This is a genomic window from Pontibacter harenae (assembly GCF_020907245.1).
Classification (GTDB): domain Bacteria; phylum Bacteroidota; class Bacteroidia; order Cytophagales; family Hymenobacteraceae; genus Pontibacter; species Pontibacter harenae.
Window position 1 is genome coordinate 1 of the sequence record NZ_JAJJWH010000017.1, and the last position, 57,671, is coordinate 57,671.

A 57,671-nucleotide genomic window follows, 5' to 3' on the forward strand; every position below is an offset into this window, starting at 1 on the left:
AATACTCCTAATCCTTTGACACAGTTTGTTTTACAGCCTCGTATGGCGTCTCGGTTTTTAAATTAACACATCCAGTACTTCTTGTTCTTGAAATCTACTATGGTAGGTCCACCAGTACAACCACCAATTTCATCAAGACTCACGTCTTCCTTTTCACGAGCTATAATCCAGTTACCAGTCTTGTGTTTCATGATAACTCCTTCATCTAGTACTTCACCTTTCCCTGCCGTTAATGTGCCGTCACCTTCATAAGTTACCCTTATTGAATCTCCCCAAATAATTACAGTCACTTTCTCGCCCATTGACTTCCTGTCCCACTCTGCAAATGCAATGTTAAAAATATATTTTCCGTCTGTTGGAACTGTCCCTGTGGTGTCGCTACTCTCTCTTTGAAGTATAATATAATCTTTAACAGTCATTGATTCAGCACTATGAATAAATTCTGTCCTTTGTTCTTCTGTTTTAGATGAGCAAGAAATCAGGAGCAAAGTCACCAGTATGAAAGAAGCTTTTATCATAATTGAAATGCACACCAACTTGTAGATAAACAGAACTATTCCGTTCATTCTACCAAATATAACAGAATAGCCAAATAACCTGGCAGCTTACCTGCCCTACCTTCTACTTGATGTTTCACCAACGCTAAATAATCTTAGCACCCACCACCCTCCTTTACCAAGCGCTTTACAAGATCGAAGCTTCCTCTAACTATAGTTCAGCAACTATAACCGCTCAACGCAGTACATATTTGCACATATTGGCCCAAGCATCTACCTTTATAACATGAGCGAACCACGTAAGAAATTATTCCTGCTAGACGCACTAGCTTTGATATACCGCGCGCACTTTGCCTTCAGCAAAAACCCGCGCGTCAACTCCAAAGGCATGAGCACAGGCGCTGCTTTAGGTTTCACAAACACCTTAGTAGAAGTACTGCAGAAAGAGAAGCCAACCCACATAGGTGTGGCTTTCGACTCGGCGGCCAAAACCTTCCGCCACGACAGCTTTGCCGACTATAAAGCCAACCGACAGGCACAGCCCGAGGATATTTCCATTGCCATACCTTACTGCAAAAAAATTGTAGAAGCCTTCAATATTCCTGTGCTCATCATGGATGGCTACGAGGCCGACGATATTATTGGAACGCTCTCCCGCAAAGCCGACAAAGCAGGCTTTGATGTGTACATGATGACGCCCGACAAGGACTACTGCCAGCTGGTAACAGACAATGTGTTTCTGTATAAGCCTGCTTTTTTAGGCAATGCCGTAGATGTGATGGATGTGCAGAAGGTGCTGGAGAAGTGGGAAATTGAGCGGGTGGAACAGGTAATTGATATACTGGGCCTGCAAGGTGATGCCGTGGATAACATCCCTGGCATACCAGGTATAGGCGAGAAGACAGCCAAAACCCTTATCAAACGCTTTGGCTCTGTAGAAAACCTAATTGCCAATGCTCATGAGTTAAAGGGAAAGCAGAAAGAAAACGTAGTAAACTTTGCCGACCAGGGACTGCTATCGAAAGAACTGGCAACTATACATTGTGATGTGCCGATCGAGTTCAACGAAGATAATCTGCACTACGACGGTCCGAACGAGGAGCAGTTGACTGAGCTTTTTGCGGAACTGGAGTTTAGGCAATTAGCACAGCGGGTACTGGGGCAATCGTTAGCCTCGGCTACGGCATCTGCACCAGCTACTCGCACCGCCCGCAAAGGCAAAGCTTCCGATCAGTCTCAAACCTCACTTTTCGGTGCCGCCGCAGAATCAGAAAGTATAACTGCTTCTGAAGAAGTGGCTTCTGAACCACAGGCAATGCAAACGCTAAATACGTCGGTGGTCGATTATCACCTGATAGATACGCCTGCTTTACGCCAGAGCCTGATAAAATACCTGCTCAAACAAGATGAGATTTCCTTCGACACAGAAACCACCAGCGTAGATGCCATCACGGCTAAACTGGTAGGCATGTCGTTTAGCTACATCCCTGGCGAGGCCTACTATGTACCTGTTCCGCACGATAACCAGGAGGAGGCGCTAGCTATAGTTGCTGAATTTAAAGAGATACTCGAAAGCACCACGATTGCCAAGATCGGCCAGAACATTAAGTATGATATTCTGGTGATGAAGAACTATAACGTGCAGGTGCAGGGGCCGATTTTTGATACCATGCTGGCACACTACCTGCTGGAGCCTGAAATGCGCCACAACATGGATGTGCTCGCTGAGACGTACCTCAACTATAGCCCCGTTCCGATTACAGATTTACTTGGGTCGAAAGGCAAAAACCAGCTGACGATGGCCGACCTGAAGCCTGAGCAAATAAAGGATTATGCCTGCGAGGATGCCGACATTACGCTGCGTCTGAAGCACCACTTCGAGCCGCTGCTGCAGGAACAGGGCCTAATGAAACTGTTCACAGATGTAGAGACTCCGCTGGTGCAGGTGCTGGCCGATATCGAGAAGGAAGGCATCAGTATAGATTCTAATGCCTTGGCAGATATTTCCAGGCAATTGGAAGTAGAGATTACAACTATAGAGAAGCGCATTTTTGAGATTGCAGGCGAAGAATTTAACATTGGTTCTCCAAAGCAGCTTGGCGAGATTTTGTTCGATAAGCTGGAGTTGCACGGCAAAAGCAAGATCAAGAAAACGAAAACAGGCCAGTATGCCACAGGCGAGGAAATCTTATCTAAAATGGCCAGTGAACACGAGATCGTGCGCCTGATACTGGATCACCGTGAGTTGAGCAAGCTAAAATCGACTTATGTGGATGCGCTGCCGCAACTGGTTTGCAGCTCAGATAACCGTGTGCATACTTCGTTTAACCAGGCTGTTACCGCCACGGGCCGCCTCAGCTCCACCAATCCAAACCTGCAGAACATCCCGATCCGTACCGAGCGTGGCCGCGAAATCCGTAAAGCTTTTGTAGCACGCAACGAGCAGCACCTGCTTATCTCCGCCGACTATTCGCAGATAGAACTGCGCATTATGGCCGACTTCAGCAATGACCCTACCATGAAGGAAGCTTTTAAAAACGGCATCGACGTACATTCTTCTACCGCCAGCAAAGTGTTCCACGTGCCGATAGAGCAGGTGGACAGCGACATGCGCCGCAAAGCCAAAACCATCAACTTCGGTATCATCTACGGTATTTCGGCTTTCGGTTTGGCAGAGCGTTTAAGTATACCGCGCCGTGAAGCTGCCGATATCATAGAAGCATACTTCCAGGAGTTCCCTGCGGTGAAAGAGTATATGGATAGTGCCGTAAATAAAGCACGGGAGTTAGAGTATGCCGAAACACTGCTGGGCCGCCGCCGCTACCTCCGCGATATTAACTCCCGCAACGCCACTTTACGCGGCTTTACGGAGCGAAACGCCATCAACGCACCTATACAGGGCACGGCTGCCGACATCATTAAAATAGCGATGATCAACATACGGGAATATCTGCAACAAGAGAAACTGCAAACCCGCATGATTCTGCAGGTACACGACGAATTACTGTTCGATGCCCCGAAAGAGGAAGTGGAAATTGTAACGCCAAAGATTGTGGAACTGATGACCAACGCCCTGCCGCTGAGCGTACCGATGGAAGTAGGTTTAGGAGTAGGCAAAGACTGGCTAGAGGCACATTAATAGTATATTTGCACCTGCTTCTAGTAACAAACTTGAAACACAACGTGTAGCTATAAAAAAAGCACCTCTTGCGGAGGTGCTTTTTTCTTTATCATTTCATGCTGCTTACGGAAAAATAACAGCTCTGTACTGCGTTTCGTCTACAGGAGGAATATTAGCATTATATTTTGCATTGATCACGGCTATCATCTCGTTTGCTATAATAGCATATCCGCGTGGCGTTGGGTGTATACCATCCAGCGAGAAAAGGTTACCTGTGATGAATGCTGGAGAATAAGCAACGCCGTTACGTGTAAAGCCAGTCTGAATATTTCTGAAATATGCGTTAGCATCCCAAACAGCCAGATTATGAGCACTTGCCTCCGCTTTAATGACGTTGTTAAAATTGGTTGTTGCTGTCTGTACAGCCGCTTGCTCCGCATCGTCAAGTAAAAGCGCACTTGGCCAAGGGTTACCCACTGATACACCAAAGGCCTGTGTGGTATCTATTTGGTAAGTTGTAATAAACTGTTCCATAGCAGCAGCAGGATTAGCTGGGCTTGTCTGTCTTGCAAGGTCTCGCCAGTACTTACCTCCAGGCCTGCCAATAAGCGGTGCATAAGCAGCACCTGTAAGCGTAAACAAGGCTGTACCACCCGCAGCATCTCTGATACCAGTTGTTGCAACCAGCGTTCTGCTTGGTCCATTTCCAGTTAGAGCAACCATTCCTTGAGCTTTTGCGGCAGTAAGGGTAGCCTTTATGCCTGGCCCTACTGTCGTGAAGAACGGAATACCTGTTACATCTGGAATAGTAGCCACTATACCTTCGGCGTTATCAGCAGTAAGAACATCTATCAGGTCTGAGTAATTTTCTGTAAATAAATCAACGTCGGTTAATGTACCAGAAAAACCACCTGCTGTAGCATAGCCCAACACATCGTTGTTGCCTAACCAGTTGCTAAAAAACGTATGGTTGGCAGCCTGTGCCTGTGTTTCAACATACTGTAGGTAAGTCTGCAGTGGGTTGTTTGTTAAACGCTCAAAAAAGGGATTGCCCTGCGTGCTACCGTAACCTACCGTTTTTATATCAGCCACTCGTATACCTGGCACACCAAGATTACGTGTGTTGTCGGTGTACTTCGTGTAGAGCCTTGGGCTTGCTGAGCGTATGCCTAAGGCTGACGTTTCGTTGGCTGTTATAGGAGAACCCTGCGCTGTGAAGCCAGTTAGCCTGAGGTAGCCAGAGCCATTGCGCTGCTCTTCAGAAAACAGAGGCTGCGTAAATTCTCCACCTCCCACAGTTGAAAACTGCTGCGCCAAAATGGCAGGAAAGGAATTAAGCTGTCCTTCGCGGTACAGGCCGCCGTCTCCGTAGCCAGCAGTCAGGGAGTTACCTACAGCAATATAACTTGTAAAAGTCGCGTTGCCCGCACTTGCCGCAGGGGCATCAATCTCAGGATCGCAGCTAGTAAGAAGCACACCAGCAAAAAGTGCCAGCGCACCAGATCTATAGAAAAAATTCTTCATGTTCTTTCGGAGAAATTAAAATTTGAAATTCACGGCAAGGCCAGGAATGTAGGCAATAGACTTGTAGGTACCCGCTATACCACTAGACAGGTTAGATGCATCTGTTCTTTCTTTTTTGTTGATGTACAGGAAAGAAGCATCGATACTGATATTCTCTGATAAAGAGTAGCCTATACCAGCCGAAAGCCCTCTTGCATCAGCATCTGGTGTTTCTGGTGTTAAGTAACCAGTCTGAACAGGTGACTGATCATAGTAAGCACCAGCACGCAAGGCTAAGGCATCAGATACTTTATATTCACCACCTATGCGGAAAATAAAGGCTTCTTCGTAGTTACGGGCATTTTCTGTAAAGCTAGAGCCGTTTACACTCTGTGAATATTCGAAACGCAAACGCTCGTAAGCGCTCCAGCCTACATGGCTGATATCTACGGCTATGGTAAGTGCCTCTGTCGGCATAAAACCAACACCAAAAGTTAACGTAGCAGGAAGCGGCAAGCTAGCATTGAATTCTGTGCCTGCCGGGAAGCGCGAGCCAACAGAAGCTGGTACTGTAAAGGTAGCCTCACCATCCTCTACCTTCATGTCTACTTTGGAACGATAGCTTAAACCTAACGACAGCTTATCGGATGGTTTGAAGTAAACTCCTGCATTTATACCCATTCCGCTTGCACTTCCATCAAGTTCTGCACGGCCTTCGCCTTCCTCGCCTTGTAGCGGAATAGAGCGCTGAAGATTTACGCCACCTACGGCATACACAAAGCCAACACCTATACCAAACTTTTCGGAGAACTGGTAGCTAACAGTTGGCTGAATAAAAATAGCCTGCAGGCTTAGTTCGCTTAAAGAAAAACGACCGTTCCACTCATTTCCCCAGTTTACGGTGCTGCCAAAAGGTGTATACACTCCCAAACCCACCGTTAATAAGCTATCAACTTTATAAGCGCCATAAACATGAAAAGGCGTTCCAACTGGGTTATCAGCTTCAGCTGTGATGCTATTTTGCTCAGGTGCTAAATAAGCGATTTTAGAAAGTATACCGCTTGCCCCAACAGATACACCACTTTCGCGGATGTGGCTCAAAGCGCCTGGGTTAAAAAATATACTCGATGTGCCAGTAACTATACCTGTACCAGTATGCCCCATACCAATCTGCCGCTGACTTGCCAGGTTTACCTGATACCCTCCTGCCATTGCCACACCTGATAGTAGCGTGCCTCCTAACAGGGCTAATAATTTGCTCTTCATATAAAATGACTTTATAAATGTGAGGTAATATGTTATAACAAATATATTAATTATTACACGTTGCAGTGCGGAGTCACTCACTTTTATCAAACATTTTATCTTTTGTTTCGGAAAAGCAGAAAAAAGCCATCACGCTTTATAGAGGCCATACTTTTTTGGCTGACATACGTTTACATATCTTCTGAAATGAAACAAACTATGTACGATGTAATAATAGCAGGTGGTGGTCCTGCAGGTTTAAATGCCGCCATGATTTTAGGAAGGTCGCGGCGTAAGGTAATTGTGTTTGATACAGGCCAGCCTCGTAACCGCTGGGCCAAAAGTATGAACGGCTTCCTTTCTAGCGACGGTGCTGATCCTAGAGAATTCATAGAAAAAGGAAGACAGGAACTGCTAAAGTATGGCGTAGAGATTATTGATAAAAAAGTAGACACCGTTACCTACAGCAAAGGAAAGTTTGTTGTAAACGACGATGAAGGTAAAGTATACAATTCTAAAAAATTTATACTTGCCACTGGCCTAAAAGATAACCTGCCTGAAGTAGAGGGCCTAGAGGAACTGTACGGGAAAAGTATTCACCACTGCCCTTATTGCGACGGTTGGGAATCGAGAGACAAAGCCATAGCAGTATATGGCCAGAACAGACGGGGCATAGGCCAGGCGCTAGCCATGAAAAACTGGAGCGAAGATGTAACGCTTTTTACCGACGGCACCGATAAGCTTACAATAAAAGACAAGGAGCTCCTGAAGCTGAATGAGGTAAAATACGAAACTGCCGCTATCGCCCGACTGGAAGGCGAAGACGGTATGCTACAGCGCATTGTGCTAAAGAACGGGGAAGTACGCGAGCAACAAGCAATGTTCTTCTCTTTAGGAACGAAACAGCAAAGTGATCTGGGCGAACAACTCGGCTGCGATTTCACAAGCAAAGGCGTTATAAAAACAAGGCGATTGCAGCAGTCTAACCTGCCTGGCTTATTTGTTGTAGGCGATGCCGCACGCGACATGCAGATGGTAATAGTAGCCGCTGCAGAGGGCGCCAAGGCTGGTGTTGCTATCAATATGGAGCTGCAGCAGGAAGATCGCGTAAAACCTCCACAGCTATCCCATAAGGCATAAACTTACTCTTCAGCCTGTGCAGCATTGGGGGTGGCGTCGGCAAAACGTTCCGTACCCTGTTGCACAGGCTGGAAAACATGCTCTTTTAAGCAATAGCTGTAGCCTTTCACCAGCAGGTGCATAATTAGGTGTTCTACCGCTATCGGTTCGTTTTCAGCTACCGCTCTCGTGTTTGAGAATTTTATATGGCTGGCATCTATTACCGTCACAACACCAGGACCAAATACCTCTACCTGGTCGCCTTCTTTTATGATGATACCTGTTTCCTCGCTTAAACCTATCCCAATATATTCAGGGTCGTGGGCAACAGCATGTGCCAGTCTGCCAAACCTGCCTCTTTCGGCAAAATGTGTATCGATGTATATGTTTTTGACAAAGCCAAAACCATGGGTTGTTTTCATCTCGCCTTTAATAAGGGAGTAATGCCCATAGCCATCATAAATCATACGGTCTGACATAACTGCGGCACCCGCACTAGTACCTGAAATAATAATCTCTTCGCTTCTGAAGCGGCGATGCATGATCTCAAGCAGTTCGGTATTGTTTAGGAATTCGGCTAAACGTACCTGATCACCTCCTGTAAAGAAGATCACATTGGCTTTACTGATGCGTTCTATGTTAGCTGGAGTATCAGCCTTATGTTCTTCATCAATGCGCATGAAGTGCACATTCAGGCATCCGAACTCCTCAAAAGCCTCCTTATAAGCATTTCCCGAATTTACGGCATCCGAAGGCTTTGGAGTAGCTGTAGCAATAACCTCTATATGCGAGTCTAAACTACAAATCTGAGATTTTATCAGTTTAATAAGACCATCATCGTCGCCGCCTCCTAAGGCTATAAGCTTCCCTTTTATAGTAGACATGTATGAGTTCTGTTTTAGCTTGTACTTATACTTAGGCCGCCTCCTGTCTGTTCCAACAGCAATAGATTTGCTCTTTGCCAGTTTACTAACCTAAGCTATGGCAATAACTGCCTTTTATTTGGCAGCTCCTCCCGCTCGGGCACAGAACCGTCTGGCAACTGCCATGGGCGCTGCTGAGTAAATGGCATGCGTAAGAGGTTCAGCGGATGTTGTTCTTCAGGATTTTGGTAAGCAGGGTTTCCTATGGTTATAGCATCTTGAGGCACATTCAGCCGCAGGCTCTGGTGTAGCCTATCCCAGCAAGATAACACAACAGAGAAGTTACTGTTGGTTTCCTGTTGCACAATAGAATGGTGAATGCCGTGCATGCGCGGTGTTACAATAAGCTTGCACAGCAGGCGCTCTAGTTGGTAAGGCAATCGGAAGTTACTATGGTGGAAGGCCGTACACCCCTCAAAAAGCACCTCATACCACAGAACCAGGTTGGCAGGCACGCCTAACAAAGCCACTGCTCCACTCCTGTAAGGTACCGAAGCTATATTTTCTCCGATATGAAAACGCCATGCAGTAGAAAGATCCAGGTCCAGGTCGGCGTGGTGTACGTTGTGAAAACGCCAGAGTAGGTTAGATTTATGCAGCAGCACATGCCACAGATAGTTGCTATAGTCTAGCAGCAGAAATCCTAAACTATAGCGGGCCCACTTCGGCAACCCAAGCATAGCTAATAGGCCGATATTGTTTTTGTTGCTCCAGCGTGCAGCTGCAAACATGCCAGGCAACAACAGCAAGCGCAACGCAGGTAAGGCCAGAGCCGCCACGCTCCCGTTTTGCAGATACCGTTCTTCTCTTGGCCGCACCCGCTTACGGAGCTTCCGATTACTTTCCAACACCAAAAGCGCCACCGCCGCTATACTTAGCAGCGGCATTCCCACTTTATCAAACTTCGGAAACAGAACCCTCATAAGGTACTGCTACAGCTACAGAATAGCTTTTGTTACAACGTTTTTTTCAAGCTCCTTAACTCTGTATTTCAAAAGGTGTTCGCGAGCGGACAAACAGGTGTGCGTCTTTGAACACATTTAAAGACGCAAATTTCTAAAACATCAATTAAAATACTGTAAATCAACTTATTACACCATTTACACGTAAAATGTAATTAAGCTAATCATAACTGAAAATATTTATAGATCCAGAAGCAACCATTCCATTACCACCACTATCTATTAAGATATAACAGCAACGAAATAACTTGTTAAACCTTAATTTATAATACTATGAAAATTATTGTTCTTCTTTTCGCAATGGTCTTAGGCTTTTTCGCCATTTGTAAAGACACCGCTCGTGAGCTGCAGGAGCTCGGCCTGAGAAATGAGGTAAAAGAGCTAAGAGTTTATCCTAACCTATTACCTGTTGTAGAGGTGGTGGCTACTCCTTTATAGTCTTAAAGCCTCCACTCCTATTATTCACGCACCATTAGTCAAAATAAAACTATGAAAACCGTTATCGTTTTATTTACCATGCTACTAAGCTCGGCCTTTGCCTGCAAAGCAAATTTTGACTGCCAGGTACAGCAAAAGTTTGGCAACTTAACATCAGGTGAAAGTAGCCTTGCAGAGGTAGCTAATCCACAACCTCAGGCTACAGCAATGCTATAGCCTGAGGTTCACCCTCAAAAATATTTCTCTTCTTTTTTATCTTCATGTTACACTTTTAGGGCCATCCTAAGCTCAAAAACTCTAACAAGACCTCAAAAACCGCATTTTTGCAGGCGCAACATGGCTAATTCCATCATTTATCATGTTACAAAATAGCCTGTTTTGTCCTTTTTTTATTGATTTCAATCCCCTAAATTTACTTTACAATACTTTTACCAAGGGTGTAATTACCATGTTTATCAATATCTTAGCTTTTCAGGAAGGGTGGAAAAAGCCAGTGAAGCACCATGTTACAACTGCACCCCTGTTAAGTGACCTTTCCCAGCTATGCAAACTTCTTTTAGAGCACAAACACAGTATACAAACCCGTATTTATAGTAGTAACCCAAAACAGCTTAGTATAGATACAGTACCTGAAGAGCAGCAGCCTGTATGTTTCGAAAATCATTCGTCTGTGGCGCTAGCAACTTGCGCCAAAAACCTCACACTACCTCACAAACTAATTAATGTATTGGCAGCGGGCCCCAGCAGAAATCTGGTGTGTAAGTTGATGGCAAACAAAAGTTTGGCAGAACTATATTTCCGAGCAATAAGAAGGTGTGTAGAAAATATCTCTAAAAGACTATTTTACGTAAAAGCACAGGAGAGCAAGTAACTATAAACCCAAAACCCTACTTCGGCATCAGCAAAAGACTTTACCGCTTTACCATAGCCATCGCTTCCCCAAAGCATTGGCTACTGCACGGGCAACACAAACAACCTTAAGAACTTTACTGCTGCTGAAGAACTTGCTCTTTACAAAAAAGCCTGGCCCCAACCAGGCTTTTTCTTTTACCCTAAACAGCTTTAGTCCTTCCTGAAAATTTTAAAGAAGCCACCGCTTTCCTCTTCCTTTGCTTTCTTCTTATTGCGGTTATTTTCCTCTTCCCTGTTTCCAAAAGGCCACCATTTCTTTCGTTCTGGCTGTTTTTCTTTTATGAACACATACCTAACAGAGATGCCAGTGCTCAGATCTACCCAATCTTCGTGGTTTACATGGAAGGCAGGTTTTATATCAGCCGATAATAGAATAGGCAGTCCGTTTACCTTATACTCTATACCTCCAATTAAATCGCCTCCGGCAAACACGCCATGGTCTTTTAAGTTGCCAATGTGCGCTCCTGCACCAAGATAATAATTAAGGCGCTTGCCCAACAGCGGATAGTGTCGCTCATACAAGGCTGTTCCGCTGTACTCGCGGCTGCGCAGTGACCCAATAACTTCTAATGTTCCTCCTTCGTGCAGTTTTTGCTGAAGTGTCAAGCCAATCTGTTCACTATCGAACCTAAGACCTCCTGCTGTTCTGTATTTTTGTGCCTGCCCAACAGTGGCTATGCCTAGGCAAAGGCAAAGTATAATAAAACTTTTTTTCATTTTAAGTTGGTGCGTCTGTTACAGCTACGTGCTTACAAAAATCTTACCCTTTTCATTCAGCTATTCGGTACAGAGGCTGTTTCTTTGGTTCCTAACGCTGCTTTCCGTTAAAGATTATGTTGGTGAGCAATGGTTTTACTTAAAAGTCGCCTTTATAACCCCTGTTAGATTTCTTTTCTGACTGCCGCTTTTTGCCCTCCAGCCGCTGCCTTACCGATGAGCGGCTTGGTTTAGTTGCTCTACGTTCTTTTTGCTTCGTAAAAGCCTGTCGCAGCAGCTCCTGAAAGCGCTTCACACATATTTCTTTGTTCTGCAACTGGCTGCGTTCCGTTTGGCAAACTACCTGCAAAAACCCCTCATTGTTAATACGGTTTGCCAGCTTTTCCTGCACAAGTACTTTTTCCTCATCTGTTAGCAAGGCAGAACTTTCCACATGAAACCGCAACTCTACCTTACTGGACACTTTGTTCACGTTCTGCCCACCAGCACCACCACTTCGTGAAGCCTGAAACTGTAGCTCGCTTGTAAAATCTCTTTCTTCTAGTTTCATTCTTTAGCTCTCTTTTTGCGCTGCAATTCTTTTTACGCAACCACACCTGAAAGTATATCCGTACTACCAACATCCGCACACTATGCACCAAAGCAAGCGCAAAACTATGAAAGAAGCAATTGGACACAAAACATGGGCTATTGCCGAAGGCTATATTCCTTCTTATGGCACTGGTCCTGAACCTGAATTCGCCAGCCATGAAACTGCCTGTATCCTAAACACCTCCGAACAAGATGCACATATAAAAATCTGGATCTATTTTGAAGACAAAGATCCTATAGGCCCTTACGAAGAAACCGTACCCGCACAGCGAACAAAGCATATTAGATTTAACGACTTAGAAACGCCTGCTCCTGTACCACGAGATACCGACTATGCCAGTGTTATACATTCAGATGTGCAGGTTGTGGTACAGCACACACGCCTAGACTCCCGCCAGGCCGAAAATGCGCTTCTGAGTACCATCGCTTACCCTGTTACTCAATAAACTTAGGGCTATGATAAAAAAAGACCACTGGTACAAAGGCGGGGTATGGTATGCCCTTGATGTAGAGACTTTTCAGGATTCTGACGGCGATGGCACTGGAGATTTCCAAGGGCTTATCAGCCGACTTGATTACTTGGCAACATTAGGAATTACGTGCGTGTGGCTATTGCCATTTTACCCTTCTCCTGGCCGAGACAACGGATACGATGTACTGGATTACTATAATGTAGACCCAAGGCTGGGCACGCTGGGAGATTTTGCTGCATTGGTGCAGGAGGCAAAAGAACGGGGCATAAGAGTTATCGTTGATTTAGTAGTAAACCACACCTCGGTGCAACACCCTTGGTTTCAGGAGGCGCAAAGAAATAAAAACTCTAAGTACCATAATTATTATATCTGGCGAGAAACAAAACCAGAAGAGTCTCATGCTGCACCTATGTTTGGCGATGAGGAAGACGATATCTGGTCTTATGACGAGCAAGCAGAACAATACTACCTACACCGTTTTTATAGCCATCAACCTGACTTAAACATCATCAACCCAGATGTTCAAGAGGAAATACACAAAATAATGGGCTTTTGGTTGGCGCTGGGTGTAGCGGGTTTTCGGATAGACGCCGCTCATATACTTGTGCAGAACGATGAACAAGAAAGCTCCGCGCATTTTTATGAGCTCCTGGAAGACATGAGGGCTTTTGTTAACAACCACAGCAAAGATTGCATCCTACTGGCTGAGGCCACTGGCCCACCAGAAGTAATAGGGGAATTCTTTGAAGATGGCAACCGCATGCACATGTCTTTTAACTTCCTACTGAACCAGTATTTGTTTCATGCTATGGCACTTCAGGAGGCGGCTCCTCTTAAAAAAGGTTTAGAACTGCTACCACATACGCCAGAATCCTGTACTTGGCTCAACTTCCTGCGCCACCACGACGAGCTGACTCTGGTAGACCTGCCCAAGGAAAAACAGCATGAAATCTTTGACGCCTTTGCTCCCGAAGAGAACATGCGGATATATGGGCACGGTATCCGCCGACGGTTAGCACCTATGCTTGACAACAACCGACAGAAGTTGGAGCTTATTTATAGTTTGATGTTTAGCCTCCCTGGCACGCCGCTTATTCAGTATGGAGCTGAGATAGGTATGGGCGAAGACCTCTCGCTACCTGGCCGCGTAAGTGTTAGAACTGGCATGCAGTGGATGAACATCGAAAACGGAGGATTCTCCACCGCTCCTTCCCAAAACCTGGTCCGGCCTGTAATCAGCGACGGTGAATTCGGCTATGAAAAAGTATCGGTGTTTGCTCAACAACAAGACAACCACTCTTTGCTTAACTGGATGGAGCGGCTTATTCGTATCCGCAGGCAATGCCAAGAATTAGGCAGAGGTGTTTGGGTAGTCGTTGAGACAGGACATAAAGCTGTATTTGCCCATAGCTGCGCCTTACATAAAACATTAGTTGCGTTCCACAACATGAGTGATGAACCTGTTACAGTCAGCGTGCCATCCATTATGCAGGAGGCGCAGGAACTGATCGAGCTTTTCAACGACCAAACTTACGATACACCAGATGATAAACTAGTGCTAGGGCCTTACGGGTACCGCTGGTTTAGGCTGTCTGCCGTTATGCAACAATCTCAAGTCATAACTTGATGGGCTTGCAGCAATGTGTGCCAATAAACCAAAGTAGGCCGCCGATGGCGTTAAACAGCTAGAAACAAAATAACAAGAAAGCTAAACTCAAACTTTATGATCAAGATAGGATATCATGCTTCGCACGAACAGTTCAAGCCAAGCACATTATTGAAAAATGTTCAGTTAGCCGAACAGGCAGGTTTCAACGCTTCGCTGTCATCTGATCATTTTGCGCCCTGGAGCTTAGACCAAGGCGAAAGCGGGTTTGCATGGTCGTGGTTAGGAAGCGCAATGCAGGCAACTTCCCTTTCTTTTGGTATTGTAAATGCACCAGGTCAGCGCTACCATCCTGCCATCATTGCTCAGGCTGCCGCCACCTTATCAGAAATGTTTCCAGAGCGCCTGTGGGTAGCTATGGGCAGCGGTCAACACATAAACGAACACATCACTGGCGACCATTGGCCTGTAAAGGCAGATCGTAACGCACGTTTGAAAGAATGTGTAGATATTATACGTGCGCTGTGGGCTGGCGAAACAGTAACGCATCATGGCCTGATAAAAATAGAGGAAGCAAAACTTTATACCCGACCTGCAGTTGCGCCTAACATAATAGGGGCTGCCATAACCCCAGAAACAGCAAAGTGGGTTGGTAGCTGGGCCGATGGATTAATCACAGTGTCTAAGCCACCCAAAGAGCTTAAAAAAATGGTGGATGCTTTTAGAGAAGGAGGCGGCGAGGGCAAACCCATGTACCTAAAAGTACAGCTATCTTATGCCGACACAGAGCAAAAGGCACTACAGCAGGCGCATGAGCAATGGCGCTCCAATATTTTCCCAAGTGCCGTGCTATCAGATCTGCGCACAGCCAAACAGTTAGAGCAAAGTGCTATGTTTGTTAGAGAAGAAGACATGAAGGAACATGTTCGTATTTCTGCAGAACCTAACCAGCACCTGGAGTGGCTGCAGCAGGATCTCGAGCTTGGGTTTACGCAACTGATGCTTCACAATGTAAATCTGGAGCAGGAAAGATTCATTGAAGTGTTCGGCGATAAAGTTGTTCCGCAACTAGTTTCCTAGCACCTGCCTTAACCAAATTTTCCTTTCTTCTATTTTTGAAATGACCATAATCGTCTGCTGTTAAACTTCATTTACCAGTCGATTATGGTCGTTCCCTTACTTCGTACGAAAAATATCGTACATTCACTTCTTATTACGAATTATTTCGTATATACTTGTACTGTTAGTTGTCACCTCACATTTTATGTACAGGTACTATGAGTTCAGAAAAGCAAAATAAGCCAACAGAGGCAGAGCTTGAAATACTACAGGTTCTGTGGCAACACGGCCCCTCTACCGTAAGGTTTGTGCACGAAGAGTTAAGTAAAACAAAAGACGCTGGCTACACCACAACACTAAAGTTTATGCAGCTGATGGCCGAAAAAGGCATGCTAGAGGCCGACAAAACAAACCGTTCCCACATATACCGTCCCTTGCTGGAAGAAGAGCAAACGCAACGCCAGCTGCTCGACCGCTTCCTGGACTCTACTTTTAGAGGTGCTGCCATGAAAATGGTGATGCAGGCTCTTGGCAACCATGAAGCCTCGAAAGAGGAGCTCGATGAAATCAGAAACTTACTAGATAAACTGGAAGGAGGTAAAAAATGAATTTAGCTGCCGATTTTATTTCTCAAGAATTGGTTCGTGCCCTGGGCTGGGCACTACTGCACTCGCTGTGGCAAGGAGCCTTGGTTAGCCTGGTGCTGGCCGTGCTTCTCATTATGTTAAACCACCACACGGCTAACCTGCGGTATAAAATAGCAATTATAGGTATGGGAGCAATGCTATGCCTGTTTCTACTAACGTTTGTACAGCTTTATAGCTCAGCACCTGCACAAGACACAGCAGTGAGTTACGCTAGCCTGCAAACAGCACAGCCTGTGTTTTTGGCTGAAGCTTCGGTAAGCAGCAAGCCACTTTGGAATCGTACCACCACATGGTTCGAAACTTACTTTGAGAAGCACCTCCCATTGTTGGTTAGCCTATGGCTGATGGGGCTTTTCGTGATGATGCTTCGCTTTTTAGCAGGATTGGCTTATATACAGCGCCTCCGCAACTACAAAGTACAGGAGCTTGGTGCACACTGGCAAGAGACACTAGCTAACATCCAAAACCGCGTCGGCTTAAGCCGACCTGTAAAATTGGCAAAGTCTGCGCTTGTGCAAGTGCCTATGGTGGTCGGCCACCTGAAGCCTCTGATACTTATACCGCTTAGCGCAACCACAGCATTAAGCCAAAGGCAACTCGAAGCTATTCTGGCCCACGAGCTGGCACATATTAAGCGCCACGATTACCTGCTAAACCTGCTACAGCAGTTGGCAGAAACGCTATTATTCTTTCACCCTGCTATCTGGTGGATGTCTGGTGTGGTTAGAGCAGAACGAGAGCATTGTTGCGATGACCTGGCAGTAGCGGCTTGCGGCGACACCTTGATATATGCACGTGCCCTTACCCAATTAGCTGAACTTCGGATGCCGCAGGCACCAGCCTTCGCTCCTGCTATAACAGGCAAAAAAGGCTCGCTTCTAAGTCGTGTAAAGCGCTTGGTAACTGCATCAGAAACACAGCCATCTTTTAAAGAAGGATTTATTGCGGCCATGGTTATAGTTGTAGGCCTCTCTATGCTGTCATACGGTGCCTGGGCAGGCATGAAAGAAAACAACACTACTTCCAACGTAAAGCACAAGTACACTTCTGCAACACTCTTTAAATTTGAGCAAAAAGAGGTTGCAAGCGGTGCCGCTCAAGTAGCCTCCACCCTTTCCATAACCGATTCCACAGGCACAACTTCTGACCTGATTATTATCAAAAATAAGAAAGGAGAAATAGCCGAATTATACGTAAACGGACGCCGCATTCCTAAAAAGGATATTCCTGACTTTCAGAAATTGATTGACGAAAGGCTACAGGCAAGCAGAAAAGCACCACGTATGAAGGAGACAGAAAGAGCCGCTACGGAGGAAGCAACCCGTGAAGCATTGGCCAGCGTAAATGGCCGCAGACAAACATTTAGCTATAGCTATAACACCGACAGCACAGACTTAGGCCTTATACCACCCGTGCCACCCGTACCTCCTGCTCCACCTCTGCCGCCTGTACCTCCGCTACCTGTAGGCTTAAGCGATGAGGGAAAAAAGGACATGGAAGCTTATGAAAAAAAGGTAAAGCTGTATGAGCAGCAAATAGCAGAATACGAAAAGGTTGTAAGGCAACATGCCCAGGAAGTTGAAGCCTACCAAGCACGAAGCATACCCAAAGCCAAAGAGTTTGAACGGCAGCGAACCGAAAGTTTACGAGCACATGAAGAAAGTATGCGTGCGCATGCGCAGAGCATACACGCACACGAGGAATCGCTAAGAAGACACAACGAAGCAAATACGCTGCTCAATAAAATCTATACCCAGCTAGAAAAAGACGTACTAGTTAAGCAGAACGCAAAAGAAATAGATTTAAAAATGACTGATGAGGGTTTCTTCATAGATGGGAAAAAGCAGCCTGATAATGTATACCGTAAGTACCAGGAAATGACGAAAAACAAAGAAGGTAAGCAAGTAAACTTTACCATTAAAAAGAGCGGAACAAGTCAGCAGTTCATTATCAAAGATTAAGTTTTCAATGCTTAGACTGTAGAAACCAAAACCTTCGTTATACTACGAAGGTTTTGGCATTTTTAGCACAACCGATGTACAAACATCGAAACTTAGCATTACCTCATTTGTTCTTTTACGTAAACGAAACATTATCTTTGGAGCATTGCCCAACATGCCTTAACTTAGGAACTTAGTTTAACCTGCGCCTCATTTATGACAAAGCTTTACTTAAGAAATAAGTTTATATACCCTATTAAAGCGGTTTTACTTTTGACCGTCTTACTGCTTAGCACCTTCAAGTCTTTTGCTTCCGATAACCTCCACCTGATCCCTATTTCGTTAGAAGAACGAGTTTCGGGTGCTCAAATCATAGTGGAAGGAGAGGTTGTTTCAAAAAAATCTTTTTGGGATGCCCAGTATAAAAACATCTACACATCGAACATCATAAAAGTATTTAAGGTGTTTAAAGGCACTGTAACTACAGAGCAGTTGGAAGTTATTACAGAGGGTGGTGCTGTAGGTTTAAAAATGCACGTGTTCTCTACAGCCTTAGACCTCCGCCAAGGGCAGCAGGGTGTTTTCTTTCTTCTTAAGGAGCAAAAGCCTCAGAACACACCAGCCAACCTAGCCTTAACTACCAAAGCACTTGCCAGCCAACAAGGTTTTGTACATTACAACATTCAAAGTGGCGCGGCTAACGATGTTTTCAACAGCTATAGCTCTGTTAAAGATGTGTATCAAACCATCACAAAAGTTACAGGCAAAAACTTCAAAACCTTACAAGAAAATAAAGCATTAAGTACAACAGCTGTTAGCAACCAACAGCAAGGCCAGCTGCTTGCACCAATCATTACCAGCTTTTCACCTACCACGGCCAGCGCAGGCGCAGGCACGGTTTTAACCATAAACGGAACAGGGTTTGGTAGTTCCCGCGGAAACGGCGCCGTTCAGTTCAGAAATGCTGACAAAGGCGGCGACGGTTTTGTCAGCCCTCTCCCAAGGGATTACGTTTCATGGTCTGACACACAGATTCGTGTTCGTATACCTTCAGCTTCAGAAGAAGGAGGCACAGCAGGTTCAGGTCCTATTGTGGTAAGAAGTAGCGATGGCACAACCTTTACCAGCGTTACACAGATACTGATTCCGTTTGCTTATTCAAACATAGGTTTGGCAAAACGTTCGTTCCAGCCCATCCTTATAAACAACGACCAGAGCGGTGGCTATACAATGCAGTTCGCTCCAACTATGCGAGACAGAAATGCAGCCCGAGAAGGTTTTAGAAGGGCCATGAATAGCTGGATTTGCAACACGAATGTTAACTGGCGAATTGGCGCTCCTACAACGATAGACGAAGCGGCTGACGACGACCAAAATGTAATTACGTTTGCTTCCAGTTCAGTAACTGGTGACCGAGTGCTCGCAAGAACTATCAGCCGATACGAAGGCTGCCGAAGCGGTGGGGACACCCTGTTTTGGGTTAGCGAATTCGATATGGAAATTAACAGTAGCATAAACTGGCAATATGGCCCTGGTGCACCAGCTAGCAGGCAGTTCGACTTTGAAACAGTTATACTCCATGAGCTAGGCCACGCGCACCAATTAGGGCACGTTATTCTGCCACGCGCTGTGATGCATTATGCCGTTGAAGACGAAACTTTTTACCGCGACTTAAGTGTAGACGACATCGTAGGAGGCAACATTGTGATGGCAAACAGCACAGAGCCCAATATTTGCAGGCAACCGCCTATGGTGCCAGAAACGGAAGGCGACTGTAATCTAGCCCCTGAAATCTATACTTTTACGGCAAGTTTTGTTAATTCAAACACTGTTTATTTACAGTGGAGCAGCAACAACGAGTCTTCGGGTGTAGAGGCTTATGTCGTGCAGCGCAGCCAGGATGGCACAAACTGGTCAGACCTGGCCACTGTTAGCACGAAAGGACCTAGTAGCGGCATATTACAGTACAACTATTCAGACCAAGACCCTTTGCCACGTGTAAGTTACTATCGCTTACAGGTTGTCTACAGCAATACTACTTTCAGGTATTCGCCACAGGTACGTGTACTTAACCCAGGAGACGTGAACAGACTGAGTGTGTTTCCAAATCCGATCAGGACTACTTCACAATCGGTTTTCTTCGAATATATCGTCACACAAAACACCGACCTGTCCTTTCAACTATACGACATTACAGGCAGGCTATTACGAGAGTTTAGTGTTTCTTTCTCAGATGTTAATGTACCTGTAGAGGTAAGCTTAGCAAACCTGGCTTCAGGAATGTACATCTTAAGATGGACTACCCCAAGAGACAACGGAGAGATTAGGCTTCTGAAGTTATAGGTGAAGCTACGCTAAATAGCTATAAGAAAGAGGCGGACCATGTAACTTATGTACATGGTCCGCCTCTTTCTTTGGATCTTTAATGTTAAGATGGCACTATACTACCCTCCAAACTTCCTCCATTCATCGTAGGTCTTCTTAGCACAATTTGTTTTCTAGCTTGGAACGGTGGTCGGAAATTCAAAGTTTGCACATCAAATCAAGAATTGCAAAGTAATTTTAGTGCAAATTGTAACATGGCTTTAGAGGTTAAAATGGCTTTCAAAAAAAAGAAATCCCTCTTTCCGATCATTCAATGCATATTTACAATTCAATAAGCGTCTATTTTTGTAACATCACCCAAAGAAAAAAGTTATAATTAATTCTCTTTGCCAACCTAAAGGCAGAAGCTTTATATTTGAATCATGATGACAGCCTTCAGAGCAAGACATTAAGTATGCTCTGAAAGAAGTTTATATTTGCTACAGCACGCTAGGCTATCATTCTAGTTAATTTTAATGACCTTATCTACCACCACTATGCCACAAGGTACCACCTGGGATAAACTGATTTCAAAGAAGCGCTATGAAACAAGCCAGAAAAAGCAAGGAACAGACGAGTCAGTGCGTGGGGAGTTTCAGCGTGATTACGATCGGGTGGTATTCTCATCGGCTTTCAGAAGGTTACAGAACAAGACACAGGTAATGCCCATGCCCGAGAGCGATTTTGTGCACACCCGCCTTACCCATAGTTTAGAGGCATCGGTGGTGGGGCGATCGTTAGGCCGTATTGTGGGTAAAAGTATTCTGGAACGCCATCCTTCTCTTTCAGAAGAAAAAAACGTACAGGAGGCTGACTTTGGAGACATCGTAGCGGCAGCATGCCTGGCACATGACATCGGCAATCCTCCTTTCGGTCATTCAGGAGAAGATGCCATTTCTGCTTACTTTCAGAGCGAGGCGGCACAACCTTTTTTGCAGAACCTAACAGAGGCTCAAAAAGCCGACCTGCACAGTTATGAAGGCAACGCCGCTGGGTTTAGAGTACTTACCTATACTTACCCTGCCCATTGCAATGTAACAGGTGGTCTAAGCCTCACCTACACCACCCTGGCCACTTTTACCAAGTACCCGAAAGAGTCACTGTCTACAGTAGTCAACGCCAAAAACACCAGCGAGAAGAAATACGGATTTTTTCAGACGGAGAAAGAATGGTTTAATACCATAGCCGAAGAGTTGGGACTGCTTAAAAAAGGAAATGAGGACGAAGTATTTTACCACCGCCACCCATTAGCCTTTTTAGTTGAAGCTGCTGATGATATCTGCTATCGTATTATCGATTTTGAGGATGGGCTAAAGCTTGGCCTGGTGCCACAAGAAAAAGGGCTACAGTTGCTCCGCCAGATTCTGAACGACGCACCTGACAGAGTATCGAGCCTAACCTTTTACGACTGGCGTGAAGAAATTGGCTACTTGCGCGCACGTATCATAGGCAAACTGATAGAAGAATGTGCTCATGTTTTTTTGATGCACGAAGATGAGATTTTAGCAGGCACTTATGATAAGCCTTTAATTAATGAAGTGGCCAGCAAGCCTGTGTTAGACGAAATTAAAAGCTTATCTATAAACTTGATTTACCGCAATCGTCCCGTGCTAGAAATCGAAGCGGCTGGTTTTGAAGTGCTGGGAGGCCTGCTGGATGCTTTTATGAAAGCTGTCTTCAAACCAGAATCAAAGCACCACCGCAAGCTCAAAGACCTTATTCCTTCTCAATATCACCAATTACCTGTGGAAGCTACAGATTACGAGCGTATCATCCACATCACCGACTTTGTCACCAGCCTCACCGATAAAGCCGCCATTAACTTATACCGCACTATAAAAGGTATTGAATTGCCGAAGATGTATTAGCATATGATAAAGCTGAGGTACAACTTTGGTTCAGATACAGTTCTATTGCTGCTGTACATCACAGTATGTGCAGCAATTCTGTTAAGAGTAAGCGTAGAGGGCACAGGCTATACGTCACCAGATTCGGAATACTATATGGAAGCTGCTCAGCGCCTAAAGATGGGCGAAGGGTTTTATATTAAGGATCTTTACAACTTACACAGGCAAAGCAGCACCAATGGCAAAGTATACTTTACGGCTTGGCCTATTGGCTATCCTGCCTTAATTTATACTGTATCTATAATTACTACATTAAATGTTTTCTGGGCTTCTAAAGTGGTCAATTTGATTTTTGTTGGTTTCGGCTTCTTGTTGATGCGGCACATAAATAAAGAACATGCATATCTGCTTGCTTCAATTTATGGTGCATTTACCATTATTGAAAACTACTCCTACACTTGGTCGGAAGGCCCCTTCATGTTTGGAGCTTTATGTTTTGCCTATTTGGCATCTAACATCTACAGCAACCACAACAGAAACAAGAGCATTATATTGCTTTTAATCACCGCCATATTCCTTTTCCTCATTCGCTACATCGGCATTTATACAGTTGGAGCAGTAGCACTGGCAGCTATTTATTACTGGTGGAACAAAGACTATAACCTAAGCAAAAAGCATTTTCAAGTTCTTGCGGCACTTTGTCTGTTCATTAGCCTCTACCTCTTTCGAAATTACTACATAGCAGGCTACGCTACAGGCATACCTCGCATTTACAAAAACATGGAAAGTATACCTGAAGTTGCTGTAATGGCTATGAAGGGTTTAGCGGGTGAGTTCTTCATAATCAGAAGATATTATTTTAGAGGTGTACCTGATTGGCTTTTCTTTATGACCTTGCTATTCCAGATTGTTGTACTATGGTTAGCAATCAAAAATGTAAATGCAGATAAGTCTGTCATTGATTCGTTTAGAAAAAATCACCTGTCTCTCTTCTGTTTCATCACGGCCTTTTTGTATTTAATACTTTTGGTTTTCCTTAGAAGCATCTCGCAGTTCGACCCAATAAATGCACGCTTGCTTTCACCTTTCACATTTTTGATGCTCTTTGGATTTGTGAATTACATAGCAGCAGTTCCAGCACATTGTAAGAAGTTTGGAAACATAAAAACGCTCATCTTTATTTTCTTTTTGACATCTCTGTTGCTAAACCTGCCAAAGGAGTTTCTACTTCAAAAGGCACAGCAGTTAGTTGGAGGATAAGTTAAAAATGAATACATCTTCACATCAAAAAAAAGAACAGATAGCAGCAGACTTAAAGCTACTCTTACTTTTTACAGTCATAGCTGCTACAATCTTTTTCAGGATTAACGTCGAAAGTACAGGCTACATTTCTCCTGACTCAGAAAGATATTTGGAATTAGCTCAGAGCTTAAAGAACGGAAAAGGGTTCTATGTTATCGATAGAGCAACATCGGCACCAAAGTTTTTTTCGACTTGGCCTGTAGGTTACCCAGTTCTAATATTCTTCATTTCTAGCATTACCAGCTTATCAGTGTTTTGGGCATCTAAACTACTGAACATATTATTACTGGGCCTTAGTTTTCTGCTGCTACGCCAAGTAAACAAAAGCTTCGGATATATACTCGCCTCCGTTTACTGCTCTTACACCTTAATGGAGGTTTATAGCTTTACCTGGTCAGAAGCTCCTTTTATACTAGGTCTAATATACTTAGCCTACCTCGTGAACAAGTTTATAAATAACAGTCACAAAGGCAGTACCTATGTTTTACTTTTTTGCGCTTGCCTGTTCCTATTTCTGATGCGTTATATTGGGGCTTTCTCATTCGGTGTGGTAGCCTTTCTTTCTTTATTTTTCTTCTTTAACGGCAAAAAGGAAGCAGCCGTAGCACTGGCTGTAGCATTCACCTTACTTTGTGCAACTGCTGCCATTTATCTCAGCATTAACCTGTACTTAAGTGGCCACATAACAGGTTTTGATCGTTTGGCCGCCGAAAGAGAGACTTTTGCAGATTTTATACAAATGTTTTCAGAAGGACTCCTCAACGAACTTCTCATCATCAGGAAGTTTCGCGATCAGGGGGACCTTTTATTTGCTGCCACAAGCTGCGTTCAGGCTATTGTTATTATAACTGTTATAGCACTACTGAGGCGGCATTACAGCTTTTGGGAGCAGCTTAAAAACAATTCATTCTCATGCATCTGCATCTCTATCTCCATTTTATACTTAATCTCCATCCTGATTCTCAGAAGTATTTCTCATTTCGATAATCTGGACTACCGCCTATTAGCTCCTTTCAGTTCTCTTGTTATACTTGGCATTGTGAACATGATCATAAGTCTGCCAGATATTTACAAAAGCACAACATGCGCAAAGCTGATCATATTTGGTTTCTTCCTCCTCTCCCTACTCCTCAACCTCCCAAAGCAGTACCTCCTGGAGCAGTTCATGCATTAGCTCCAGTAACTTGTTTATCTACACAATCTCCTGCTTCATCCTACCATAAACTGCTTTGGTAGAAATACCACCTGCTACTATAGCACAGGCTCGGATACTACCACTTTAAATATTAATTTTATAGTTGGTAAAATGCTAGAACTGCTCTAGCTACATAGCCTAAAATATACATCAACTAATTTTAAAACATGAAACGCAAGCTCATGCTTTGCCTTTTATGGTGTGCTTCTGGCCTGGCGGCCATGGCGCAAACCAAAGGCAACAAAATTGAATTCACAGAGTACACGCTGCCAAACGGACTGCACGTAGTCCTGCACCAGGACAACTCCACGCCAAACGTAGCGGTATCGGTGCTATACCATGTTGGTTCCAAAAACGAACAGGCTGGCCGTACGGGCTTTGCCCACTTCTTTGAGCACCTTATGTTTGAAGGCACCGAGAACATAGACCGCGGACAATACTTCAAGCTTGTAGAAAATGCAGGTGGCGCCCTAAACGCTAATACTTCTTTCGACAGAACTTATTATTATGAACTGTTGCCGTCTAACCAGCTGAAGCTTGGTTTATGGATGGAAGCGGAACGTATGCGTTCGGCCAAAGTAGATGAAGTGGGCGTAGAAACGCAACGCAAGGTGGTACAGGAAGAGAAGCGCGAGCGTATAGATAACCAGCCTTACGGAACGATGGGCCAAAATGTGTTTGGCTTGGCTTATACAAAGCACCCTTACCAGAATATGCCTATCGGTACTTTCGAGGATTTGAACAACGCTAAAATCGAAGAGTTCAGAGACTTCTACAAGACTTTTTATGTACCAAACAACGCCACTCTTTCTATTGCTGGCGACATCAACGTAGAAGAAACGAAAAAGCTGATTGACCAGTATTTTGCAAGCATCCCGAAGGGCACAAAAGAGATTCCTCGTCCGAACGTAGTAGAGCCGAAGCAGACGGAAGAGCGCCGTAAAACAGTTTATGACAACATTCAGTTGCCAGCTGTCATTCAAGCTTATCACATTCCAGCCCAAGGCACCGACGACTATTACGCCTTATCTATGCTAACAACTTTGCTTTCTGGTGGCGAGAGTGCCCGTTTGCCAAAATCTTTGGTTGATAAGCAGCAGAAAGCGGTAGCTGCCGCCTCTATCCCTTTCCCTACCGAAGACCCAGGTTTGTTCTTAACTTATGCTATTGCCAACATGGGTGTGCAGGTAGATGACCTGGAGCAGGCGATGAACGCAGAAATTGAAAAGGTAAAAAGTGCCCCCCTGAGCGACAAGGAATTCCAGAAGCTGCGCAATCAGATTGAAAGCCAGTTTGTACAAGGAAACCGCACCGTAGCAGGCCGTGCCGAAAGTCTGGCAAACTACCATGTGTACTTTGGCAATGCCAACCTGATCAACACAGAGATTGATCGCTACATGAAGGTGACAAAGGAAGACATTACACGAGTGGCAAAAGAATATCTTACAAAAAGCAACCGTGTAGTGGTACATTACCTTCCAAAGTCAGCTCAACCAAAACAATAAGCTTAAAAGTTTTAGATGTTAGATATTAGTCTAATGTCTCTATAGATTTATCTTCATCATGAAAAAAATGTATAACACCCTTGTGCTCGTACTGGCTGTTGCTTTTACTGTCGCAGCACAAACCAGACAAACGCCACCTCCTCCAGGCCCTGCTCCTGAAATTGAGCTTGGTAAGTACGAAAGTTTTACTCTGAAGAATGGCCTTAAAGTATATGTGGTAGAAAACCATAAGCTGCCAGTCGTATCGATGCAGCTCGTACTGGACCGTGACCCGATTTTAGAAGGCGACAAAGCTGGCTATGTGCAGGCTGCTGGCCAGATGATGCGCACAGGCACAAAAAGCCGCAGCAAAGATCAGTTTGATGAGCAGGTAGACTTTATCGGAGCTAACTTGTCTTTCAATTCAACAGGATTTCAGGCTTCATCTTTAAAGAAGCACCTGCCTACGCTGATGGAGCTTACAACTGATGCACTTCTAAACCCCAATTTCACACAAGAGGAACTGGACAAGATAAAGAAGCAAATGGCCGCTGGCCTGGCGCAGCAGAAAGAAAGCCCAGATGCTATTGCTAACCAGACTCGTAGCTTACTACTCTATGGCAAAAACCATCCTTACGGAGAGTTGATGACCGAGGAAACAGTAGAGAACATCAAGCTGCAAGACATCCAGAACTATTACAACAACTACTTTAAGCCAAATGTCGGTTACTTAGCTGTTGTTGGCGACATCACTCCTAAAGAGGCTAAAAAGCTCCTAAGCAAGTCGCTGAAGAACTGGAAAAAAGCTAACATAAACCAGAAGCAGTACGACCTGCCACAACAGCCTAAGCAAACGCAGGTAGTGATAGTAGACAGGCCAAGCGCAGTACAAACGGCTCTTTCGTTTACTAATCCTGCAGCGTTAAAACCAGGTGCTGAAGACGCTATTCCAGCGCAGTTGATGAACATTATATTAGGAGGCAGCGGTGGTGCCCGATTGTTTAACAACCTGCGTGAAAAGAATGGCTATACTTATGGTGCATATTCTTCTATTTCTTCTGATGAAATTTTAGGCCGTTTCAATGCTTATGCCAACGTGCGTAATGCCGTTACCGATAGTGCAGCTATGGAATTCTTAACCGAACTGAGCCGCATCAGAAACGAAAAAGTAACCGAAGAAGAACTAAACAACGCCAAAGCATACATTACTGGCAGCTATGGACGTGGCTTAGAAAACCCTGGCACCGTTGCAAACTACGCCTTGAATACAGCTATTTATGGTTTGCCAGCAGATTATTATGCCAACTACCTTAAAAAGGTCGAAGCTGTAACGCCAGCCGACATACAACGTGTGGCGCAAAAGTATATACGCCCAGACCAGATGTATATTGTGGCTGTAGGTAATGCCAGCGAAATAGCTGAAAAACTGAAGCGCTTCGACAAGGACGACAACCAGATTACGTACTACAGCCCAGAAGGCGAGAAAGTGGACATGGCAGCAAAGTCTGCTCCTGCCGATGTTACAGCAGAGCAGGTTTTCACTAACTATATTCAGGCTGTAGGCGGCAAGGCTAACATCGAGAAGCTACAGGATATCTCCATCAACAGCACTGCCAGTATTCAAGGCATGCAGATACAGATGGAGCAGAAGCAGAAAGGTGCTGATCAGTTGGCAGTACAGCTAATGATGAACAACAGCCCAATCCAGCGTGTGATTATTAACGGAGACAAAGGCAAAATGGAAGCGCCAATGCAAGGCGTGAACAAAGAGATGACAGCTGAAGAACTGAAGGCTCAGAAAATGGAGCTTGATGCCTTTCCTATGCTGCGCTATAACCAAGCAGGTGTTACAGCCAAAGTTACGGGCACAGAAAAAGTGAATGGCAAAGATGCTTATGCAGTAGAAGTATCTGTACCAGGCGGCCAGAAGTCAACACACTATTTCGATAAGAACTCAGGCCTTCGTGTAAAGCAGGTAACCAGCGTTGAAACACCGCAAGGAGCCATTACACAGACTAGAACCTTCAGCGACTACAAAGAAGTGAACGGTGTAAAGTTTCCTTATGTAGTGGAAACTGTAGTCGGCCCTCAGGTAATGAAGTTTGAAGTACAGAATATTGAAGTAAATAAAGGTCTGAACGACGAAACTTTTAAGTTATAATTTATAAGTTTTTTTAGTCTAAAAAGGCGTTTCCTGCTCAGGAGACGCCTTTTTATGGTTGTACTTTTCATGATTGGAGAATGGTGTATGGTGTTTAGCTAGAGTTATTTTTTGGTGCGAAAACTACCTCTTGCCACAGCAGGTGTTCTTGTATTTGGCAGGTAATTCGTTTACTGTTGAACTTTCTCTCATTTAGCAGGAGACACAGCAGATTGAGTTGCCTTTGTTGGGCTCTGCGAGCCCGTAAAGTCGGAGACTCCACTCTGTTAATAAGTCACGAATCTGGAGATTCGCGCCAGTAAGGAACTACATTTTAACTCTTAAACTCACAATTCAAAAAAGCTCTCCCTGCACAGGCTGTACAAACTTTTTTGGAGGCCTTAAGTCAAACTCACATACTTCATTTAACTTATTGATCAGGTAAGTAGCTAGCTCTGGTGAAGCCGTGTTATCAGGTTCGTGCACAAAAAAGTACAGCTTCTGCAGTCCCAAGTCAAACCATACTTTCAGTCGTTCCACCCAGGCATCAATGCGGGTATAGTCTGTAGGATGCAGGCCGTTGCCTACAAAGCGGACCATGGCTGTTGGCGTGGTAAGGCGCATGTGCAGCACGTCTCTTCGGCCAGCTACATCGGTTAGCACAGTGCTGGCCCTGTACTTCTGTAGTACCTCAAAAAGCTCCAGCGAGGCAACATTATCCGTAAACCAATCGGGATGTCGCAGTTCTACAGCTATGGGTACGCTTTCGGGTACATACTTTACAAAGTTTTCCAGGTCTTGTAACTGCCTCGGGCCAAAAGAAGGCGGCAACTGCAGAAAGGTGTCTCCTAACTTATCTTCCAGGCTAGCCACGGCTTCACAAAAAGTAGCAGACAGGTCTAACGTTCGGCTTAACTGGCTCTCGTGGCTAATCAGTTGCGGAAACTTAGGGCAGAAGGTAAAACCCTGCGGCACCGACTGCCGCCATCGCTCAATGGTACTCTGTGTTGGAATATGGTAGTGGGTACTATTCAGTTCTATGGTGTTAAACTGCTTTGCATACCATAGTAAAGAGTCTTTCTCAGGCATTTTGGCAGGATAATACTGCCCTACCCAAGCCTTGTTTACCCACACAGGCAAGCCAATGTATACCTCAGGCTTCTGAGCCTTCTTTTCTTGCTGCAGCAAAAGCCCTGTATCGGGGTGGTCTGGTGGCAGCGTAAAATCTACGCGGCTGATATTTTGTAGCTTTCCAAAATCCATATCTGCTCTTTATTTTACACCTTGCACTATTCAAATTGATGCACAAAGTAACGTATTCAGTCTTGCCTCCCTCTAATCAATACCCCCCTTCTCTTATCAATAAATATAAGGTCACCGCTCTTTATTTTTTTATGATGACCATAAAAATTTGTTCTGTTGTTCAATACATGAAAATATTGCCATACGTACTTTAAACGCACATTTTGCAAACGAAGACTTACAGCAAATTTAACCAGATCGACCGTATCCCCCTACACACTTTGCCAGAAATGAGCTTAAAAGGGCTGATTTAAAAAATTTGCTTATCTTTGTCGCTTCACCAACTATTAACTATATGAATATTAATAGAAAGTGCTCTATTTTTACAGTAATTCTATTTTTTATTATCGGCATTAGCCAGTCCACTTTCGCACAAAGCGAAGACATTCAAAAAGGACAAGCCTCTTGGTACGGGAGCAAGTACCATGGCAAAAAAACCAGCAGCGGCGAGCGTTATAACAAAAACGACATGACCGCCGCCCACAACACCCTCCCTTTCGGCACAAAGGTAAAGGTAACCAACCTCGACAACAACGAAACTGTAGTGGTACGTGTAAACGACCGCGGCCCCTATGTAGGCGATCGTATAATTGATGTGTCTGAGGTGGCTGCCCAGAAGCTAGGCTTCCACTCCCAAGGAGTCGGTACGGTTAAGGTAGAGGTTTTGGAGCTACCTGGAAATTACGATCCACAGAATGCAGGCTTCTACACCATCCAGACAGGAGCCTACACCGATCAGAAGAGAGCGCAGCAGCTTAGCGCAAAACTTAAGGCTTTTGACAAGTACCTTACCGTAGAGGTAAAAGAAGAGCAGATAAAAGGCAGAAAAATTCACCGCATCAGAGCGGGCCGTTTCGATAATCGCAAAGAGGCAGAAGCCTTCAACGATTTGCTAAAAGAAGCAGGACTTTCTGGCCTTGTAAGAGAAGCGTAATCCTTTCTTATACTATAAAACAAAAGCGGGAGCCTTATGTAAGGCTCCCGCTTTTGTTTTATAGTTGTTTTCCGTAACTTAATCAAAATACAACCAACAGTATGCAAAAGACTCTTCTACCCCTTCTCTTCCTGTTACTTATACTTCAGGTAAACACGGCCAAAGCAGCTGCTCCAGAAGTTGGCGAAGCGGCACCTAAGCTACAACTGACAGGGCTGCTGCAGGCATCAGGCAAACTAGAGCAGAACCTAAATTCGCTAAAGGGCAAAGTGGTGGTACTGGAGTTTTGGGCCACCTGGTGCGCGCCCTGCATTGCAGCTATGCCACACCTGAACGAGCTTTCAGAGAAGTATAAAAACAAAGGCGTACAGTTTATATCCGTTACCGACGAGACGGATGAAAAAGCAAAAAACTTTCTGAAGAAACGCAAGATAAATGGCTGGGTAGGTATAGACGGCAACGAAGCCATGCATGAGGCGTACGAGGTGCAGGCTATTCCGTTTACCGTGGTAATCGGTGCAGACGGCAACGTGTTAGGCTATCCTGACGGAAAAACACTTTCAGAGGAAATGCTGAATAAAGCACTAGCAGGAAAGACACTGACAGTAGCAACCGATTCACCAGAAGCACCTACTTCCAATACTACTGCTGATTTAGCTAAGCCACTTTACGAGCTAAGTATACGGCCGTCGGCAAGTCAGGGAATGTCTAACATGCTGATGCCCCAGATGTACAGGACTAAAGGCGCTCAGGCTCTGGACATCATTAAAATAGCATTTGATGCGACTGATAAACAAACAGAAGTAACCACTACCTTACCCGAAGGAGGTTTTGATGTAGTAGCCACCAACCCAGGCAAAGGCTCGCCTATGTGGGCATGGCGCCCGCAACTGCAGCAGATGCTGCAAGATGTGTGGGCCATAGAAGTACGCCAAGAGCAAAAAGAGATGGAAGTGTATGAGCTAATTACCACCACAGCTGCAGCCAAACGCTTAAGAGAAGCCGCCCCGGAAGAGGCTTATAGCCAGCAAAGTTCCGACGAAGGCGTACTGGCAGGTCGCAACACATCCACCGCTGGTTTAGCTAAAATATTGCAGAACGTGCTAAAAGAACCTGTAGTGGATGCTACCAACTTGCAACGCAAGTATGACTATAATTTATACTTCGACGAAAACAAACCTGAGACACTCCTAAAATCCTTAGAGGAGGAAATGGGGCTGAAGCTAAGAAAGGTGAAGCGGCCTATAGAGCTGCTGGTGATCGCCCCGAAAAAGTAAAAACAAGAGGCTGCACCTGATTCAGATGCAGCCTCTTGTTTTTAGAGCCACCTGCTATGCGTTTAGTTTTCCCATACTGTCCTACTATAGGTGGCATTGCTAAAATCTTTTCCGTTTATAACAGTATCACTCCATCCTCCTACAGTTCCTAAGCTGTTACAATCAGAATTCATTACTTTACTAGACTGATCGGTCTTACATGTACCAGAATTAAAGACGTATACCGTCTCGTTCTGAAAGTTATATTCATCGACCTTAGCACCTGTACTACATGCTACTTTACTGAAGTCCTTAATACTTTTCTCCACACATTTCGGCACCCCCTTTTCAACATCAACCTTTTCACAGCCAGCCAAAATTAAAACTGCCAATATTGGAAGATAAACCCCGCTTCTCTTCAGTCCTTTTTTCATACGATCATTGTATTTTTAACTACTCTTCTACACAATACTTGCAGTTTTGTTAGTGTGACCCTACATCCTTACAGTGGTTGCATGCAAAGCTTATTTCTCTTTTTAAATAGAAGGGGCTGGTTGATTTTTTATATAACTGCCAACACCATTCATCTATAAATATACCCCTTTCGGCATTTTTAGCCTCTCTGTACTTTGAAAGATGGGAGAAAAGAATTAAAATTAACTACCGAAAAACGTTACCTCTTCAAACTAAACTAATCTTATACTTTGAAAAGAAGAAATTTCCTTGAATTGTCGGCACTTGGATTTGGTGGCTTGATGCTGCCCAACATCCCTGTGTTCGGTGATACTGTATCGCCAGAGCGCATGCTGGAGCAGGTTGATACTGCCCTTAAAAAGCGCTTAGCCGATGTAGCTTTGAACACAGCAAAATCGAAAGGTGCCTCTTATGCCGATGTGCGCATTGGCCGCTATCTGCAACAGTATGTCTTTACCCGCGAAAAACAGGTACAGAACATTGTTAACGCAGAGTCTTATGGTGTAGGCGTGCGTGTGCTGGCAAACGGTACCTGGGGCTTCGCCGCCACCTCCGATGTGTCGGACAAAGGTATAGCCAAAGCTGCCGAACAGGCTGTAGCCATAGCTAAAGCCAATGCCAAGTTACAAAAAGAGCCAGTGCAGCTAGCTCCTGTAAAAGGTTACGGCGAAGTAAGTTGGCGCACTCCGATGGAGAAAAATGCTTTTGAGGTGCCTGTTGGCGAAAAAGCTGATCTGCTTTTAGCCGCTAACGCCAAGGCAATGGAGAATGGCGCTAACTTTGTTAACTCCGCGCTATTCCAGGTAAACGAGCAGAAGTATTTTGCCTCAACTGAAGGTTCTTACATCGACCAGGACATCCACCGCATCTGGCCAAACTTTACGGTTACAGCCGTAGACAAGGCTTCTGGCAAATTCAGAACCCGCGAAGCCTTGAGTGCACCGATGGGCATGGGCTATGAGTACATGATTCCGAAGGCATCCGAAAAAATAAAAGGTCCTGAAGGCACTGGTTTGGTAGGCTACCGCTATGCTTACGATATGTTGGAAGACGCTGCCCTTGCCGCCAGACAAGCCAAAGAAAAGCTCACGGCAAAGTCGGTGTTGGCTGGCAAGTATGACTTGGTGCTGGACCCGAACCACCTCGGATTGACGATACACGAATCGGTAGGTCACCCACTGGAGTTGGACCGTGTGCTTGGCTACGAAGCTAACTATGCAGGCACTTCCTTTGCTACTTTGGATAAATGGAAGACTAAAAACTTTAAGTATGGTTCTGACAAAGTAAACATTTTTGCCGACAAGGTACAACCTGGCTCCTTAGGCCTAGTAGGCTGGGACGATGAAGGTGTAAAAACAAAAAAGTGGGACCTGATAAAAGATGGCGTTTTGGTAAATTATCAGGCTATCCGCGATCAGGCACATATCATTGGCGAAGACGAATCTCATGGATGCTGCTACGCCGATAATTGGAGCTCTGTGCAGTTCCAGCGTATGGCTAACATCTCGCTTGCACCAGGCAAGGAGAAGAAAAACGTAGACCAACTGATTGCTGGAGTAGACAAAGGCATTTACATTGCAGGCCGAGGTTCTTATTCTATAGATCAACAGCGCTATAACTTCCAGTTTGGTGGCACAACCTTCCACGAGATCAAGAATGGAAAGATTGTCGGTCCGCTGGAGGACGTAGCCTACCAAAGCAACACCCAAGAATTCTGGAACTCGTGCGCTGACATGTGCGACGAAAGCGACTACCGCCTCTTCGGCTCCTTCTTCGACGGAAAAGGTCAGCCAAGCCAGGTGAGCGCAGTATCGCATGGTTCAGCCCATACACGCTTTAACGGTGTAAATGTAATCAATACCGCTAGACGCATTTAAATGCGAGTCACGAGTTCTGAATTCTGAGTCTTGAGTTGAACCAAGTTATACTCCGAAACATGGCTGAAAGTATAGTGGCTTCTAAATCTTATCCTTTTGCTTTACGCATCATTAAACTATACAAGCACCTTACACAGGAGCAGCGGGAGTTTGTACTGGCAAAGTAGGTGCTGAGAAGCGGCACTTCTATCGGAGCAAACGTAGAGGAAGCACTCGGAGGCTAAAGCAAAGCTGACTTCAGGCATAAACTGAGTGTAGCTTTAAAAGAGGCCAGAGAAACCAGTTATTGGCTGCGCCTGCTCAAAGATACAGATTACATAAAACCAGATGCCCTCAACAGCATCCACGGCGAGTGTGATGAACTGATCAGAATCCTGAAAAGCATCATCCTAACTTCCCAGCAGAAAGAAGTTAATTCGTGACTCAGAACTGATAAAGTAATACAGTTTGAAATTTAGCAAAGACATCTAAAATGGCAATATTAACGAAAGAAGAGGCTCAGGCTATACTTAAAAAAGCACTGGGTTATTCGAAGGCTGATGAGTGCGAGATAACGCTCAACGGCAACACTGGCGGCAATATTCGCTATGCCAGAAACGAAGTATCTACCAGTGGCTCAGAAGAAAATATTTCTATGTCGGTAGAATCTCGTTTCGGAAAGCGTTCAGGCGTAGCCACTATCAATGAGTTCGATGATAAATCGCTTGAAAAAGTAATAAGGCGCTCAGAAGAAACAGCGCGTTTAGCTCCTGAAAGTCCAGAATACATCGAGCTACTTGGCCCGCAAAAGTACACTGTAACAAAAGAGTTTTTTGATAGCACCAACAAAGTAGACCCCGCCTACCGTGCCGATGCAGCAGCTAAAAGCATTGCCGCCGCAGCCGCCAAAGGACTTACTGCCGCAGGCTTCATGGAGCACTACAGCAACTTTACGGCTAAAATGAACTCGAAAGGTTTGTTTGCCTACCATCCGTCTACTGTGGTAGATTTCTCGGTGACCATGCGAACGGAAGATGGTACTGGCTCTGGCTACGTTACCCAAGACTTTAGTGATATCAGCAAACTGGATACAGGCAAAGCATCTCAGATAGCCGCCGAAAAGGCTGCCAACTCTCGAAACGCCAAAGCACTGGAACCAGGCAAGTACACCGTAATTCTTGAGCCTGCCGCCTCCATCGACCTATTGCGGAACATGTTCCGCAGCATGGACCAGCGTAATGCCGAGGAAGGCCGTAGCTTCCTGAGCAAAGCAGGTGGCAAAACAAAGGTAGGCGAGAAGCTCTTGGATGAACGCATCACTGTTTATTCAGATCCTTCTAATGTAGAAGTACCTTCTGCTCCTTTTGCAGGCGATGGCCGTCCGCAGCAGAAAGTAACCTGGATTGATAAAGGCGTGGTGAAGAACCTGTATAATTCCCGCTATTGGGCATCTAACAAAGGAGCTGTGTCTGTTCCACCTCCTGGTAATACGATTATGGAGGGCGGCGACCAATCTTTGGAAGACATGATCAAGAACACTAAGCGCGGTATTCTGGTCACTCGCCTGTGGTACATTCGTGCCGTAGACCCTCAAACACTGCTCTACACAGGCCTTACCCGCGACGGTACGTTCTACATTGAGAACGGCAGAATCATGTATCCAGTAAAGAACTTCCGCTTCAACGAGAGTCCCGTTATTATGCTGAACAACCTGGAGGCACTAGGTAAGCCGCAACGCATCAACGGAAGCTTAATTCCACCAATGAAGATCCGCGACTTTACGTTCACGAGTTTGTCGGATGCGGTGTAAATATCAATAAAGGCTTACTAATGAATGCCGCGTGCAGCTTAGCTATACGCGGCATTCATTAGTAAGTCAATATTATACCCTTTGCTGCACTTTCGGATTGTAAATCCGAAAGTAGAACTACCGCGGATTTGTAATCCGAAAGAGTAAAGGCTGTCGCTATTAGCAGGCAAGCGGATTGCAAGCCCGCAGTTAAAAAGATTCGGATTATAAACCCGAATCAGCGAAATAATTATAGAGGAATGGTAGCTAAAAGTCTACACCACAAGCTTAAAGGTAGCAATTGAGATATGGTAGTTAGCTTGTTCAAGAGGCATATAATCTCAACTATTGCTGTAGTTTTTTATCTGGGATGGCTTTTATATGTCTACAACTGGTTTAAATCAGGGGTCGCCAATTATCCTAACTCTTGTGGAGCAGCAAATGGTGCGCTAATTGTGCTCACGTTGCTGATGACAATAGTGTGCATGTTAACCATTATTGTCAAGCTTGTTATATCGAAAGGAAGAGACTGTTGGGCTTCTGTTATATTTCTGCTTTTAATTCTTCTCCCCTTTATTGCTTTGTTCTACTTATAATTTTCTTTTGCCCTAAATAACATTTTGGTTCCTTTTACCTTCGTACGCTTAAAATACCGCTCTGGCAACTGGGATACCGACCCCCGTATGCCCAGCAACCTGCTGCACTCGCTTATCCAGTACACCACGGTAAAGGTAGAGGAGCAGGAGAAAGTTGTGGCTTTGGATAGCAGTGAGTTGTTTAACTTCCCTTTCAGCTACCTGAGCGGCCACAAGCTAGTGCAGTTCGACCAAAAAGAGCGACAGAATTTTGAGACTTACGTGCGTAATGGCGGCTTTGTGTTTGTAGACGACTGCAACCACGACATTGACGGTCTTTTTGCACGCTCGTTTGAAGAGCAGATGCGGCAGATCTTTGGTCAGAATGCCTTAAAAAAGATTCCGAATAACCACAAGCTTTACAAATCCTTTTTCACCTTTGAGGAAGGCCCTCCTACCACCTCCTTTGAGCTAAATGGCTGGGGCGATGACTTAGTACACGACTACCTGAAGGCAGTGGAGATAGACGGGCGCATTGGGGTACTATATAGCAACAAAGACTATGGCTGCGAGTGGGACTACGACTTTCGCAACAAACGCTGGCTGGCAGAGGATAATACTAAGTTTGGAGTGAACATAATAATGTATGCGCTAACGAGTTAATATATTAAAATTAGTTAATGTTTTAACAATAGTGTTATCTTAAACTATGAAACTGAAAGCGCTCTTACTCCTTTTGCTGCTCATCACTATCGGCAATACCTATGCCCAGCAAGACAGAAAAATTGAAAACGCCACTGCCTTTGCAAAGCTCTACGGCTATGTAAAGTACTTTCACCCGAGCGATGAAGCAGCAGCCATAAACTGGGAGCGCTTTGCCATCTATGGCAGCAAACAAGTAGAGAATTGTAAAACGCCAGAGGAACTTAAAGCCACACTTACAACTCTCTTTCAACCTATAGCGCCAACTGTTAAGATATATCTGGAAGATGAAGATGTAAAATTTAACCAGCAGGAGCTAACACCTTCAAAGCTAAGAAAACACAAAACAGTTGCCTGGCAACACATGGGGCTAGGTTTTGGCGACAGTAGAAGTCCTTACAAAAGTGCCCGCACCAACCGCCCAACAGTAGTACAGCAAGCCGCCGCTTCTAAATTTGGCTCCATTGCCAAACGGATAGAAGCCGCTAATTATGTGGGAAAAGAGTTTATCTTGGAAGGTAAGATGCGCATGATAGAAGGAGCTGGAACAGGCCACCTATGGGCGCGCATAGATAAAGCCGACAAGACAATGGGCTTCTTCGAAAACATGAGTAATATGCCCGCCACCTCAACTAAGTGGCAAGATTACAAGATTGAAGGTACAGTAGACAAAGGCGCAGCTACTATAAATATTGGCGCATTCTTGTCGGGAACTGGTGAAATGTGGCTGGACGACATCAGCTTTAAGGTAAAGGAAAACGGCATCTGGAAAGAAGTGTACGCTGAGAGCTTTACAAATGAAAAGCCAGGCAAAGCACCTACAGCACTTAGCAGCGGTATCTCGGGCAGCAGTAAATCTGGTAATTCTAGCTACAACTATACTATTCAGCAGGACGGCAAGCACAAAGACAACAAATATGTTGTTTTTAGGAGCGTAGCAGAAACACCTAAACAGCGAAAGCAAAAGCCGCTATTCCAAGCCTATCCACAAGTAGGAGAGTACACAGCCACAACAATAGGAGGCGGTTTAAAAGCTATTGTGCCGCTTGCCCTTTACGGCACAACTGAACAAACTTATCCAGAAACTGATAGAGCCGACCTTACACAACTCCGAGACAAGTTGCGAGCCATTCCTGCCGCTGATCTTAAGGGAGCAAATTTATATACCAGACTCGGCGACATTACCATCACCTGGAATATTTTCCAGCACTTTTACCCTTACTTCGAGATTGCCAACACCGACTGGCACCAGGACCTGCGTGATGCCATAGCCAGAGCTTATACAGATCAAACTACCGTTGATTTCCAGAAGAACCTGCAGAAACTTACCGCTAAACTACAGGATGGCCATGTACGTGTAGTCTCCACCGATAATAAAGCCACTTATCGCCCACCTATTACTTGGGAGTGGGTAGAGAATAAGCTCGTAATCACAAATGTATTAGATGCTAACCTTCCGCTGGCGAAAGGAGATATTGTTACGAATATAAATGGCACCACACCTGAAGTACTATTTGAGAATATACACCAACATATTTCGGCGGCTACCAAAGGCTGGCTCTACACCAGGTCTGAGTTGGAGTCGTTATTGGGAGAACAGGATTCTGAGCTACATCTCACCATCTTAAAAGCTGACAACACAACTGAAGATGTAAAGCTTAAGAGGTCGCTTACCTACCAACAAGTGGCAGCAGCCATGCCACAAGCCGAGAGCATCAAAACGCTGGGCGACGGTATCATGTACATCAACCTGGATACGACTCCTATGGAAGAGATAAGCAAGGTGATGCCTCAACTACAACAAAGCAGAGCTATTATCTGCGATTTGCGAGGCTATCCAAAGGGCAACCATGAACTGATTCAATACCTGTTACCTACAGCCGATACTTCAAAGCAGTGGATGCAAGTGCCACAGCTGGTTTATCCTGACCAGGAAAAAATAGTAGGTTATCAGAAATTTGGCTGGCTAATGAAGCCTAAAAAGCCTCAATTAACGGCTAAAGTTATTTTCCTTACCGACGGTAGTGCCATCAGTTATGCTGAAAGCTATATGAGCTTTATAGAGCATTACAAGCTAGCTACCATTGTAGGGCAACCTACAGCAGGCACGAACGGAAACATTAATCCTTTTTTGCTTCCTGGCGGCTATCAAATTCCCTGGACGGGCATGAAAGTACAGAAGCACGATGGCTCGCAACTACATGGCGTGGGCATTATACCTGATGTTTTTGTAGAGAAAACCATAAAGGGCGTTCGGGAAAACAGAGACGAGTTTTTAGAGAAAGCAATAGAAATAGCAAGTACGGTACTTTAAGTGCTATCATAACTGACATCAAGTGACGGAACAAGACATACAAAACCTGCTAAGCAAACTACCACGGCTAAAGCAGGAGATACAGAAAATTATAGTAGGCCAGGAGGAGGTGCTGGACGAGGTGCTGATTACCTTATTAGCAGGCGGACATGGATTGCTGGAAGGCGTGCCAGGTTTGGCCAAAACGCTGCTGGTACGTACCCTGAGCAACGCTATGGAATTAGGCTTCCGAAGAATCCAGTTCACGCCTGACCTGATGCCAACCGACATTTTAGGTACCGAAGTGCTGGAAGAAGACCATGCAACAGGCAAGCGTTTCTTCAAGTTTAACGAAGGACCGATCTTCTCCAACATTGTGCTGGCCGATGAGATAAACCGTACGCCACCCAAAACGCAGGCGGCCCTGCTAGAGGCGATGCAGGAGCACGAGGTAACGTATGCGGGTAAAACCTATCCGCTGCCACGCCCTTTTTTCTTGTTGGCTACCCAAAACCCAATCGAGCAGGCAGGTACTTACCCGCTGCCAGAGGCGCAACTGGACCGCTTCCTGCTGTTTATCAAGATAAAGTACCCGACTGAGCAGGAGGAGCTTAACATTCTTTCCAGCACCACGGGTACCAAGCAGGCGCAGGTGCAACCAACTATAGCAGGCGAGGAGGTACTAAAACTAAAACAACTGGTACGGGAGGTAAGCATTAGTGATGAGCTGCTTCAGTACGTGAACCAGCTCGTGCGCGCTACCCGCCCCGACAGCACTACTGTTGAGTTCATCAAGACATACTGCCGTTGGGGAGCAGGCCCTCGCGCAGGTCAGGCGCTTATACTTACCTCAAAAGCACGGGCTTTGCTGCACGGCCGATTTGCTGTTACAGCCGAAGATGTACAAACTATGGCTTTTCCTGTGCTGCGCCACCGTGTATTAATTAACTTTACGGCAGAGGCTGAGCAAATATCCCCAGACAGAGTTGTAGAGGAATTGCTGCAAAGTATAAAATTGCCGAAGGCGGTGTTGGTTTAATAGCCCTTCCTGGTTCTTTCCTTAAAACCAGGAGAGGGAAATAACGGATGCATCATAGTTCTAAACTGTTAGTGTATGCCTAGCGCAAAGTATTACCTCTCCTACTGCAGAAAATTCCCTTCCTGGAAGGGTTAGAGGAGGGTTCATTATCTTGCAATAGCCTGCAGCCCTAGCTGTATTTATAACCAAAAGAAGAGACGAAGAGATGGAAGAGGTTGATATTATTAAATTCACCATTGCAGATAACCTAATCCTCAAGAAGGTATTAGGCGAAAGAATATATTATTTCTATACAGAACACTTAAGAGTAGAGGCTGTTGGCAAAGAGGTGAGCTATTGGGCTCCTGAATATGCGCTAGGGCTGAAAGTTAACAGAAGTGACGTTTCTTTCATTAATATTAGTGCCGACCACAGTAATTCAGACAAATCTGCTACAACTTATTTTAAGTTTGAAGTAGGTGAGAGTAAAGCTCCGCTACGCAAAGAAAAGTTACTACAGTCGGGGCAGTACTCTGAAATAAAGTTGTATTCTTCTCCTGTCATCATGATAGAGATTTACCAGGATTGGAATAAAGAGTTTGAGGAGAAAATAATGTATGACGCCGCTTTGGTTTTTTATACCGAGTCAAACAGGTATCTGCTAAAGGTGAGGGAACAGCTAATTGGTGGAGTAGATATTATTATAGAAGAAGCAACGATAGAGACTATGCTATCTGATTTAAAATTAAGGCAGACGTTAGTTTAATGTCCCAAAGCGCAAATAGATTCATCGACCCAAAGGTGTTGGCTGGTATAAAAAACCTGCCGCTGCTGGCTAAAACAGTAGTAGAAGGTTTTATGGCGGGGCAAAACCAAAGCTTGCGACGTGGAGCGGGCCTTGAATTTAGCCAGTACCGAAGCTATCAGCCAGGAGACGACCTGCGGCAACTCGACTGGAAAATGTTTGCCCGATCGGACCGCTATTATATTCGCGAAGCAGAGGTAGACACAAACATTACGGTTCGGTTCATAATAGACGGTAGCGCTTCTATGGCACACGAAGATGCAAACGGCATCAGCAAAATAGACTTTGCCCGTTTCCTGGTGGCTTCGTTGGCTTACCTGGCAACCACACAAGGTGATGCGGTCGGCCTTTATGTGTTGCACGAAAAGCAGTTGGTTAACCTGACACCACGCTCCGACAACATGCACCTGCAGCGGTTCTGGCATCAATTAACCGAGATAAAGCCAAAAGGAAAGTTTCCTGATGCGGCTACCTCGGCTAACATCTTTGCAAATAAGCGGCAGAAAGAACTAACGGTATTCCTGACTGACTTGTATGAGCATGAGGGCGAGATAAAAGATTTGCTTTACAAGGTAGGAGCGCAGCGGCACGAGCTTTTGCTATGCCACCTAATGGCTCAGAATGAGTTGGAGTTTGCCTACAGCGGCGGCACTCTCACCTTCGAGGACCTGGAAACAGGCGAAACAATGCAGGTAAACACGGCAGCCCAACGGAAAGCATATTTAAAACGGCTACAGGAATGGCTACAGCAGACGGAAAGAGACATGCGCAACCGCCAAATCGCCTATGACTTATTCATCACAAACGAACCGTTAGACAAAGCTCTCCGCACGTTCTTGCAAAAGCGGCTGCTGGTGAGTTAATTTTGAATAACTGAATATTGAATGACTGAATAAAAAATGAAAAACCCACCCCCTACCCCTCCGAGGAGGGGAGTTACACTAACAGAAAGGTACCCTTTGAAGGGTGCATGAGTAAAGTAGTCACTCCAAAAACAACATTCTAACTTTCTACCTTTATAACTTTCTAACTCTTTTTAACTCCCAAACCCTCTAACTCCTAAATTCCCCAACTTGAACCTTCTTTCTCCATACTGGCTTTTTGCAGCATTGGCAGTACTTGTGCCAATTGCCATACACCTATGGAACAAGCGGCAAGGGAAAACGGTGAAGGTGGGAAGCCTGCGCTGGCTGCAGCCAGCAGCTAGCAAGCAGTGGAGCAGTATTAAGTTAAACAATGTGTGGCTACTCTTGTTGCGCTGCCTAATTTTTATAGTACTGGCTGTGGCGTTGGCACAACCTGTTTGGGAGGAACACCCACAAGAGCCACAGGGGCAGAAGGCGGTATATATGGGGGAAGAACTGCTCTATTCCTCAGCGCTGGAAAAGATAAAACCTACCATTGAATCGCTGCTACAGCGTGGCTATAGCCTGCACCGCTACAACTCAAATTTTGAGCAGATACCGCAGGAGAACTGGCAACACATCAGTAATAGAACCAGCGATTCAACTGTAACAGACAGCACAAACTACTGGAATCTTTTGGCAGCTCTTGCGCAAAGGCATCAGCAGGAAGAAGACAGTCTTTGGCTGTTCACTTCTGATCAGCAACGTTATTTTAGAGGTACAAAGCCTGCCTCCATACCTACCAATATACATTGGATACCAGTTGCCACAGAAGCAGCATCGGCCTGGGTGCAAACCGCTACACAACTTTCTTCGGATAGTCTGCTGCTGATCATCGGCCAGAGCAACCGTGAGAGCACAACGTTTAGCCAGCAGCGCATCGCCAGCTCCGCCCAAAGTATTAACCTGCCTAACAACCAAAAGCTACAACTACGGCGGCGGCAGGACAGTTTACAAATTATTCATCCTGGCCAAAGTATAAATCAGGTTCCAATACAGCAGAAGCCACTGCAGGTGGCCATCCTTTATGAGGAGGCGCAGGAGGCAGAGCTTCCGTACTTGCAAGCTGCTATCAGCGCCATCAGCAACTACACGGGCTTGCCTATCAACATAAATACGGCAGTAGCACAACAACCTGACACGGCTGTACAATGGGTTTTCTGGTTACGAAACGAGGCGGTGCCTACGCAACTGCTACAGCAGGTGGCGCAACAAGGGCTACAGCTATGGGTGCAATCTGCGAATAGGCCTTCAGCCATCAAAACAAGCTTAACTACAACTGCTGATACACCTGTTCCTATACACCAGCTGAGTGCAACAACAGCAAGACAAAGCAATATGCTTTGGGCAACTACCAACGGAGAGGAGTTGCTTTCAGTTCAGCCCATAGGGCGAGGCAATGTATACAGGTTCCGCAGTGGCTTTAGCCCAGCCTGGAGTGGCTTAGGGCAAAGTGCGCAACTGCCAGAGCTCCTGTTTCCACTGTTATTTCCACAGCCAAACAAAACAGCTTACGACATGCGAGCCCTGGACGAGCGGCAACTGAAGCCTGCCACACATGCTGTGGCTACTACTGTCTCTACACCTGACGCAGCAAAACAACACCTATTGCCGTGGTATGTTCTAGCAGCGTTTGTGTTGTTTTTAATGGAGCGAATCATTGCCAGCAGACGTGTAAAAGTTTAAGTATGGACCAGGAACAAAGTATACAAACCTTACAGCGCATCCGACGGCAGTATTTGCAGGCAAAAACCTGGCTGTACGCGCAGCAGTCATCGGCAGCTGTGGCGGTTGGTGGTGCTATACTTTTCAAGTGGAAGTTTGAGGTGCCGCTGCTCACAGCTACTGCCGTGACAATGATGGTGGGGGCTGTTTTATACCTTGCACTGCGATGGAAAAGTTTGCAGCGCATCAGTCTGAAGCAGGTAGCCGAGCACCTGAACCGCCAGTACCCGCAGCTGGAAGATAGCACCGCACTTTTGCTTCGTCCTGCCGCTGAGCTGAACCTGCTGGAACGCTTGCAGCAACAAAAAATAGCCGAACGATTGCAGGCACTTCATCCTGATAAGAAAAAGGCATTCAGGTTAAAACCCACAGCATCGCGTGTAGCATTGGCCGTAGGGTTAGCCTTGGCCCTGTTAATTGTTTATGTACCTGCCGCATCCTTTGCACCAGCTTTCAACACCAATGATGAGCTACTGATTGAGTTTCCTGATGTGCCTGCCGCCGTTGCTGACACTGCTGTGAGCATTGAGGAAATAGAAATAACAGTTACTCCGCCAGCTTACACGGGCAAAAAAGCCTATAAAGCGGAGCAGCCGAATCTGCGTGTGGAGCAGGGCGCAACCGTAACATGGCACATCAGCACAAACAAACCAGCAGAAAAGCTATCGTTGGTACTAAATGAACAAACTCCGTTGCCGCTACGCCAGCTAAAAGAATCCTATACTATAGCACGTACTTTTACAGAACCAGCACTGTACCACCTCAACCTCAACGGACAGAAATCAGCATACTATACGTTGGAGATCATTCCCGACGAGGCACCTCTTATTCAAATCAGCAAACCAAAGCAATACACAGAAATATTGTTTGGAGAACCGCAGCGGGTAAGCCTGCAGGTACAACTATCTGATGATTATGGCATACGAGAAGCAAATCTGATAGCAACTGTAGCAAAAGGCACAGGCGAGGCTGTGAAGTTTCGGGAAGAGAAAATGAGCTTAGGGCTTAACGGCACCAAGCGGAGTTTGCAAGTAAACCAAACGCTTGACCTAAAAAAGCTAGGCATGACGTACGGCGATGAACTATACTTCTACCTGCAGGCTTGGGACAACCACCAAGGCTACACCCGCTCCGAAACTTACTTTGTGCAGATTGAGGACACCACCATTGTAGAGTCTTCTTTTGATATGTCGATGGGCGTGAATCCTGTGCCAGAGTATTTCCGGAGCCAGCGGCAAATTATTATCGATACAGAGAAGCTACTGGCAGAGCAGAAAAGCATCAGCAAAACCACTTTTGATGAACGCTCCAACAATACTGGGGTGGACCAAAAGCTGCTGCGCCTGCGCTACGGCAAGTTTTTAGGTGAAGAAGCTGAAAGCGGCATAGGACCAGGAGGCGGTATACCAGAAGGCGAAGAAGGCCACCACGCTGACGACGGCCATGATCACGGTGCGGCTGAGTTCAGAGACAAGAACGATCCGCAGGCGCTGCTCGACCCTTACATGCACAAACACGACCAGGAAGGTGAAGCTACCATTTTTGAACCCGCCGTGAAAGCCAAACTGAAAGGGGCACTGGCTCAGATGTGGGAGGCAGAACTTCGGCTTCGGACAAGTAAACCCAAGGAGGCATTGCCTTTTGAATACAAAGCGCTGCGCATGCTGAAGGAAGTGCAGCAAAGCACCCGCACCTATGTTGCCAAAACAGGATTCGAAGCTCCGCCTCTGAAAGAGCCAGAACTACGTCTGACAGGTGAGTTAAATAAAATCACGCCGCCAGCAAAGCGTACTACCACAGAAAATGAAGCTACTCTACCGCATACACGCGCTGCGCTGCAATGGTTGGAGCGCCAGAAAATTGGCGGGAAGTATAGCCAAAGAGATGCACAACTACTGGAGCGGGCGGGACAGGAGCTTGGTCAAGAGGCACTGCATCAACCTGGCCGATATCTCCGAGCCCTGCAGGACCTCCGCACGCTAATCGCAGACATCAACCGTAAGCAGCCACTCTGTGCGCCTTGCCTAATAACGGTGGAACGGGCATGGCAGGAATTGTTACCCCCAGCGGAGAGGACACCACAGAAAACCAGCACTATCAGAAGCAAACTTTCGCAGCAGTATAGGGAGGAGTTAAATAAAAGATAAAGCAGCAGAAGGAAGGTACACTACAGCAAATTAATTATTTTCAAATATCTAAGCTAGTATAAGACGTCCTTAAAAACACATTAACTATGAGAAAAACGACATTATTGATAACTACCTTTGTTTTTTGCTGGCTGCTTTCTGGCACATTTGCCACAGCTCAACCCATGGTAAAACTTACAAATTATACTTACTCCCCCCAGCGTGCTAGCATTGGCAAAATTGTGAGTAAAAATGCGACTCAGCCTAAAGTAAAGCTTATCGGAGAGAGTGCTAAACTTTTTAAGATAGACAGAAATAATAACCTACTTGCCCAAAAGGCATTTGCCAACAATAATGCAAAATGGCACGACGTAGTGATAGAGTTTGCAATAACGGGAGGCACAAAGCGAGACACCATGAGAATTGTAAAAGATCAGTTTATACAGAACAAAGTAATTGCCCACCGTGGTGCCTGGAAAAACACAGGGGCTACGGAAAACTCTATAGCTGCGCTTCATCATGCTATAAAGTTGGGTTGCGAGGGAAGCGAGTTTGATGTACACATGTCTGCAGATTCAGTGCTGTTTATAAACCACGATCCTACTGTTCACGGCGTGCCAATTGAACAGAGCCAATCTGAGGAACTGTCAAAAATGAAACTTGAGAATGGCAAATACCTTCCGACGCTGGAAGCCTACCTGAAGGAGGGGATGAAGCAGAATACAACAAAGCTTATACTAGAGATCAAACCGTCTGTGGTCAGCAAAGAACGTTCTATAGCTTTGGCCGAAAAGGTGGTAGCGCTGGTGCATGAATCAAAAGCACAAGGCTGGGTAGATTATATCAGTTTTGACTATGATATACTGAGGCGTGTGCTAGAACTGGATTCGGATGCAAAGGTCTCATACTTAAAAGGTGACAAATCTCCTGAAGAGTTGCAAAGAGATAACTTCTATGGTTTTGACTACCATTTTTCTGTTTTGCAGAAGCAGGAAAACTGGATAAAAGAAGCTCACGAGCGAAACTTAACCGTTAACGCCTGGACGGTGAATGCCCCGAACGTAATGGATTGGCTGCTGGAGCGAAATGCTGATTTTATCACCACCAACGAACCTGAATTACTCCTGCAGAAAGTCGCAAACCTAAAGCAAAGTGCTGGTAAATAAATTAAGTTTAATCTTCCTCCTACTACAATAGCTTACCTTGATCGGAAACCACTCATACTTATCCTGGCTTGTTGCCGCAGCCGTTATCTTGCTGCTGGTGTGGCTGGCGTGGCGCAGGCCAAATCGTCAGCGGCTGGTTTGGCGTGTGGTGGCCAGCATAGTGGCAGGCATAAGCATCGTTCTTCTGTTGTTTCCGCCAACTTTCCAGAAAGCCATAGATCCTACTTCGGCTATTCTTTTAACAGAGGGCTTTGATACTGATACCTTGGAAGCGCTACTGCAACAGCAAGAAGCGAAACCGCATACCTATACTTACAGAACCTCAGCAGCAGAAGCCAAGCCTCTAACGGATTTGTACAGCCTACAACAGGAGCAACCGAGCCTGCAAATACTACACATATTGGGTTATGGTTTAGAAGATGAAGACCTGCGGACGCTACAGCATGTGCAGGTAGTACCGCATCTGTCTCCTGCGCCAGCTGGTGTGGCAGCTTTACAATGGCCTGAGTCGGTAAAGTTGGGCGAGACGGTGCAGGTAGCTGGCAAGTATAAAAGCACTGAAAACGAGTGGCTGTACTTACAGGCTGCAGGCCAGGTGCAGGATTCAGTGGGGTTAAAAAGCGACAGCACCTTAACTTTTCAGCTACGCTACACACCAAAGCAGGAAGGTCGCTTTACCTATCGTATTTTGGCTAAAAAAGCGGGAGCCGTAGATACGCTGGGACAAGTGCCTGTACAGGTGCAATCTGTGAAAAAGCTTGAAGTGCTGCTCCTAACTTCTTCCCCCTCCTTCGAATTCAAGTTCCTGAAAAATTATTTGGCGGAACAGCAGCATCGGGTGGCATGGCGCAGCACCATCAGCAAAGACATCAGCCAGAGCGAATGGGCAAACATGCCGAAAGTGAGTCTTGAGCGTGTTACGCAGAAATTACTGCAAAATTTTGATGTAGTAATCACAGAGCCAGAAGCCTTACAAAGCATGTCTGCTACAGAACGTGCCACCTTACAACGCGCTGCTACCGAAGAAGGCTTAGGTATACTGACCATTGCCTCGGCACCTGTAAACAGCCGCTCCACCTCCTTCTTCACCAATTTCCAAACGAAGCGGATTTCGCAGCAGGATACCCGCACTACCCACGCCTCCTGGTCGGGCACCACAGAAGCCAGCACTTTTGCCACACCTTATACGTTGGTCAGTTCAAGTGCTATAACTGGTTTGGTAGAAGAGAAGGGCAACAACCTTTTAGCAGGAGCAAAACAAACAGGATGGGGCAAAGTGGCCATGAGTTTGGTACCACAGACTTTTCCTTGGCAACTGGAAGGGAAGGAACAGGTATACGCCAGCTACTGGGCCACTCTGCTAACCGCCATCGCAAAGCAGGAAGTAAAGGAGAAGTTCTGGAAACTTACTTCACCACAAATACCGCAGCCAAACAAACCCGCTGTGCTCTCATTTACAGACTATACTTTAGATGCTGCTGCCCCGCCTGTTGCTACAGTTACCAGCTTAACCGACTCGGTAAGTATAAGCCTGCCGCTTGCACAGCACCCTTTGCAGGGGGAGCAGTTCAGCGGTACTTTCTGGCCCCACCAAACAGGCTGGCATGTAGCGCAAACTCCTGATGCGCCGCCGTATTATTTCTTTGTGCAGGATACCGCTTCCTGGGCTTTTGAAAGCATACAGCAACGGCAACAGGCAACACAGGCTTATGTGGCAAGGCAAAGTATAAAATCAGCAGAGGCTACAATCGCGTACCAGGAGGAGCAGGTCCCGCTTATTTGGTTTTTCCTGCTGTTTGTGCTGAGCAGCGGCTTTTTGTGGTTAGAGGAGAAACTATAGCGCTGTAGCTGACAAAATACTCTCAGGCCTAGGATACGCTGTGAGGTTTGTGGGGGCGAGCGGCATTTATACTTTCAGCTTTTCAGCAAAAGCGTCTAATAGTTTAGTTAGTTGCGGCACTTTTTCTAGATTTAAAGTGTGCCCTGCTTTTTCCAGTACCTGCAACTCTCCATTTGGCAAGGCTTGTGCCATAGCTTCGCCCATTTCTACAGCACACAGCATGTCTTCTTCGCCCTGCACTACCAGCACGGGCAGCCGTACCTTTTTCAGCTCCTCCAGGTAGGGTTGGCTGGCTTTTATTGTCTGGAACATCTCCAGCAATTTATAGGTTTGCAAGCTTTTGTTGGCTTTGCTGCTTTTCAGGTTTTCCAAGCTGATGATGGGTTTCTGAATGTAGCTGCGGCCCAGCACTAGCGGCAACATCACCTCCAATAGCAAGGGATAACCTCCCGCTCTTAAAGCCTGTTCCCAGCCCGAAACTACTGCCTCAAAATAAGCATCTTTTTGAGCAAAAGTAGATAGTAGCACCCCTGCCTGCACCAGCTCTGGATGGTTTACCAGCAGCCGTTGTGCCACAGCTCCCCCGAAAGAGATACCGACTATGATCGTATTCTGTAGCTGAAGCGCACGCAGAAAGTGGGCCAGGTCGGCGGCATGATGTTCGAAAGTATAAAGGCCTCCAGCCGCATCGGATTGCCCCTGCGAGAGCAGGTCTACCAGCACCAGTCTATACTTCTTGCTAAGTGCGTACACCACGCCTGCCCAGGCACCCGTACTTTGCGACAGGCCATTCAGGAAAATCATGGTTTGGGTGGCTTCTGCCTTCCCAAGCACTTCGTAGTAAAGCTCCAGGCCGTTTGGCAATTGGTGTTTCATGGACGGTAGTTAAAGCTGCAATTTACAAAAACAAAGGAGCCGAAACTTGTCTAAGCTTCGGCTCCTTTTTATCTGGGCAATGCCTACAGTTACTTTTTAGCCGTTGTTGGTGTGGCAAGTATTTTAAATTCTGTTCTTCTGTTTCGCTGGTGCTCATATTCCGAGCATAAAACTCCATCTGAGCATCGGTTAAGCAACTGAGTTTCTCCATAACCCTGTGCCACTAGCCTTTCTTTACTGATACCCTTCAGAATAAGATAATCCACAGCTGCTTGCGCTCTGAGCTCTGACAGCATCTGGTTATACCAATGAGTTTGGCGACTATCGGTGTGGGAACTGAGCTCTATGCTAATGCGAGGGTTATCTTTCAGCGTCTGCACTAGCTTGTCCAGTTCTTTTGCTGCGTCTGGTCTGATGTCCCATTTATCTAGGTCGTAGTAGATGTTCTCCAGCACAATTGGCACGTTGGGAGTATCGCGGTTAAAGATCATTTCTACTTTTACAGAATCGGTGTTTTGCACGCATTCTGGTTTAATTGCAACAGACTGTGTTAAATAGCCAGGCTTACTACCCCTGATAATATAGTCTAAACCAGCTTTTACCTGAAACACAAAGTTGCCGTTCGCATCTGACTTAATCTCTTTAAGCGTCCCGTTGTTTTCTTCGAACAACTGCAGCAACACGTTGTCTACTGGTATCTCTCTTTTCTTATCGGTACCTGCTATGGCTAGACGTTCTATTGTTTTGCCGAAAAGCGTGCAAGGCACACGCACTTCAGTAAATGAGTAAATATCATCAAAGCCATTCTGAGTTTGGCGGCCAGAAGAGATCATGCCTTTTCTGCCCGTGCTATCCATGCTAATACCTAAATCATCGTGAGAACTGTTAATCGGGTACTTTAAGTTTTCTACCGCCGTCCAGTCTTTGTGTATACCAACGGCTCTAAATACATCTAAACCACCCATACCTATGTGGCCGTCCGAAGAAAAGTATAGGTTTCCATCAGCTCCTATACTAGGAAAACTCTCTCTACCTGGTGTATTGATCACTTTACCCGCATTTACGGGCTCGCTCCAGGAGCCATCTTCATTTAAGACACAGTAGTAAATATCAGTTTCACCTAAACCGCCAGGCATGTCCGAAGAAAAATAGAGCATGTTACCGTCTGATGTTATGGCAGGATGCCCTACAGAATACTCGTTTGTGTTGTTGTACTTAAAAGCTTTTGCTTTGCCCCATTTATCTTCACCCTCACGCACCGACGTATAAATACCAAGCCTGTTGATGTAGGCACCGCCACTTCCAGAACCTTTAAACCAACTCGTTGGATCGGTGTTGGCCTTCTTGGTGCCTTTCTTAACGCTGTGGGTACGCGTAAAATACAGGGTTTGCTCTTTTTCGAGGTATGCACCTGGGCCGTTGTGGTAATCTGTGTTTATAACTGCAGGTAGAGGTTTAGGAGTGGCATAGGTACTGTCTGTCAGGGCGGTGGCATGGTAAAGCTGCACATAACCATTACCTGTCCAGCCAAAGCGAGCATTCTGGCCTTTATCGGCTAGTCTATCCGAAGCAAAAAGAAGGCCTCCGCTAAACTTAACAGGACTAAAATCAGCACCATCAGAACTTAGTTTTTCCTGCTTTTGAACTTTGTAAGGCTCAGGTGCTGCTATCCAGGCTAAAGCTGTGTCGCAGGAGGCTGCCATCTTCAAGCCTTGAGCTGCTCCTACTGGTACTTTTTTGCTGTACTCCAAAAACAAATCTTTTGCCTTCCCATAATTACCGTTTCGTTTAGCTGCCTCGGCATATAGGTAAAGGTCCGATGGATCTGCTCCAGGAAAGCTAACAACCTGCGCATACCAAAACTCGGCTTCGCGGCTGTTATTCATAAGCCTGTAGCTGTTGGCAATACGCTGTATAACCTCCAACTTCGGCTCCCCATTCTCCAGAATTTGTTTGTACCGCTCCAGAGCTAGGCTATAGCTAAAACTGTTGTACAGCTCATCTGCCTCCTTTAGCGCTTTATCTGTCTTTTGGGCCAGTGCCTCCTGAGAGAAGCTTAGCAAAACAAACAGCAGTACAAGATTTATAATATGTGTGGCTTTCATTCTTTCGAGATTAAAAATAACGAGGTGTTAACATCCGCGAATCGTCTTTCTTAAAGAAGGTATACCCCAACGAAACCTCATGACTGGCATAGTTCTTTAAGGCATTTAAACTCTTGTCATAAGAGTAGCCTACACGCAACTTAGGTGTAACATAAATCTGCGCTATAGCTGCCCAGGCATTTCGCTCATCCAGGTCATAAGCTTCCGGATTATCTTTTTTGAGCAGCGCCATAGAAGTGCGGTAAGAGGCTCCTAACCACAAGCGTTCGCTTAACAGCACAAAGCTGTTGAGGTCAACATTAGTAGGGCTTTCCATATCTTCTTTTATCAGAAAGCTTGGCTTTAATTTTATTTTAGGCCCAAAGTCGAACACATAGCCTGAAGAAAGGAAATAGTGCCGACGCGGTGCTGCCACAAGCAAATTACTTCCTTTAAAAGGAATTAAGTTTGCCACAGAGAACCCTGTATAAAACCGCTCTGTGTTGAAGAAAAGACCTGCTTTGGCATCGGGTAGTATTTCAGACTCTCTGCTTTGCGGAACGGCAGCATCTGGGGTTGTGCTGAAGCCTGGCCTTAGCTTCGTACCATCGAGAGTATACTGTGACATACCGCCTGCAAAGCCTAATGCCAACCTTGCCTTTTGCCCGACCTTAAGCCTTACTGCCAGGTTAGCATAAGCTCCTGTCTGCTTCTGCACGCCCAGTTCATCATTCAGCACATTAAGTCCCCAACCTAAGCGGCCGCTCTTATTTGCTGCGTCCACGCTTAAAGTTTGGGTAACAGGTGCCCCTTCTATACCAGCCCACTGGCTGCGGTGCGTAGCATTTATGGTCAGTACTTCTTTACTTCCAGTGTAAGCCGGGTTTATGACCTGCTCATTAAAAATGTACTGCGTGTACTGAGGGGCCTGTTGTGCATAAGCACCTCCTGTTGTAGCTACCACTCCTACCAACAGCAGCAATCGTTTTAGTTTCATAGACTTTGAATATCTCTACCTTACAATCATCACATATCCTTTAAACACTTTGTCTGTCCCGTCGCAAAGTTTTACCCTGGCAATGTAGTAGTAAGTGCCTTCGCTTAAGTTATCCCCAGTCCAACCGTTTTTGTAAGACTTACTGCGGAACACCTCACTGCCCCAACGGTTAATCACCGTAATATCATTGTCAGGGAAGTTCATGATGCTCTCTATTTCCCAGGTGTCATTATTGCCATCGTTGTTTGGTGTGAACACGTTCGGAAACACGATGCCGCTATTCAGCAGATTTAAATCTGGCGTTAGAGATGCCATCGGTTCACTTAGGCAAATACCGTTATTAGCCGCTACTGTAATAACACCTGTTCCTTCACCTGGAGTAACCGTAATGCGTGTAGTTCCCTGCCCAGAAGTGATAACCCAGCCAGCTGGTACATTCCACACATAGTCTACAGCGCCACTAGATGATGCCACTTCATATACAAGGCCCGTACAAGGAGAGCTTCTATCAATGATGCTGCTAATGGCGATCATTGGAACAGAGACCACAGGTTTAACTGTGCTGGTACTGGAGCCGCAGTTGTTATTTGCGCTAACTGATATTTCGCCTGAAGCACTACCTACTTTTACTGTGATTTCGGAGGTACCTTCGCCAGATATTATTTGCCATCCTGTTGGCAAAGTCCAAGTATAGGAAATGGCTGTAGCCGATGGCTCTACAGAATAGGTAGCCGTTGTACTGGCACAAATTGTCAAGTCACCTTCTATGTTTGCAGGAGCAATTGGTGCTTCGCTAACTGTCTGCACCTCTAAAGAGATTTCGGTAGTGTAGCCACATGTGTTGCCTGCTTTTACCGACACGGCTCCACCTGCTCCCACTACCACCACTTCTATTTTACTTGTTCCTTCTCCAGAGATAATCGTCCAGCCAGATGGCAAGCTCCATAGGTAATGATCAGCTCCAGCCACCTCTGACACAGAATAAACAGCCGTAGAATTCTGGTTACAAGGATATGCAGGACCTGTTATTTGTAAAGGAGCAACTAAAGGAGCCTGTGGTGCAACGGCAAGTGAGCTTGTCTCGCCCTGACCACATGCGTTTGAAGCTACTACTGTTACCTGACCAGAAGTTGTACCCGCTTTAACAGTAATCTGCGTAGTGCCCTGACCAGCTGTAATTTGCCAACCTGCTGGCACTAGCCAGGTATAAGATGTGGCCGTGGCAACATCAGGAATGCGGAATACCAAGTTATCTGTACCTCCACAGAAGTTGCCGTTGTTGTTGATGATTTCTTTCGGCTTAGCAGGCGCCCCTTCTACTGGTACTACCGCCAAGCTTTCGCCTGTGTTTGTACCGCAACCGTTTTGAGCTGTAACAGTTACTGTACCTGCTACACTGCCAGCTTTTACGGTGACTGTTCTTGTATCTTGTCCTGCTACTATCTCCCATCCTTCTGGGAAAGTCCAGTTATAGCTTACAGCGCCGTTTACAGGCTCTATAGTATAGACCTGATTAGAGCCACGGCACACTTGTATATCTCCTGTAATAATACCAGGCTTGGCAGGCGGAGCAGTCGAGGTAGTTACAGCTTTTGTTCTTGGTGTTCCTTCACCGCAATCGTTTTCGGTAGCTACACTTATTGTACCACCCGAAGCACCCACTTTAACAGATATGGAAACAGTGCCTTGCCCGCTCATTATTTGCCAACCAGCTGGCACGACCCATTTGTAGCTACGAGCATTTGAAACAGCCGCTATACTATAAGTGATAACTCCATTAACACAAGCATCTGCACCGCCCTGTATTTCTCCTGGTGTTACAGGTATGTCTGTTGAGGGATTAACCACCATGCTTACAAAATCGCTGGTGCCACAACTGTTAGCAGCTGCTACTCTTATTCTGCCGCCTGTGCTACTTGGTTTTACCGTGATAGATTTTCCATCGTTCGCACCAATAATCTGCCATCCCTCTGGCAGCTCCCAAACATAGTTGCTTGCATCAGGCACATCATTTACAGCATAAGTGTATGTAAAGCCCATACATGGCACCGCCTCCCCTGTTATAGAAACAGCTGGTGCTGGAGGAGCTCTGAACACAATAGCTACCGTTTTGGCTGGGCTTTGCTGACCACAGGCATTTACAGCTACTACACTTATTAGAGCTTCTGTTGTGCCTGCTGTTACATTTACAGAATTAGAAAGCTGGCCGCTGTTAATTCTCCAGTCGGTAGCTGTTCCAGAACCATCTGCTTTCAGTATTTCCCAGATATAGGTTGCTGCGCCAGGAACGGGATCTACAGCATAAACAACCCCTTGCTGCCCTACACAAACTCTGGTGCTGCCATTAATAGCTACCGGGGTTACTGGAGGGTCTGCTGTTGGCGCGACCTGTAGCTGCGCTGGTAAGCTAGCGCCACAATCGTTTGAGGCACTTACTGTGATACTTCCACTGCTTGCACCAGCTGTAACCGTAATGGTGGTTGTACCTTGCCCAGATGTAATAGTCCAACCGTCTGGCACTGCCCAAATATATTCTAATGTATTATCTACTGGGTTTAAGCTGAAAACAATTCCCTCCTGCCCAACGCAAACACGTGTTTCACCTATAATACCATAAGGCTTGATAGGCGGCGTTGTAGAAGGCTGCACCCACAGTGCTTTCGGTTCGCTTACACCGCAGGCATTTGATGCACTTACTGTAACGTTACCAGCAGTAGCACCCATAAGCACTGTAATGGTAGTTGTTCTGTGTCCACTGATTATCTGCCAACCTTCTGGCACAGTCCAGTTATAGCTGCTAGCCCCTGGCACAGGATCTGTTCTATAAGTAAAAGGTGTGTTGTTTGCACAGCCGTACTCAGTGCCTTTTATAGTAAGAGGCGTAGCTGGAGCATTTTGCAACGTAGACACTTCTATCGATTTGCTTCCGCCTACCCCACAGTCGTTTTTAGCCTGTACTATTATTTTACCACCGCTAGTACCTACAGCTACTATAATTTTACGTGTTCTTTGGCCTGATATGATTGTCCAGCCAGTTGGTACGTACCAGTAGTATTCAGAAACTGAAGCATCACCCTCAACAGAATACTCTATGTTGCTTCCGCCTGAGCAAACTGTAGTTGCCCCAGAAATGGCTAAAGGTGCTGCAGGAGGGGCTGTGATGGATGCAACAGTAAACGTTCTGGCAGGGCTTTCGCCGCAGCTGTTTACAGCTTTCACAGAAATAGTCCCTGTTTCCGCAGATGGCTCTACTTCAATGATGTTTGTACCTTCTCCTGTAAGTATTTTCCAGCTGTCAGGTACCGTCCAGGTATAGCTTATGGCATCTGCCTGTGCTGCCACCTCATAGGTTGTTGAGGTTGTAGTAGCACACACACTGCTTAAACCTGATATTGGTCCTGGCATCGCTGGTGCTTTCAGGAATGGCTGTATCTGGAAAGTTGTTGGCTCGCTGTCTCCACAAATGTTAGAGGCCACCACCGTTAGCGATTTAACAGTGTTGTCTCCGCCAGGTACTACCGTTACAGATGTGCCGTTATCCGCAACCATGGTCCAGCCTGTTGGTAAAGTCCATGTGTAGGTTTTAGCTCTTTCTACAGGCTCTATGGTATAAGTAACTGGGGTATTTGTTTCGTTGATGCAGACATTGGCAGGTCCTGTTATTGTCCCTGGCTTTGCTGGCACATCTGGAAACACTGTTACAGGCAAGCGGGGTGTTACTAATTCGCCACAGATATTAATCACAGCTACTCTTATACTACCGCTTTCGGTGCCAGCAGTAATTGAAACTTTAGTGCCACTTCCTGTCACAGTCCAACCTGCTGGTACTTTCCAGTTATACCCTGTAGCCCCAGGCACATCCTCTATACTATACTCTGCAGTAGTGCCAGCACATAACTCTGTATCACCAGTTACAGCACCTGCTTCACCCAACATAATACAGAAGCCGTCGGCAAAATAGTTGTTCCCGTATATCTCGTCTGTGCCTCCACCGACAATCGAAGCACTTACGGACCCATTCCCCGACTTGTTTACGACAGTAACAATGGTTAAAGTAGCCACCTCCTCGTATTGGAGAGTTCCTACTTCCCAAGTGCCCGTATTAGAGTCATAAGTTTGCCCTACCGTGGAAGAATAACTCTCAACATTTCCTGGAAACTGAATATTTGTTACTCTTATGTCTGCTTCATCTATCGGCCCCTTGTTATTAGCTTTAATGGTATAAATAATTTTCTCTCCCAACACATATAACTCTTCGTCTTCATTTCGCCCCTTAGTTCTAGATATGGTGACTTCAAGATCTGCTGGTACGCTGATTTGATTATTTGTCAGTCTTACTTCCCCTTCAAGCGACACGACTCTTCCTATAAGACTAGTGTTATCTCCTAATGTAATTGTTCCTTTCGCTATGATATTTCCGAACAAATCAGCACTTGCACCCACTGTAACATCGCCATCAACTATCCAAAATACATTTGCGCTGGCAGAATTTGAAGGATTTTCACGTGTGATAGTAGCAGAGTTTTGTATTTCCAGATCACCTTTAACGTGGAAAATAAATATTGCACTACGATTGTTCTCGCCGTTTAAGGTAAGCTCACCTGAAAGCTGTGTCTTACCGTCTATCTCGTGAATACCTGGCTTTAAAAACATTCCGCCCAGGTTGATGCTTGTATAGGTATAATTTGGAGTTCTGCTGATTGCATTATTGAAAATTGCCACGGCATTTTGCCTGGCCCGCACAGCCGTCTCATCCTTCACATGAATAGGTTGCTTTAAGACTACTCCAGGCGGGAACCCCGACACCTCGCCATCTGTCACACCTAGTTGAGCACTGATAACGGTGCTACCAGTGCTTATTAC

41 protein-coding genes and 1 pseudogene (1 of these 42 running past the window's edge) are annotated in these 57,671 nt (G+C 45.7%); 29 read left to right on the forward strand and 13 right to left on the reverse strand.

Translation table 11 applies throughout. The features are described from left to right. Positions 1 to 62 precede the first annotated feature (62 nt). Positions 63 to 518 carry a hypothetical protein gene (locus LN893_RS10660; RefSeq protein ID WP_229969807.1) on the reverse strand — a complete coding sequence of 152 codons (456 nt, stop codon included), beginning with the start codon at positions 516 to 518 and terminating at the stop codon, positions 63 to 65. A 265-nt stretch (positions 519 to 783) separates the two neighbouring features. Here LN893_RS10660 and polA point away from each other — a divergent pair, with 265 nt between their 5' ends. Further along, on the forward strand, positions 784 to 3,636 hold the full coding sequence (gene polA, locus LN893_RS10665) for a DNA polymerase I (protein WP_229969808.1): 2,853 nt from the start codon (positions 784 to 786) through the stop codon (positions 3,634 to 3,636). A 105-nt stretch (positions 3,637 to 3,741) separates the two neighbouring features. On the opposite strand, the gene LN893_RS10670 is transcribed toward polA, so the two are convergent. Further along, positions 3,742 to 5,142: an SGNH/GDSL hydrolase family protein gene (locus LN893_RS10670; RefSeq protein ID WP_229969809.1), complete on the reverse strand. Its 1,401-nt coding sequence runs from the start codon at positions 5,140 to 5,142 to the stop codon at positions 3,742 to 3,744. 15 nt (positions 5,143 to 5,157) lie between these two features. After that, on the reverse strand, positions 5,158 to 6,387 hold the full coding sequence (locus tag LN893_RS10675; protein WP_229969810.1) for an OmpP1/FadL family transporter: 1,230 nt from the start codon (positions 6,385 to 6,387) through the stop codon (positions 5,158 to 5,160). Between the two features lie 198 nt (positions 6,388 to 6,585). Here LN893_RS10675 and LN893_RS10680 point away from each other — a divergent pair, with 198 nt between their 5' ends. After that, positions 6,586 to 7,506 (forward strand): NAD(P)/FAD-dependent oxidoreductase, encoded by a 921-nt coding sequence (locus tag LN893_RS10680; RefSeq protein ID WP_229969811.1) that lies wholly within the window; start codon positions 6,586 to 6,588, stop codon positions 7,504 to 7,506. A gap of 2 nt (positions 7,507 to 7,508) precedes the next feature. On the opposite strand, the gene LN893_RS10685 is transcribed toward LN893_RS10680, so the two are convergent. Beyond that, the gene (locus LN893_RS10685; RefSeq protein ID WP_229969812.1) at positions 7,509 to 8,369 is read right to left on the reverse strand and encodes a cyanophycinase; all 861 of its coding nucleotides are present in this window, start codon (positions 8,367 to 8,369) and stop codon (positions 7,509 to 7,511) included. Positions 8,370 to 8,464: 95 nt separating this feature from the next. Further along, positions 8,465 to 9,331, reverse strand: a complete 867-nt coding sequence (locus LN893_RS10690; RefSeq protein ID WP_229969813.1) for a sterol desaturase family protein — start codon at positions 9,329 to 9,331, stop codon at positions 8,465 to 8,467. Positions 9,332 to 9,643: 312 nt separating this feature from the next. Between LN893_RS10690 and LN893_RS10695 the strand changes: the two genes are divergently transcribed. Together LN893_RS10695 and LN893_RS10700 are read left to right on the forward strand one after the other, a co-directional pair. Then, positions 9,644 to 9,808: a hypothetical protein gene (locus LN893_RS10695; RefSeq protein ID WP_229969814.1), complete on the forward strand. Its 165-nt coding sequence runs from the start codon at positions 9,644 to 9,646 to the stop codon at positions 9,806 to 9,808. A 358-nt stretch (positions 9,809 to 10,166) separates the two neighbouring features. After that, entirely contained in the window at positions 10,167 to 10,679 is a 513-nt protein-coding gene (locus tag LN893_RS10700) for a hypothetical protein (protein WP_229969815.1), read from the forward strand. Between the two features lie 191 nt (positions 10,680 to 10,870). Here the strand turns inward: LN893_RS10700 and LN893_RS10705 are convergent, their stop codons facing one another. Both LN893_RS10705 and arfB read right to left on the reverse strand, forming a co-directional pair. After that, positions 10,871 to 11,437 (reverse strand): hypothetical protein, encoded by a 567-nt coding sequence (locus LN893_RS10705; protein ID WP_229969816.1) that lies wholly within the window; start codon positions 11,435 to 11,437, stop codon positions 10,871 to 10,873. Between the two features lie 139 nt (positions 11,438 to 11,576). Beyond that, positions 11,577 to 11,987 (reverse strand): alternative ribosome rescue aminoacyl-tRNA hydrolase ArfB, encoded by a 411-nt coding sequence (arfB, locus tag LN893_RS10710; RefSeq protein ID WP_229969817.1) that lies wholly within the window; start codon positions 11,985 to 11,987, stop codon positions 11,577 to 11,579. A gap of 106 nt (positions 11,988 to 12,093) precedes the next feature. Between arfB and LN893_RS10715 the strand changes: the two genes are divergently transcribed. The 11 genes from LN893_RS10715 (at position 12,094) to LN893_RS10765 (ending at position 28,106) form a co-directional block, all read left to right on the forward strand. Continuing rightward, positions 12,094 to 12,474, forward strand: coding sequence for a sensory rhodopsin transducer (locus LN893_RS10715; protein ID WP_229969818.1), 381 nt, complete (start codon positions 12,094 to 12,096; stop codon positions 12,472 to 12,474). Positions 12,475 to 12,484: 10 nt separating this feature from the next. Further along, on the forward strand, positions 12,485 to 14,128 hold the full coding sequence (locus LN893_RS10720) for an alpha-amylase family protein (RefSeq protein ID WP_229969819.1): 1,644 nt from the start codon (positions 12,485 to 12,487) through the stop codon (positions 14,126 to 14,128). Positions 14,129 to 14,224: 96 nt separating this feature from the next. Next, positions 14,225 to 15,187: a TIGR03885 family FMN-dependent LLM class oxidoreductase gene (locus LN893_RS10725; protein WP_229969820.1), complete on the forward strand. Its 963-nt coding sequence runs from the start codon at positions 14,225 to 14,227 to the stop codon at positions 15,185 to 15,187. Positions 15,188 to 15,384: 197 nt separating this feature from the next. Beyond that, a complete protein-coding gene (locus tag LN893_RS10730; protein ID WP_229969821.1) occupies positions 15,385 to 15,774 on the forward strand; it encodes a BlaI/MecI/CopY family transcriptional regulator in 390 nt (129 codons plus the stop codon). Then, positions 15,771 to 17,774, forward strand: a complete 2,004-nt coding sequence (locus LN893_RS10735) for a M56 family metallopeptidase (RefSeq protein WP_229969822.1) — start codon at positions 15,771 to 15,773, stop codon at positions 17,772 to 17,774. Before LN893_RS10730 ends, LN893_RS10735 begins: the two co-directional genes overlap by 4 nt. A 252-nt stretch (positions 17,775 to 18,026) precedes the next feature. Then, positions 18,027 to 20,096 carry an IPT/TIG domain-containing protein gene (locus LN893_RS10740; RefSeq protein ID WP_229969823.1) on the forward strand — a complete coding sequence of 690 codons (2,070 nt, stop codon included), beginning with the start codon at positions 18,027 to 18,029 and terminating at the stop codon, positions 20,094 to 20,096. A gap of 497 nt (positions 20,097 to 20,593) precedes the next feature. Beyond that, on the forward strand, positions 20,594 to 21,985 hold the full coding sequence (locus LN893_RS10745) for a deoxyguanosinetriphosphate triphosphohydrolase (RefSeq protein WP_229969824.1): 1,392 nt from the start codon (positions 20,594 to 20,596) through the stop codon (positions 21,983 to 21,985). A 3-nt stretch (positions 21,986 to 21,988) separates the two neighbouring features. Continuing rightward, the gene (locus LN893_RS10750) at positions 21,989 to 23,224 is read left to right on the forward strand and encodes a hypothetical protein (RefSeq protein WP_229969825.1); all 1,236 of its coding nucleotides are present in this window, start codon (positions 21,989 to 21,991) and stop codon (positions 23,222 to 23,224) included. Positions 23,225 to 23,783: 559 nt separating this feature from the next. After that, the gene (locus LN893_RS10755; protein ID WP_229969826.1) at positions 23,784 to 24,440 is read left to right on the forward strand and encodes a hypothetical protein; all 657 of its coding nucleotides are present in this window, start codon (positions 23,784 to 23,786) and stop codon (positions 24,438 to 24,440) included. A 188-nt stretch (positions 24,441 to 24,628) separates the two neighbouring features. Beyond that, complete coding sequence (locus LN893_RS10760; protein ID WP_229969827.1) at positions 24,629 to 25,966, forward strand: M16 family metallopeptidase; 1,338 nt, start codon at positions 24,629 to 24,631, stop codon at positions 25,964 to 25,966. A gap of 58 nt (positions 25,967 to 26,024) precedes the next feature. Then, the gene (locus LN893_RS10765; protein ID WP_229969829.1) at positions 26,025 to 28,106 is read left to right on the forward strand and encodes an insulinase family protein; all 2,082 of its coding nucleotides are present in this window, start codon (positions 26,025 to 26,027) and stop codon (positions 28,104 to 28,106) included. A 333-nt stretch (positions 28,107 to 28,439) separates the two neighbouring features. Here LN893_RS10765 and LN893_RS10770 read toward each other — a convergent pair whose 3' ends face one another. Next, on the reverse strand, positions 28,440 to 29,348 hold the full coding sequence (locus LN893_RS10770; protein WP_229969831.1) for a DUF72 domain-containing protein: 909 nt from the start codon (positions 29,346 to 29,348) through the stop codon (positions 28,440 to 28,442). Between the two features lie 334 nt (positions 29,349 to 29,682). Here LN893_RS10770 and LN893_RS10775 point away from each other — a divergent pair, with 334 nt between their 5' ends. Continuing rightward, positions 29,683 to 30,321 carry a septal ring lytic transglycosylase RlpA family protein gene (locus LN893_RS10775; protein ID WP_229969832.1) on the forward strand — a complete coding sequence of 213 codons (639 nt, stop codon included), beginning with the start codon at positions 29,683 to 29,685 and terminating at the stop codon, positions 30,319 to 30,321. Positions 30,322 to 30,422: 101 nt separating this feature from the next. Continuing rightward, positions 30,423 to 31,598 carry a TIGR03435 family protein gene (locus LN893_RS10780; RefSeq protein ID WP_229969834.1) on the forward strand — a complete coding sequence of 392 codons (1,176 nt, stop codon included), beginning with the start codon at positions 30,423 to 30,425 and terminating at the stop codon, positions 31,596 to 31,598. A 62-nt stretch (positions 31,599 to 31,660) separates the two neighbouring features. Here the strand turns inward: LN893_RS10780 and LN893_RS10785 are convergent, their stop codons facing one another. Beyond that, positions 31,661 to 32,011 carry a DUF6970 domain-containing protein gene (locus LN893_RS10785; RefSeq protein ID WP_229969835.1) on the reverse strand — a complete coding sequence of 117 codons (351 nt, stop codon included), beginning with the start codon at positions 32,009 to 32,011 and terminating at the stop codon, positions 31,661 to 31,663. A 270-nt stretch (positions 32,012 to 32,281) separates the two neighbouring features. On the opposite strand from LN893_RS10785, the gene LN893_RS10790 reads away from it, so the two are divergent. The 12 genes and pseudogenes from LN893_RS10790 to LN893_RS10845 all read left to right on the forward strand — a co-directional run bounded on the left by LN893_RS10790 (position 32,282) and on the right by LN893_RS10845 (position 48,851). Then, entirely contained in the window at positions 32,282 to 33,928 is a 1,647-nt protein-coding gene (locus LN893_RS10790) for a TldD/PmbA family protein (protein ID WP_229969836.1), read from the forward strand. 236 nt (positions 33,929 to 34,164) lie between these two features. Further along, a pseudogene (locus LN893_RS20735) lies at positions 34,165 to 34,350 on the forward strand (four helix bundle protein); the annotation flags it as partial. A 50-nt stretch (positions 34,351 to 34,400) separates the two neighbouring features. Next, a complete protein-coding gene (locus LN893_RS10800) occupies positions 34,401 to 35,717 on the forward strand; it encodes a TldD/PmbA family protein (protein ID WP_229969838.1) in 1,317 nt (438 codons plus the stop codon). A gap of 599 nt (positions 35,718 to 36,316) precedes the next feature. Next, a complete protein-coding gene (locus LN893_RS10805) occupies positions 36,317 to 36,934 on the forward strand; it encodes a DUF4159 domain-containing protein (protein WP_229969839.1) in 618 nt (205 codons plus the stop codon). Positions 36,935 to 36,980: 46 nt separating this feature from the next. After that, complete coding sequence (locus LN893_RS10810) at positions 36,981 to 39,287, forward strand: S41 family peptidase (RefSeq protein WP_229969840.1); 2,307 nt, start codon at positions 36,981 to 36,983, stop codon at positions 39,285 to 39,287. A gap of 22 nt (positions 39,288 to 39,309) precedes the next feature. Then, entirely contained in the window at positions 39,310 to 40,305 is a 996-nt protein-coding gene (locus tag LN893_RS10815) for an AAA family ATPase (RefSeq protein WP_229969841.1), read from the forward strand. A 205-nt stretch (positions 40,306 to 40,510) separates the two neighbouring features. Further along, a complete protein-coding gene (locus LN893_RS10820; RefSeq protein ID WP_229969842.1) occupies positions 40,511 to 41,050 on the forward strand; it encodes a hypothetical protein in 540 nt (179 codons plus the stop codon). Next, complete coding sequence (locus LN893_RS10825; RefSeq protein WP_229969843.1) at positions 41,050 to 41,952, forward strand: DUF58 domain-containing protein; 903 nt, start codon at positions 41,050 to 41,052, stop codon at positions 41,950 to 41,952. The genes LN893_RS10820 and LN893_RS10825 overlap by 1 nt, the downstream gene beginning before the upstream one ends. 210 nt (positions 41,953 to 42,162) lie before the next feature. Beyond that, positions 42,163 to 43,680, forward strand: coding sequence for a BatA domain-containing protein (locus LN893_RS10830; RefSeq protein WP_229969844.1), 1,518 nt, complete (start codon positions 42,163 to 42,165; stop codon positions 43,678 to 43,680). A gap of 2 nt (positions 43,681 to 43,682) precedes the next feature. After that, positions 43,683 to 45,866 (forward strand): DUF4175 domain-containing protein, encoded by a 2,184-nt coding sequence (locus LN893_RS10835; RefSeq protein WP_229969845.1) that lies wholly within the window; start codon positions 43,683 to 43,685, stop codon positions 45,864 to 45,866. 86 nt (positions 45,867 to 45,952) lie between these two features. Continuing rightward, positions 45,953 to 47,011, forward strand: coding sequence for a glycerophosphodiester phosphodiesterase (locus tag LN893_RS10840; RefSeq protein ID WP_229969846.1), 1,059 nt, complete (start codon positions 45,953 to 45,955; stop codon positions 47,009 to 47,011). Positions 47,012 to 47,048: 37 nt separating this feature from the next. Next, positions 47,049 to 48,851, forward strand: coding sequence for a lysoplasmalogenase (locus LN893_RS10845; protein ID WP_229969847.1), 1,803 nt, complete (start codon positions 47,049 to 47,051; stop codon positions 48,849 to 48,851). A gap of 66 nt (positions 48,852 to 48,917) precedes the next feature. Here the strand turns inward: LN893_RS10845 and LN893_RS10850 are convergent, their stop codons facing one another. The 4 genes from LN893_RS10850 to LN893_RS10865 all read right to left on the reverse strand — a co-directional run. Continuing rightward, positions 48,918 to 49,727 carry an alpha/beta fold hydrolase gene (locus tag LN893_RS10850; RefSeq protein ID WP_229969848.1) on the reverse strand — a complete coding sequence of 270 codons (810 nt, stop codon included), beginning with the start codon at positions 49,725 to 49,727 and terminating at the stop codon, positions 48,918 to 48,920. An 89-nt stretch (positions 49,728 to 49,816) separates the two neighbouring features. Beyond that, entirely contained in the window at positions 49,817 to 51,832 is a 2,016-nt protein-coding gene (locus tag LN893_RS10855; RefSeq protein ID WP_229969850.1) for an OmpA family protein, read from the reverse strand. 10 nt (positions 51,833 to 51,842) lie between these two features. Continuing rightward, a complete protein-coding gene (locus LN893_RS10860; protein WP_229969852.1) occupies positions 51,843 to 52,808 on the reverse strand; it encodes a PorP/SprF family type IX secretion system membrane protein in 966 nt (321 codons plus the stop codon). 15 nt (positions 52,809 to 52,823) lie between these two features. After that, positions 52,824 to 57,671, reverse strand: the 3' portion of a protein-coding gene (locus LN893_RS10865) for a PKD-like domain-containing protein (protein WP_229969853.1). Its footprint extends 57 nt past the window's final position; 4,848 of the gene's 4,905 nt are visible here — the last part of the coding sequence; its start codon lies off the right edge, out of view; the stop codon is at positions 52,824 to 52,826.

Bases quoted from the DNA above. Each gene is read 5' to 3' on its own strand.
- LN893_RS10780 (WP_229969834.1), top strand. From the start codon at position 30,423: ATGCAAAAGACTCTTCTACCCCTTCTCTTCCTGTTACTTATACTTCAG.
- LN893_RS10810 (WP_229969840.1), top strand. From the start codon at position 36,981: ATGAAACTGAAAGCGCTCTTACTCCTTTTGCTGCTCATCACTATCGGC.
- LN893_RS10800 (WP_229969838.1), top strand. From the start codon at position 34,401: ATGGCAATATTAACGAAAGAAGAGGCTCAGGCTATACTTAAAAAAGCA.
- arfB (WP_229969817.1), bottom strand. From the start codon at position 11,987: ATGAAACTAGAAGAAAGAGATTTTACAAGCGAGCTACAGTTTCAGGCT.
- LN893_RS10660 (WP_229969807.1), bottom strand. From the start codon at position 518: ATGATAAAAGCTTCTTTCATACTGGTGACTTTGCTCCTGATTTCTTGC.
- LN893_RS10755 (WP_229969826.1), top strand. From the start codon at position 23,784: ATGCGTTATATTGGGGCTTTCTCATTCGGTGTGGTAGCCTTTCTTTCT.
- LN893_RS10730 (WP_229969821.1), top strand. From the start codon at position 15,385: ATGAGTTCAGAAAAGCAAAATAAGCCAACAGAGGCAGAGCTTGAAATA.
- LN893_RS10775 (WP_229969832.1), top strand. From the start codon at position 29,683: ATGAATATTAATAGAAAGTGCTCTATTTTTACAGTAATTCTATTTTTT.
- LN893_RS10705 (WP_229969816.1), bottom strand. From the start codon at position 11,437: ATGAAAAAAAGTTTTATTATACTTTGCCTTTGCCTAGGCATAGCCACT.
- LN893_RS10840 (WP_229969846.1), top strand. From the start codon at position 45,953: ATGAGAAAAACGACATTATTGATAACTACCTTTGTTTTTTGCTGGCTG.
- LN893_RS10770 (WP_229969831.1), bottom strand. From the start codon at position 29,348: ATGGATTTTGGAAAGCTACAAAATATCAGCCGCGTAGATTTTACGCTG.
- LN893_RS10850 (WP_229969848.1), bottom strand. From the start codon at position 49,727: ATGAAACACCAATTGCCAAACGGCCTGGAGCTTTACTACGAAGTGCTT.
- LN893_RS10825 (WP_229969843.1), top strand. From the start codon at position 41,050: ATGTCCCAAAGCGCAAATAGATTCATCGACCCAAAGGTGTTGGCTGGT.
- LN893_RS10735 (WP_229969822.1), top strand. From the start codon at position 15,771: ATGAATTTAGCTGCCGATTTTATTTCTCAAGAATTGGTTCGTGCCCTG.
- LN893_RS10690 (WP_229969813.1), bottom strand. From the start codon at position 9,331: ATGAGGGTTCTGTTTCCGAAGTTTGATAAAGTGGGAATGCCGCTGCTA.
- LN893_RS10715 (WP_229969818.1), top strand. From the start codon at position 12,094: ATGAAAGAAGCAATTGGACACAAAACATGGGCTATTGCCGAAGGCTAT.
- LN893_RS10695 (WP_229969814.1), top strand. From the start codon at position 9,644: ATGAAAATTATTGTTCTTCTTTTCGCAATGGTCTTAGGCTTTTTCGCC.
- LN893_RS10745 (WP_229969824.1), top strand. From the start codon at position 20,594: ATGACCTTATCTACCACCACTATGCCACAAGGTACCACCTGGGATAAA.
- LN893_RS10760 (WP_229969827.1), top strand. From the start codon at position 24,629: ATGAAACGCAAGCTCATGCTTTGCCTTTTATGGTGTGCTTCTGGCCTG.
- LN893_RS10765 (WP_229969829.1), top strand. From the start codon at position 26,025: ATGAAAAAAATGTATAACACCCTTGTGCTCGTACTGGCTGTTGCTTTT.
- LN893_RS10685 (WP_229969812.1), bottom strand. From the start codon at position 8,369: ATGTCTACTATAAAAGGGAAGCTTATAGCCTTAGGAGGCGGCGACGAT.
- polA (WP_229969808.1), top strand. From the start codon at position 784: ATGAGCGAACCACGTAAGAAATTATTCCTGCTAGACGCACTAGCTTTG.
- LN893_RS10670 (WP_229969809.1), bottom strand. From the start codon at position 5,142: ATGAAGAATTTTTTCTATAGATCTGGTGCGCTGGCACTTTTTGCTGGT.
- LN893_RS10700 (WP_229969815.1), top strand. From the start codon at position 10,167: ATGTTACAAAATAGCCTGTTTTGTCCTTTTTTTATTGATTTCAATCCC.
- LN893_RS10835 (WP_229969845.1), top strand. From the start codon at position 43,683: ATGGACCAGGAACAAAGTATACAAACCTTACAGCGCATCCGACGGCAG.
- LN893_RS10750 (WP_229969825.1), top strand. From the start codon at position 21,989: ATGATAAAGCTGAGGTACAACTTTGGTTCAGATACAGTTCTATTGCTG.
- LN893_RS10675 (WP_229969810.1), bottom strand. From the start codon at position 6,387: ATGAAGAGCAAATTATTAGCCCTGTTAGGAGGCACGCTACTATCAGGT.
- LN893_RS10725 (WP_229969820.1), top strand. From the start codon at position 14,225: ATGATCAAGATAGGATATCATGCTTCGCACGAACAGTTCAAGCCAAGC.
- LN893_RS10680 (WP_229969811.1), top strand. From the start codon at position 6,586: ATGTACGATGTAATAATAGCAGGTGGTGGTCCTGCAGGTTTAAATGCC.
- LN893_RS10785 (WP_229969835.1), bottom strand. From the start codon at position 32,011: ATGAAAAAAGGACTGAAGAGAAGCGGGGTTTATCTTCCAATATTGGCA.
- LN893_RS10720 (WP_229969819.1), top strand. From the start codon at position 12,485: ATGATAAAAAAAGACCACTGGTACAAAGGCGGGGTATGGTATGCCCTT.
- LN893_RS10860 (WP_229969852.1), bottom strand. From the start codon at position 52,808: ATGAAACTAAAACGATTGCTGCTGTTGGTAGGAGTGGTAGCTACAACA.
- LN893_RS10855 (WP_229969850.1), bottom strand. From the start codon at position 51,832: ATGAAAGCCACACATATTATAAATCTTGTACTGCTGTTTGTTTTGCTA.
- LN893_RS10820 (WP_229969842.1), top strand. From the start codon at position 40,511: ATGGAAGAGGTTGATATTATTAAATTCACCATTGCAGATAACCTAATC.